The organism is Streptococcus sp. Z556 (assembly GCF_053010225.1).
The window spans coordinates 115343-171704 of the sequence record NZ_JBRKNU010000003.1 but is presented as its reverse complement, the minus strand read 5'-3'; the positions used below and the strand labels follow the sequence as shown (position 1 = coordinate 171704).

Annotated in this window: 66 protein-coding genes (2 of these 66 cut by a window edge); 4 read left to right on the top strand and 62 right to left on the bottom strand. The window is 41.9% G+C overall.

Going from position 1 to position 56362, the window contains the following annotated elements; translation table 11 throughout:
* On the top strand, nucleotides 1–3257 hold the 3' portion of the coding sequence (locus ACVC7S_RS05265; RefSeq protein ID WP_447266428.1) for a pullulanase. The gene continues 502 nt to the left of window position 1, outside the view; the window shows 3257 of its 3759 coding nt (coding positions 503–3759); the start codon falls outside the window, past its left edge; its stop codon occupies nucleotides 3255–3257.
* Nucleotides 3258–3499: 242 nt separating this feature from the next.
* On the opposite strand, the gene ACVC7S_RS05260 is transcribed toward ACVC7S_RS05265, so the two are convergent.
* The 13 genes from ACVC7S_RS05260 to leuS form a co-directional block, all read right to left on the bottom strand.
* Nucleotides 3500–4006 carry a hypothetical protein gene (locus tag ACVC7S_RS05260; protein ID WP_447266427.1) on the bottom strand — a complete coding sequence of 169 codons (507 nt, stop codon included), beginning with the start codon at nucleotides 4004–4006 and terminating at the stop codon, nucleotides 3500–3502.
* 66 nt (nucleotides 4007–4072) lie between these two features.
* Nucleotides 4073–4684 (bottom strand): helix-turn-helix domain-containing protein, encoded by a 612-nt coding sequence (locus tag ACVC7S_RS05255; RefSeq protein WP_447266426.1) that lies wholly within the window; start codon nucleotides 4682–4684, stop codon nucleotides 4073–4075.
* A 185-nt stretch (nucleotides 4685–4869) separates the two neighbouring features.
* The gene (gene glmS, locus ACVC7S_RS05250; protein WP_447266425.1) at nucleotides 4870–6678 is read right to left on the bottom strand and encodes a glutamine--fructose-6-phosphate transaminase (isomerizing); all 1809 of its coding nucleotides are present in this window, start codon (nucleotides 6676–6678) and stop codon (nucleotides 4870–4872) included.
* Between the two features lie 493 nt (nucleotides 6679–7171).
* The gene (locus ACVC7S_RS05245; RefSeq protein WP_447266424.1) at nucleotides 7172–8551 is read right to left on the bottom strand and encodes a glycoside hydrolase family 1 protein; all 1380 of its coding nucleotides are present in this window, start codon (nucleotides 8549–8551) and stop codon (nucleotides 7172–7174) included.
* Between the two features lie 107 nt (nucleotides 8552–8658).
* Nucleotides 8659–10512 carry a proline--tRNA ligase gene (locus tag ACVC7S_RS05240; protein ID WP_447266423.1) on the bottom strand — a complete coding sequence of 618 codons (1854 nt, stop codon included), beginning with the start codon at nucleotides 10510–10512 and terminating at the stop codon, nucleotides 8659–8661.
* 16 nt (nucleotides 10513–10528) lie between these two features.
* Nucleotides 10529–11785 (bottom strand): RIP metalloprotease RseP, encoded by a 1257-nt coding sequence (rseP, locus tag ACVC7S_RS05235; protein ID WP_447266422.1) that lies wholly within the window; start codon nucleotides 11783–11785, stop codon nucleotides 10529–10531.
* 15 nt (nucleotides 11786–11800) lie between these two features.
* On the bottom strand, nucleotides 11801–12604 hold the full coding sequence (locus ACVC7S_RS05230; protein WP_447266421.1) for a phosphatidate cytidylyltransferase: 804 nt from the start codon (nucleotides 12602–12604) through the stop codon (nucleotides 11801–11803).
* An 8-nt stretch (nucleotides 12605–12612) separates the two neighbouring features.
* Nucleotides 12613–13371: an isoprenyl transferase gene (locus ACVC7S_RS05225; protein WP_447266420.1), complete on the bottom strand. Its 759-nt coding sequence runs from the start codon at nucleotides 13369–13371 to the stop codon at nucleotides 12613–12615.
* Between the two features lie 210 nt (nucleotides 13372–13581).
* Nucleotides 13582–14166 carry a nucleotidyltransferase family protein gene (locus ACVC7S_RS05220; RefSeq protein ID WP_447266419.1) on the bottom strand — a complete coding sequence of 195 codons (585 nt, stop codon included), beginning with the start codon at nucleotides 14164–14166 and terminating at the stop codon, nucleotides 13582–13584.
* Complete coding sequence (ruvB, locus tag ACVC7S_RS05215; protein WP_071788327.1) at nucleotides 14147–15145, bottom strand: Holliday junction branch migration DNA helicase RuvB; 999 nt, start codon at nucleotides 15143–15145, stop codon at nucleotides 14147–14149. Before ruvB ends, ACVC7S_RS05220 begins: the two co-directional genes overlap by 20 nt.
* Nucleotides 15146–15629: 484 nt before the next feature.
* Nucleotides 15630–16046: a GNAT family N-acetyltransferase gene (locus tag ACVC7S_RS05210; RefSeq protein ID WP_447266418.1), complete on the bottom strand. Its 417-nt coding sequence runs from the start codon at nucleotides 16044–16046 to the stop codon at nucleotides 15630–15632.
* A gap of 11 nt (nucleotides 16047–16057) precedes the next feature.
* A complete protein-coding gene (locus ACVC7S_RS05205) occupies nucleotides 16058–16753 on the bottom strand; it encodes a GNAT family N-acetyltransferase (RefSeq protein WP_447266417.1) in 696 nt (231 codons plus the stop codon).
* A gap of 194 nt (nucleotides 16754–16947) precedes the next feature.
* Nucleotides 16948–19449, bottom strand: a complete 2502-nt coding sequence (gene leuS / locus ACVC7S_RS05200) for a leucine--tRNA ligase (protein ID WP_447266416.1) — start codon at nucleotides 19447–19449, stop codon at nucleotides 16948–16950.
* A gap of 314 nt (nucleotides 19450–19763) precedes the next feature.
* Here leuS and ACVC7S_RS05195 point away from each other — a divergent pair, with 314 nt between their 5' ends.
* The 3 genes from ACVC7S_RS05195 to ACVC7S_RS05185 are packed head-to-tail and all read left to right on the top strand — an operon-like array spanning nucleotide 19764 to nucleotide 23556.
* A complete protein-coding gene (locus tag ACVC7S_RS05195) occupies nucleotides 19764–20804 on the top strand; it encodes an extracellular solute-binding protein (RefSeq protein WP_447266415.1) in 1041 nt (346 codons plus the stop codon).
* Nucleotides 20805–20816: 12 nt separating this feature from the next.
* Complete coding sequence (locus ACVC7S_RS05190) at nucleotides 20817–21908, top strand: ABC transporter ATP-binding protein (protein ID WP_447266414.1); 1092 nt, start codon at nucleotides 20817–20819, stop codon at nucleotides 21906–21908.
* The gene (locus ACVC7S_RS05185; RefSeq protein WP_447266413.1) at nucleotides 21898–23556 is read left to right on the top strand and encodes an ABC transporter permease; all 1659 of its coding nucleotides are present in this window, start codon (nucleotides 21898–21900) and stop codon (nucleotides 23554–23556) included. The genes ACVC7S_RS05190 and ACVC7S_RS05185 overlap by 11 nt, the downstream gene beginning before the upstream one ends.
* 101 nt (nucleotides 23557–23657) lie before the next feature.
* Here ACVC7S_RS05185 and ACVC7S_RS05180 read toward each other — a convergent pair whose 3' ends face one another.
* The 49 genes from ACVC7S_RS05180 to mgtA all read right to left on the bottom strand — a co-directional run.
* Nucleotides 23658–24350 carry a histidine phosphatase family protein gene (locus ACVC7S_RS05180; protein WP_288203328.1) on the bottom strand — a complete coding sequence of 231 codons (693 nt, stop codon included), beginning with the start codon at nucleotides 24348–24350 and terminating at the stop codon, nucleotides 23658–23660.
* 236 nt (nucleotides 24351–24586) lie between these two features.
* Nucleotides 24587–25924, bottom strand: a complete 1338-nt coding sequence (locus ACVC7S_RS05175) for a PFL family protein (protein WP_000354874.1) — start codon at nucleotides 25922–25924, stop codon at nucleotides 24587–24589.
* 9 nt (nucleotides 25925–25933) lie between these two features.
* The gene (locus ACVC7S_RS05170; RefSeq protein ID WP_447266412.1) at nucleotides 25934–26200 is read right to left on the bottom strand and encodes an ACT domain-containing protein; all 267 of its coding nucleotides are present in this window, start codon (nucleotides 26198–26200) and stop codon (nucleotides 25934–25936) included.
* Nucleotides 26201–26463: 263 nt separating this feature from the next.
* A complete protein-coding gene (gene rplQ / locus ACVC7S_RS05165; RefSeq protein ID WP_000331493.1) occupies nucleotides 26464–26850 on the bottom strand; it encodes a 50S ribosomal protein L17 in 387 nt (128 codons plus the stop codon).
* A gap of 11 nt (nucleotides 26851–26861) precedes the next feature.
* Nucleotides 26862–27797, bottom strand: coding sequence for a DNA-directed RNA polymerase subunit alpha (locus ACVC7S_RS05160; RefSeq protein ID WP_254734092.1), 936 nt, complete (start codon nucleotides 27795–27797; stop codon nucleotides 26862–26864).
* 42 nt (nucleotides 27798–27839) lie between these two features.
* Entirely contained in the window at nucleotides 27840–28223 is a 384-nt protein-coding gene (gene rpsK / locus ACVC7S_RS05155) for a 30S ribosomal protein S11 (protein WP_001118385.1), read from the bottom strand.
* Nucleotides 28224–28240: 17 nt separating this feature from the next.
* Complete coding sequence (rpsM, locus tag ACVC7S_RS05150) at nucleotides 28241–28606, bottom strand: 30S ribosomal protein S13 (RefSeq protein WP_000090781.1); 366 nt, start codon at nucleotides 28604–28606, stop codon at nucleotides 28241–28243.
* A gap of 17 nt (nucleotides 28607–28623) precedes the next feature.
* Complete coding sequence (gene rpmJ, locus ACVC7S_RS05145) at nucleotides 28624–28740, bottom strand: 50S ribosomal protein L36 (RefSeq protein ID WP_001808836.1); 117 nt, start codon at nucleotides 28738–28740, stop codon at nucleotides 28624–28626.
* Nucleotides 28741–28764: 24 nt separating this feature from the next.
* Entirely contained in the window at nucleotides 28765–28983 is a 219-nt protein-coding gene (infA, locus tag ACVC7S_RS05140) for a translation initiation factor IF-1 (RefSeq protein WP_001029883.1), read from the bottom strand.
* A gap of 116 nt (nucleotides 28984–29099) precedes the next feature.
* Nucleotides 29100–29738: an adenylate kinase gene (locus ACVC7S_RS05135; RefSeq protein ID WP_447266411.1), complete on the bottom strand. Its 639-nt coding sequence runs from the start codon at nucleotides 29736–29738 to the stop codon at nucleotides 29100–29102.
* 145 nt (nucleotides 29739–29883) lie between these two features.
* A complete protein-coding gene (secY, locus tag ACVC7S_RS05130) occupies nucleotides 29884–31194 on the bottom strand; it encodes a preprotein translocase subunit SecY (protein WP_045592922.1) in 1311 nt (436 codons plus the stop codon).
* 12 nt (nucleotides 31195–31206) lie between these two features.
* Nucleotides 31207–31647 carry a 50S ribosomal protein L15 gene (rplO, locus tag ACVC7S_RS05125; protein WP_000766089.1) on the bottom strand — a complete coding sequence of 147 codons (441 nt, stop codon included), beginning with the start codon at nucleotides 31645–31647 and terminating at the stop codon, nucleotides 31207–31209.
* Between the two features lie 145 nt (nucleotides 31648–31792).
* Entirely contained in the window at nucleotides 31793–31975 is a 183-nt protein-coding gene (gene rpmD, locus ACVC7S_RS05120) for a 50S ribosomal protein L30 (protein ID WP_000057241.1), read from the bottom strand.
* A gap of 13 nt (nucleotides 31976–31988) precedes the next feature.
* Nucleotides 31989–32483, bottom strand: a complete 495-nt coding sequence (gene rpsE / locus ACVC7S_RS05115; protein WP_000874196.1) for a 30S ribosomal protein S5 — start codon at nucleotides 32481–32483, stop codon at nucleotides 31989–31991.
* 17 nt (nucleotides 32484–32500) lie between these two features.
* On the bottom strand, nucleotides 32501–32857 hold the full coding sequence (gene rplR, locus ACVC7S_RS05110; RefSeq protein ID WP_004251098.1) for a 50S ribosomal protein L18: 357 nt from the start codon (nucleotides 32855–32857) through the stop codon (nucleotides 32501–32503).
* Between the two features lie 83 nt (nucleotides 32858–32940).
* Nucleotides 32941–33477 (bottom strand): 50S ribosomal protein L6, encoded by a 537-nt coding sequence (gene rplF, locus ACVC7S_RS05105; protein WP_447266410.1) that lies wholly within the window; start codon nucleotides 33475–33477, stop codon nucleotides 32941–32943.
* Between the two features lie 226 nt (nucleotides 33478–33703).
* Nucleotides 33704–34102, bottom strand: a complete 399-nt coding sequence (rpsH, locus tag ACVC7S_RS05100) for a 30S ribosomal protein S8 (RefSeq protein WP_000245504.1) — start codon at nucleotides 34100–34102, stop codon at nucleotides 33704–33706.
* A gap of 284 nt (nucleotides 34103–34386) precedes the next feature.
* A complete protein-coding gene (locus tag ACVC7S_RS05095; RefSeq protein WP_001085697.1) occupies nucleotides 34387–34572 on the bottom strand; it encodes a type Z 30S ribosomal protein S14 in 186 nt (61 codons plus the stop codon).
* 17 nt (nucleotides 34573–34589) lie between these two features.
* Nucleotides 34590–35132 (bottom strand): 50S ribosomal protein L5, encoded by a 543-nt coding sequence (gene rplE, locus ACVC7S_RS05090; protein ID WP_000013542.1) that lies wholly within the window; start codon nucleotides 35130–35132, stop codon nucleotides 34590–34592.
* A 23-nt stretch (nucleotides 35133–35155) separates the two neighbouring features.
* Nucleotides 35156–35461, bottom strand: coding sequence for a 50S ribosomal protein L24 (gene rplX, locus ACVC7S_RS05085; protein ID WP_000497691.1), 306 nt, complete (start codon nucleotides 35459–35461; stop codon nucleotides 35156–35158).
* Nucleotides 35462–35539: 78 nt separating this feature from the next.
* Nucleotides 35540–35908, bottom strand: a complete 369-nt coding sequence (gene rplN, locus ACVC7S_RS05080; protein WP_000616545.1) for a 50S ribosomal protein L14 — start codon at nucleotides 35906–35908, stop codon at nucleotides 35540–35542.
* Between the two features lie 25 nt (nucleotides 35909–35933).
* Complete coding sequence (gene rpsQ / locus ACVC7S_RS05075) at nucleotides 35934–36194, bottom strand: 30S ribosomal protein S17 (RefSeq protein ID WP_000440801.1); 261 nt, start codon at nucleotides 36192–36194, stop codon at nucleotides 35934–35936.
* Nucleotides 36195–36218: 24 nt separating this feature from the next.
* Complete coding sequence (rpmC, locus tag ACVC7S_RS05070) at nucleotides 36219–36425, bottom strand: 50S ribosomal protein L29 (protein ID WP_000772918.1); 207 nt, start codon at nucleotides 36423–36425, stop codon at nucleotides 36219–36221.
* Between the two features lie 9 nt (nucleotides 36426–36434).
* Nucleotides 36435–36848, bottom strand: coding sequence for a 50S ribosomal protein L16 (rplP, locus tag ACVC7S_RS05065; RefSeq protein WP_000960948.1), 414 nt, complete (start codon nucleotides 36846–36848; stop codon nucleotides 36435–36437).
* Nucleotides 36849–36851: 3 nt separating this feature from the next.
* Nucleotides 36852–37505, bottom strand: a complete 654-nt coding sequence (gene rpsC / locus ACVC7S_RS05060) for a 30S ribosomal protein S3 (protein WP_000529936.1) — start codon at nucleotides 37503–37505, stop codon at nucleotides 36852–36854.
* Between the two features lie 12 nt (nucleotides 37506–37517).
* Nucleotides 37518–37862 (bottom strand): 50S ribosomal protein L22, encoded by a 345-nt coding sequence (rplV, locus tag ACVC7S_RS05055; RefSeq protein ID WP_000818137.1) that lies wholly within the window; start codon nucleotides 37860–37862, stop codon nucleotides 37518–37520.
* Nucleotides 37863–37873: 11 nt separating this feature from the next.
* On the bottom strand, nucleotides 37874–38155 hold the full coding sequence (gene rpsS, locus ACVC7S_RS05050) for a 30S ribosomal protein S19 (protein ID WP_000533766.1): 282 nt from the start codon (nucleotides 38153–38155) through the stop codon (nucleotides 37874–37876).
* A gap of 102 nt (nucleotides 38156–38257) precedes the next feature.
* The gene (gene rplB / locus ACVC7S_RS05045) at nucleotides 38258–39091 is read right to left on the bottom strand and encodes a 50S ribosomal protein L2 (RefSeq protein ID WP_000512904.1); all 834 of its coding nucleotides are present in this window, start codon (nucleotides 39089–39091) and stop codon (nucleotides 38258–38260) included.
* Between the two features lie 17 nt (nucleotides 39092–39108).
* The gene (locus ACVC7S_RS05040; protein WP_001055347.1) at nucleotides 39109–39405 is read right to left on the bottom strand and encodes a 50S ribosomal protein L23; all 297 of its coding nucleotides are present in this window, start codon (nucleotides 39403–39405) and stop codon (nucleotides 39109–39111) included.
* On the bottom strand, nucleotides 39405–40028 hold the full coding sequence (gene rplD, locus ACVC7S_RS05035) for a 50S ribosomal protein L4 (RefSeq protein WP_000024537.1): 624 nt from the start codon (nucleotides 40026–40028) through the stop codon (nucleotides 39405–39407). The genes ACVC7S_RS05040 and rplD overlap by 1 nt, the downstream gene beginning before the upstream one ends.
* Before the next feature lie 24 nt (nucleotides 40029–40052).
* Entirely contained in the window at nucleotides 40053–40679 is a 627-nt protein-coding gene (gene rplC / locus ACVC7S_RS05030; protein WP_000160197.1) for a 50S ribosomal protein L3, read from the bottom strand.
* Between the two features lie 82 nt (nucleotides 40680–40761).
* Nucleotides 40762–41070, bottom strand: coding sequence for a 30S ribosomal protein S10 (rpsJ, locus tag ACVC7S_RS05025; RefSeq protein ID WP_001284513.1), 309 nt, complete (start codon nucleotides 41068–41070; stop codon nucleotides 40762–40764).
* A 265-nt stretch (nucleotides 41071–41335) separates the two neighbouring features.
* Entirely contained in the window at nucleotides 41336–41962 is a 627-nt protein-coding gene (locus ACVC7S_RS05020) for a uridine kinase family protein (protein WP_447266409.1), read from the bottom strand.
* Nucleotides 41959–42555, bottom strand: a complete 597-nt coding sequence (gene nrdG / locus ACVC7S_RS05015) for an anaerobic ribonucleoside-triphosphate reductase activating protein (protein WP_447266408.1) — start codon at nucleotides 42553–42555, stop codon at nucleotides 41959–41961. The genes ACVC7S_RS05020 and nrdG overlap by 4 nt, the downstream gene beginning before the upstream one ends.
* Nucleotides 42556–42559: 4 nt before the next feature.
* Entirely contained in the window at nucleotides 42560–43060 is a 501-nt protein-coding gene (locus ACVC7S_RS05010) for a GNAT family N-acetyltransferase (protein ID WP_447266407.1), read from the bottom strand.
* A 43-nt stretch (nucleotides 43061–43103) separates the two neighbouring features.
* Complete coding sequence (locus ACVC7S_RS05005) at nucleotides 43104–43244, bottom strand: hypothetical protein (RefSeq protein ID WP_000521629.1); 141 nt, start codon at nucleotides 43242–43244, stop codon at nucleotides 43104–43106.
* An 11-nt stretch (nucleotides 43245–43255) separates the two neighbouring features.
* Nucleotides 43256–45463, bottom strand: a complete 2208-nt coding sequence (nrdD, locus tag ACVC7S_RS05000) for an anaerobic ribonucleoside-triphosphate reductase (protein ID WP_447266406.1) — start codon at nucleotides 45461–45463, stop codon at nucleotides 43256–43258.
* 126 nt (nucleotides 45464–45589) lie between these two features.
* Nucleotides 45590–47104, bottom strand: coding sequence for a damage-inducible protein CinA (locus tag ACVC7S_RS04995; RefSeq protein WP_447266405.1), 1515 nt, complete (start codon nucleotides 47102–47104; stop codon nucleotides 45590–45592).
* 35 nt (nucleotides 47105–47139) lie between these two features.
* Nucleotides 47140–47283, bottom strand: coding sequence for a hypothetical protein (locus tag ACVC7S_RS04990; protein WP_185758128.1), 144 nt, complete (start codon nucleotides 47281–47283; stop codon nucleotides 47140–47142).
* Between the two features lie 74 nt (nucleotides 47284–47357).
* Complete coding sequence (gene cls / locus ACVC7S_RS04985) at nucleotides 47358–48890, bottom strand: cardiolipin synthase (protein ID WP_447266404.1); 1533 nt, start codon at nucleotides 48888–48890, stop codon at nucleotides 47358–47360.
* Between the two features lie 282 nt (nucleotides 48891–49172).
* Nucleotides 49173–50324: an iron-containing alcohol dehydrogenase gene (locus ACVC7S_RS04980; RefSeq protein WP_447266403.1), complete on the bottom strand. Its 1152-nt coding sequence runs from the start codon at nucleotides 50322–50324 to the stop codon at nucleotides 49173–49175.
* Nucleotides 50325–50509: 185 nt separating this feature from the next.
* Nucleotides 50510–50965 carry an SP_0198 family lipoprotein gene (locus ACVC7S_RS04975; RefSeq protein ID WP_447266402.1) on the bottom strand — a complete coding sequence of 152 codons (456 nt, stop codon included), beginning with the start codon at nucleotides 50963–50965 and terminating at the stop codon, nucleotides 50510–50512.
* 90 nt (nucleotides 50966–51055) lie between these two features.
* A complete protein-coding gene (locus tag ACVC7S_RS04970) occupies nucleotides 51056–52306 on the bottom strand; it encodes a bifunctional folylpolyglutamate synthase/dihydrofolate synthase (protein WP_447266401.1) in 1251 nt (416 codons plus the stop codon).
* 408 nt (nucleotides 52307–52714) lie between these two features.
* Nucleotides 52715–53020 carry a DUF1292 domain-containing protein gene (locus tag ACVC7S_RS04965; RefSeq protein ID WP_000017622.1) on the bottom strand — a complete coding sequence of 102 codons (306 nt, stop codon included), beginning with the start codon at nucleotides 53018–53020 and terminating at the stop codon, nucleotides 52715–52717.
* 15 nt (nucleotides 53021–53035) lie between these two features.
* Nucleotides 53036–53455, bottom strand: coding sequence for a Holliday junction resolvase RuvX (gene ruvX / locus ACVC7S_RS04960; RefSeq protein ID WP_096408483.1), 420 nt, complete (start codon nucleotides 53453–53455; stop codon nucleotides 53036–53038).
* A gap of 3 nt (nucleotides 53456–53458) precedes the next feature.
* Nucleotides 53459–53725: an IreB family regulatory phosphoprotein gene (locus ACVC7S_RS04955; RefSeq protein ID WP_000507059.1), complete on the bottom strand. Its 267-nt coding sequence runs from the start codon at nucleotides 53723–53725 to the stop codon at nucleotides 53459–53461.
* A gap of 87 nt (nucleotides 53726–53812) precedes the next feature.
* A complete protein-coding gene (locus tag ACVC7S_RS04950) occupies nucleotides 53813–54382 on the bottom strand; it encodes an SP0191 family lipoprotein (protein WP_033630419.1) in 570 nt (189 codons plus the stop codon).
* Between the two features lie 66 nt (nucleotides 54383–54448).
* Nucleotides 54449–54847, bottom strand: a complete 399-nt coding sequence (gene spx / locus ACVC7S_RS04945) for a transcriptional regulator Spx (RefSeq protein WP_153224568.1) — start codon at nucleotides 54845–54847, stop codon at nucleotides 54449–54451.
* A 134-nt stretch (nucleotides 54848–54981) separates the two neighbouring features.
* Nucleotides 54982–56362, bottom strand: partial view of a magnesium-translocating P-type ATPase gene (gene mgtA / locus ACVC7S_RS04940; protein ID WP_447266400.1) — the 3' portion only. The gene runs 1280 nt beyond the window's last position; only the last 1381 of its 2661 coding nucleotides appear in the window; its start codon lies off the right edge, out of view; it ends in the stop codon at nucleotides 54982–54984.

Below are 56362 nucleotides of genomic sequence, written 5' to 3'. Positions count from 1 at the left end.
ATGTGAAAAAACTCCCTGAGGAAAACAAGGATTCCCAAGGTCTTTGGACTTGGGACGATGTTGAAAAACCTTCTGAAAACTGGCCCAATGGAGCCAAGTCCTTCAAGGATGCCAAGAAAGATGACTACGGCTATTATCTCGATGTCAAACTCAAAAATGAGCAAGCCAAGAAAGTCAGCTTCCTCATCAACAATACTAAAGGGGATAACCTGACAGGGGACCGTTCGGTAGAGCGCCTCTCTCCAAAAATGAACGAGGCCTGGCTAGATGAAAACTACAAGGTATACAACTACCGTCCTCAGCCAGCGGGAACAGTCCGTGTCAACTACTACCGTACTGACGGAAACTATGACAAGAAATCACTCTGGTATTGGGGCGATGTCAAGAATCCAAGTAGCGGAGAATGGCCTGACGGGATAGACTTCACTGCAACTGGAAAATATGGCCGTTACATTGATATCCCACTCAATGAAGCTGCAAGAGAATTTGGATTCTTATTACTAGACGAAAGCAAGAAAGGCGATGATGTGAAAATCAGAAAAGAAGATTATAAATTCACAGATCTAAAAAATCACAGTCAGATTTTCCTCAAGGATGATGACGAAACCATCTACACTAATCCCTACTACGTGCACGATATCCGCATGACTGGTGCTCAACACGTAGCTAAATCTCGTATCGAAAGCAGCTTTTCTACCCTAGTCGGAGCCAAGAAAGAAGACATTCTTAAACACTCCAGCATCACTGATCATAAAGGGAATAAAGTAGCCATCACCGATATCGAGGTTGATGAAGCAGGTAAAAAAGTGACCTACATCGGAGACTTCTCTGATACCCAACACCCTTACACTGTCAGCTACGATTCAGACCGCTTTACGACACGTTCAAACTGGCGCCTCAAAGATGAGACCTACAGTTACGACGGTCCACTCGGTGCAACCCTAAAAGAAGATGGCAAGCGTGTTGACCTCACCCTCTGGTCTCCAAGTGCTGATAAGGTTTCTGTCGTTGTCTACGACAAGAAAGATCCTGAAAAGGTAGTCGGAACTGTCGCCCTTGAAAAAGGAGAAAAAGGAACCTGGAAACAAACTCTGGATGCAAACTCGGGCCTCGGTATCAGCAACTACACTGGCTACTACTACCACTACCAAATCGAGCGCCAAGGTAAAACCGTTCTCGTTCTTGATCCTTATGCCAAATCACTAGCAGCCTGGAACAGCGACCTTGCAAAAACAGATGCCGCTCATAAGGTCGCTAAAGCTGCCTTTGTGGACCCAGCCAAACTAGGTCCGCAAGACTTGACCTACGGGAAGATTCGCAACTTCAAATCGCGTGAAGATGCCGTTATCTACGAAGCTCATGTTCGTGACTTCACTTCGGATCCTGCCATCGCAAAAGACTTGACCAAGCCATTTGGTACCTCTGAAGCCTTTATCGAAAAACTGGACTATCTCAAAGACTTGGGTGTGACCCACATCCAGCTCCTTCCAGTCTTGTCTTACTACTTTGTCAATGAATTGAAGAACCATGAACGTTTGTCTGCTTATGCTTCAAGTAACAGTAACTACAACTGGGGATATGACCCTCAAAACTACTTCTCCTTGACTGGTATGTACTCAAGCGATCCTAAGGATCCAGAAAAACGTATTGCTGAATTCAAGAACCTCATCAACGAAATCCACAAACGTGGTATGGGGGCCATCTTGGACGTGGTCTACAACCATACTGCCAATGTTGATATTTTTGAGGATATTGAGCCAAACTACTATCACTTTATGGATGCTGATGGAACTCCACGTACTAGCTTTGGTGGCGGTCGTTTGGGAACTACCCACTACATGTCTAAACGTGTCTTGGTAGACTCTATCAAGTATCTGGTTGAAACCTACAAAGTAGATGGTTTCCGTTTCGATATGATGGGTGACCACGATGCGGCTTCAATCGAAGAAGCTTACAAGGCTGCACGCGCCCTCAATCCAAATCTGATCATGCTAGGCGAAGGTTGGAGAACCTATGCTGGAGACGAAAACATGCCTACAAAAGCTGCTGACCAAGATTGGATGAAACATACCGATACTGTCGCTGTCTTTTCAGATGATATCCGTAACAACCTCAAGTCTGGTTATCCAAACGAAGGCCAACCTGCCTTTATCACAGGTGGCAAACGAGATATCAATACCATCTTTAAAAATCTCATTGCCCAACCAACTAACTTTGAAGCAGACAGTCCTGGAGATGTTATCCAGTATATCGCAGCCCATGATAACTTGACCCTCTTTGACATCATCGCTCAGTCTATCAAAAAAGACCCAAGCAAGGCTGAAAACTACGCTGAGATCCATCGTCGTTTGCGACTTGGAAACCTCATGGTCTTGACTGCTCAAGGAACTCCGTTTATCCACTCTGGGCAGGAATATGGACGTACCAAACAATTCCTTGATCCAGCCTATAAGACTCCTGTTCCTGAAGATAAGGTTCCAAACAAGTCTCACTTGTTGCGCGACAAGGACGGCAAGCCATTTGTCTATCCTTACTTTATCCATGACTCTTACGACTCTAGTGATGCTGTCAACAAGTTTGATTGGACCAAGGCAACAGATGGTAAAGCCTTCCCTGAAAATGTCAAGAGCCGTAACTATATGAAAGGTTTGATCGCCCTTCGTCAATCGACAGACGCCTTCCGACTCAAGAGTCTGCAAGATATCAAAGAGCGCGTCCACCTCATTACTGTTCCAGGACAAAATGGCGTTGAAAAAGAAGATGTGACCATCGGCTACCAAATCACTGCTCCAAACGGTGATATCTACGCAGTCTTTGTTAATGCAGATGATAAGGCTCGCGAATTCAACTTGGGGACTGCCTTTGCTCACTTGAGAAAAGCCGAAGTCCTCGCTGATGAAAATCAAGCCGGACCAGTAGGAATCGCTAAACCTCAAGGTCTCGAATGGACTGAAAAAGGCTTGAAATTGAACGCTCTCACTGCCGTTGTTCTCCGCTTATCTCAAGGTGGTGCCATCGTTGCCCCAGCTGTGGAAGAAAAACCAGAATTTAATCTTTCTAGCTTGGAAACCCAACAAGACCAAGCCCAAAACCTAGTAGCAAATCCTGACTCTCAAGAAACTGCTACAGAGGCTCTTGCTCAGAAAGTCCTTCCAAACACAGGTACTGAGAGCAAATCCCTTCTTGCCCTTGCTGGATTCAGCATCCTTGCCCTTCTCGGACTTGGATGGTTGATAAAAAACAAGAAAGAGAACTGATACTCAATGAAAATCAAAGAGTAAACTATAAAGCTAGCCACAGGCTGCTTAAAGCACAGCTTTGAGGTTGTAGATAAGGCGAAGTTGACCTAGTTTGAAGAGATTTTCAAAGAATATAACCTAGCCCTCCTATAGAGAAAACACCCCATGGTCAGAAGAATCTTCTAGTCATGGGGTGTTGTTTTTTATATTTATCAATCTTTACCCAGCATAATAGGGAAAAAATTTTCGAAATCTATGAATTACTCAACTATCAGTTCCTGGTCTTTCAAAGTCAATTTCGAGTTTTCTGTCAATTCTGTTTGTTCAAAAGTGTAAATCGTCTCGCCCTTTGTATCGATCATATACCAGGCTTGGTCTTTGCGGACAACTAGGGCAAGCTCCGTGCTATTTTCGTCCTCGTTTTTGACAGACAAAGGAAAGGCCTTGTCCACACCTTCCAGAGCTACTTTCTCACCTGTTTTTAATTCTACTAGGTAGTGAACGCCATCCTTTATACCAAAACTGTAGTCCCCATTAATCTTTGTGTGGCTATCGTAGTCTTTCATTTGAATGGAAGTTCTATCTATACCTTCAAATGCCTTTTTAAAGTGTTCTCTCTGCTCTTCAGCTTTCTCTTTTTCTTGAGACTGAACCGTCTCTTGCACAGCAGCAATCCGTTCCAGGTTTTGTTTTTTCGCTTGTCTTGCCTGATGGATCAAGATCGTACGTATCAAGAAAGAACTAGACAAGACGATACCAATCAGCATAGCAATAATATTTTTTTCTTCTTCATTTTTTCTCCTTAGAGTATACAATATAGGAGTGAGAAAATGCTAATTTATCTGTTTTTTTAAAACAATATAACTTGTAATCAAAATCACAAATAGAACTAATATAAAATTCAAAGTGTGAAATATTCCTATAGGATATGGCGTAACCCACCCCTGTTTGAAAATCAACAATGAAATAAAACCAGTAGCCATAGAAGTAGGCATAAAAGCAATTCCAATTATATTAAGCCAATTCACATAAAACGGTGCTTTTTCTTCTGATAATATTCTTGCGATAAAATATCCAACAATTCCTACCACTTGAATAATTATTGCCCCCAAAATAGCTTCCATTGTTTGTTTTTCATACCATTCAGCAAATGCACAAAACAATCCAATAGCAATAAAGGCTGTTGATGAGATATAAAGTACCTTGCTCGCAAATTCTCTATTTTTTTGTTCTTTATCTACTACCGGTTCAATTCCTTTTAAAATATAATCTGTAGTAACGCCAAAATAATCACTCATTATAATTACTTTTTCTAACTCAGGTGTACTTTGTTCACTTTCCCATTTTGAAACAGCTTGTCTTGAAACACCAACCTTATCAGCAAGTTCTTCTTGTGATATTCCTTTAGTTTTTCTTAAATATTGTATTCTGTCTGCCATATTCATTTGACAACACTCCTTTCTTTTATGATACAATCATAACAATTTCGTTGGTTGCATAGCCACCATTAAAATATAGAAATATGTCAACTTGCAGTTGCAAATGTGTTTTTCAATACAAATCCCTATAAATTCTGATTTGTTATATAGTTACATTATACCCTACTTATGGCAAACTAGACTCTTTTAGCTTATTCTACTGTTACTGACTTGGCAAGGTTACGTGGTTTGTCCACATCAAGGCCACGGTGTAGCGTTGCGAAGTAAGCGACTAATTGCGTTGGCACGACCATTGAGATTGGTGAGAGGTAAGGGTGGACGGTTGTCAGAACGATATCGTCTGTCTCTTTAGCAACACTTTCTTCTGCGATAGTGAGAACCTTGGCACCACGGGCTGCGACCTCTTGGATATTTCCACGAGTATGGTTGGCAAGGACTGGATCTGACAAGAGGGCCAAAACAGGTGTCCCCTCTTCAATCAAGGCAATGGTTCCATGCTTGAGTTCTCCTGCCGCAAAACCTTCACATTGGATGTAAGAAATCTCTTTGAGTTTGAGACTAGCTTCCATGGCTACATAGTAGTCTTGCCCACGTCCAATGTAAAAGGCGTTGCGAGTTGTTTCAAGAAGCTCACGAACTTTAGCATCAATGGTTTCTTTCTCAGAAAGAGTTGATTCGATAGACTGAGCTACGATAGACAACTCATGAACCAGGTCAAAGGCTTGGGCTTTGGCATTGCCATTTGCTTCTCCGACAGCTTTTGCAAGGAAGGCAAGGGCTGCGATTTGTGCTGTATAGGCCTTTGTTGAGGCCACGGCAATTTCAGGTCCTGCGTGAAGAAGCATGGTATGGTTGGCTTCACGTGAAAGGGTTGAACCTGGGACGTTGGTCACTGTCAAGCTTGGAATTCCCATTTCATTAGCCTTGACCAAAACCTGACGGCTATCCGCTGTTTCACCAGACTGACTGATAAAGATGAAAAGTGGTTTCTTGCTGAGAAGTGGCATACCATAGCCCCACTCAGATGAGATTCCCAGTTCAACTGGTGTATCCGTCAATTCTTCCAGCATTTTCTTAGAAGCAAATCCTGCGTGGTAAGATGTCCCAGCTGCAAGAATGTAAATACGGTCTGCCTCTTGAACAGCCTTGATGATAGCCGGGTCTACGACTACTTGACCAGCCTCATCTGTGTAAGCTTGGATCAACTTACGCATCACCGTTGGTTGCTCGTCAATTTCCTTGAGCATGTAGTAAGGGTAAGTCCCCTTACCGATATCTGACAAGTCTAGCTCAGCAGTGTAGCTAGCACGCTCACGGCGATTACCATCATAGTCTTGAACTTCAACACTATCAGCCTTGACGATTACCAACTCTTGGTCATGGATTTCCATGTATTGATTGGTCTCACGAATCATTGCCATAGCATCCGAGCAGACCATGTTGTAGCCATCTCCAAGACCAATCAAAAGTGGTGATTTATTCTTAGCGACATAGATGACATCTGGATTTTCAGAGTCAATCAAGGCAAAGGCATAAGAACCACGGATGATGTGAAGGGCTTTTTTGAAGGCTTCAAGAACTGAGAGACCGTCTTCTTCGGCAAATTTTCCAATCAAGTGCACTGCGATTTCCGTATCTGTTTGCCCCTTGAAGTGGTGACCTGCAAGGTATTCTTCCTTGATTTCAAGGTAGTTCTCAATCACTCCATTGTGGACCAAGACAAAACGTCCAGTCTCCGAGCGATGTGGGTGAGCGTTATCTTCCGTTGGTTTACCATGAGTCGCCCAACGCGTATGTCCGATACCAGTTGTTCCCTCAACGCCAGTAGTTTTAGCAGACAATTCTGCTATACGACCGACAGCCTTAACTAGATGATTTTCAGCACCACCTAGGACAAAAATCCCCGCAGAATCATAACCACGGTATTCGAGCTTTTCAAGCCCTTGAATCAAAATATCAGTTGCATTTGTGTTTCCAACAACACCAACAATTCCACACATAGTATATACGGCACAGACTAGCTGTGCTTTCTCCTTAAATTGGTATAGTCTGATTTCCCTTTTACAGAATCAGCAAAAACAGTATATACTTGTTTTTCTAACTTGTCAAGGATAAAAATTGGTATAGCTTCTATAGAGTTCCTGAAATTGAGATTTCACCTAATAGCTGACAAGGCAGATGCTTTACTTATAATCGTAAGGGGAGGAGGTTACCATGTGATTTTTCTTCGCACTTTCATCTTCTCTTCCCATCTTGTCTAATTTCCCCATGGACGCCTCCTAGCTCTGCTACTACAAGGCCTTGCAGATGGGCAATGCAACTGAGGTAGCTTGTGTCCATAAATTCCATCTCCTCATTAGTCTTGTTTTAGGATTTTTTCTACGAGATATCCAGAGCACTAAAACAATCGGTGAGTGAATCCTGGTTGCAGTTGGAAGCTTGGTGATGATCTTATAATAAAAAGTGAGATGAAGATCACCTCACTTTTTATTCTTAAAATCCATTATTTTCACTGAGCTCTTTGAACCAGTGGCCTGATTTTTTCAAGCGACGTTCTTGTGTTTCTAAGTCTAGCTCGACTAAACCATAGCGATTTTTGTAACTATTGAGCCATGACCAGCAATCGATAAAGGTCCAAATCAAGTAGCCCTTACAGTTAGCACCGTCTTCAATGGAGCGATGAAGCTCAGCAAGATGCCCTTTGACAAAGTCGATACGATAGTCGTCTTGAATCATTCCATTCTCACGGAATTTATCTTCGCCTTCAACACCCATGCCGTTTTCTGTCAACATCCACTCGATATTGCCATAGTTTTCCTTTATATTTTGAGCGATATGGTAAATCCCTTGCTCATAAATTTCCCAACCACGGTGTGGATTAATTTTACGGCCTGGCATGACATAAGGCTCATAGAAATGTTCAGGCAAGAGCGGACTGTCTGGATGCTTGGCAAAACGTGGGGCCATGACGCGCAGAGGCTGGTAGTAGTTGACTCCAAGAAAGTCTACTGTATGCTGGCGAATAAGCTCCAACTCTTCAGCAGTAGAATCTGGCAGTAAATCATGCTCAACTAAAATCTCCACCAATTCTTCTGGATAAGTTCCCAAGACAGATGGATCTAGGAAAGACTGGGCTTGGAAGAGGTCGGCAATGCGAGCAGCCTTGATATCTGCAGGATGTTGACTACGTGGGTAGGCTGGTGTCAAGTTGAGGACAATCCCAATCTTGGAATCAGGCAAAATCTCATGACAGGCCTTTACCGCAAGAGAACTAGCCAGTTGAGTGTTATAAGCTATCTGAACTGCTGCTTTGGCATCTACCTTATGAGGATAGTGGGCATCATAGAAATAGCCAAACTCAACAGGAACGATAGGTTCATTGAAGGTGATCCATTGGTCCACCAAGTCACCGTAAGTCTCAAAACAGAAACGCGCATAGTCTTCGTAAGCCTTAATGGTTGCCTTATTTTCCCAACCATCCCCATCTTCTTGAAGGGCAAAAGGCAGGTCAAAGTGATAGAGATTGACTAAGAGACGAATGCCTTTGGCCTTAATGGCTTCAAAGACCTGACGGTAGAAAGCCACACCTTGAGGATTGACTTTTCCACGACCTTGCGGGAAAATACGTGACCACTGGATAGAAGTACGAAAGGCTGTATGACCTGTTTCTACAAGAAGCTCAATATCCTTTTCCCAGTTTTCGTAAAAAGTCGATGTTTTGTCAGGTCCAATTCCATTATAGTAGCGATTTGGTTCTACTTTGAACCAATAATCCCAGAGATTGTCACCCTTGCCGTCACCAGGCACACGACCTTCTGTCTGTGGTCCAGAAGTAGAGGAACCCCAGACAAAATCCTTTGGAAATTTTAACATACTTATACCTCTTAACTTGATGATGTATTTATTCACTCTCATTATATAAAAAAAACAAGGTAAAAACTAGTTACATTTTTGCCTTGTTTTTCTTCTGATTATAGTTTTTATTTCTTGCTGAGGATTTCAAGCGTTTCAAGCAAGTTGTCTGCGTGAACTTCAATGGTGTCACCAGTTGCCTTAATCTTAACTTCTACGATACCATCAGCTGCTTTCTTCCCAACAGTGATACGGATTGGCAGACCAATCAAGTCGCTATCGCTGAACTTCACTCCGACCCGTTCGTTACGGTCATCTGTCAAGACTTCGTAACCAGCTTCCATCAAGTTGGCTTCCAATTTTTCTGTCAAGACTTGCGCTTCTTCATCTTTAACATTGACAGTAATCAAATGCACATCGAATGGCGCCAATTCTTTAGGGAAGTTAACTCCCCAAGCGTAACGGTATTCACCTTTTGGAGTTTTATTGACAAAGAGGCGAGCGTGTTGCTCCATAACTGCTGAGAGGAGACGGCTGACACCAATACCGTAACAACCCATGATAACTGGCACAGCACGGCCATTTTCATCCAAAACATCCGCACCCATGCTTGCTGAGTAGCGAGTTCCCAGTTTGAAGATGTGACCAATCTCGATACCACGGGCAAAGTTAAGAACGCCTTGTCCGTCTGGGGAAATTTCACCCTCACGAACTTCACGGATATCCACATATTCTGCAGTAAAGTCGCGACCTGGGTTCACACCCGTCAAATGGTAGCCATCTTCGTTAGCCCCTACAACAGCATTGCGAACATCTTGCACCTTGCGGTCAGCAATGATTTTCACATTTTCTGGCAAAGCAACTGGTCCAAGCGAACCAAAGCCTGCTGGGACGACACTTGCGACTTCTTCCTCGCTCGCAACGTCAAAGAAATCTGCACCCAAGTGGTTTTTCAACTTGACTTCGTTGAGTTGGTCATTTCCAACTAGAAGGGCTGCGACAAGCTCACCATCTGCCATGTAGAAGAGGGTTTTAATGGTTTGCTCTTCTGGAACGTTAAGGAAGGCTGCCACTTCATCGATGGATTTAACATCTGGAGTTTCCACTCGAGTCACTTCTTCTTCGGCAACGACACGGTTGCTTGGTTTGTACTCGTTTGTTGCCATTTCTAAGTTAGCCGCATAGCTAGACTCACTTGAGTAGGCAATGGTGTCTTCACCAGAAACCATCCATTTGAGCAATTCTGCCTTGATTTCTTCTTGCACTTCTGCAGGAATTTCATCAAATGAGGCAACTGACTTATCTAAGACAACCCAGCGGTCGAGATCTGTACGAGCAGGTGTAATAGCCATAAATTCTTGGCTGTCCTTACCACCCATAGCCCCACCATCACCGATGATGGCCTTGAAATCCAAGCCACTGCGAGTGAAGATACGCCCATAGGCCGCCTTGTATTCATCATAGGTCACATCCAAGCTATCATAGTTGGCATGGAAACTATAGCCGTCTTTCATGATGAATTCACGCGTACGGAGAAGACCGTTACGTGGACGTTTTTCATCACGGTACTTAGGCTGAATTTGGTAAAGGTTAAGTGGCAATTGCTTGTAAGACTTAACAGAGTCACGAACAATAGCTGTGAAGGTCTCTTCATGTGTTGGACCTAGGATAAAGTCTGACTTTTCACGGTTTTTCAGTTTATAAAGGTCTTCACCATAGGTCTCATAACGACCTGATTCACGCCAAAGATCGGCACTAAGAAGGGCAGGCGCTAGCATTTCCACGGCACCAATCTTATCAAATTCTTGACGCATGATGTTCTTAGCCTTTTCAATCACACGGTTAGCGAGTGGTAGGTAAGAATAAACACCAGCAGAAACTTGACGAACATAACCAGCACGCAACATAAGGGCGTGGCTGATAACTTGAGCATCACTTGGCATTTCGCGAAGCGTTGGGATTAGCATTTTACTTTGTTTCATAATATTCCTCGATTATCTAAAAAAAGAGTCGCATAATGTCATTCCAGGTTACAGCTAGCATCAAGACAACCATGATAACTACACCAGCCATGGTGACATAGGTTTCAATTTCTTGTTTAAGGGGTTTCCGGCGGATAGCCTCTAGGATATTGAGCACAATCTTTCCACCATCCAAAGCCGGGATCGGAATCAAATTAAAAATCCCGATATTAATAGAAATCATAGCTAGGAAGTAGAGGACATTCTCAATTCCATTTTTAGCAGCATCGCTACTTGCCTTAAAAATGGCAACGGGACCACCGAGTTTGTTCAAATCTGGATGGAAAATCAAGTTTTTCAGAGCCGAAAGGATACGGAGCCCCGAGTCAGCAGCAGTTGTAAATCCACCAACAAACATGGATAAGAGGTCTGACTTGATCCCCGGTTGAACCCCGAGAATATAACGTCCTTGATTTTCTTCTGGACTAACAGTGACTTGCTTTTCGCTACCATTTTCAGAAATGGTCACATCCAAGGTCGGAGCGGTCTTGTCCTTGGTATCTGCTTCCACAGCCTGGGTCAAGTCTTGCCAATTCTTAACTTCATGCGAGCCAATCTTGGTGATTTGAGCTGTCTCAGCTATGCCCACCTTAGCCAAAGCTCCCTCAGGCATGACATGAAAGAGATTGGTTTGAGTGTCTCTAACACCACCCTGCAAAAAGATCAGGATCCAAAAAACAACAACACCTAAGATAAAGTTATTCATAGGACCTGCAAAGTTGGTGATGAGCTTGCCCCAGATAGAAGCATTTTGGTACTGTACATCCAGAGGCGCAATGCGTACTTCGGTTCCATCTGCCTCAACAACTGTTGCATCATGATCCACTGCAAAGGTCTTTTCTTCTTCTAAGACCAAACCCTTGATAAAGAGCTTGTCTTCAAAGTCAAACTGAGTTACCTGCATAGGGAGAGCTGTTTGATCAAGTTTCTTCCCAGATAGATTGATTCGTTTGACCTTACCATCTTCGGCAAGTGTTAAACTGACCGGGGTTCCTGTCTTGATCTCCGTCGCATCATCACCCCAACCAGCCATACGAACATACCCTCCTAAAGGAAGGATCCGAATGGTATAAGCAGTTCCGTCCTTACCGATATGGGCAAAAATCTTGGGGCCCATACCAATAGCAAACTCACGGACTAAAATGCCTGATTTCTTAGCAAAATAAAAATGTCCAAACTCATGCACCACCACGATAATCCCAAAAACGAGGATAAAGGTTAGCAATCCAATCATTCAATATTCCTTTCTTTAGAAGAGGCCAAACAAGTGCATGATAGGAAAGACAACTAGCAAACTGTCAAAACGATCCAACACACCACCATGCCCCGGGATAAATTTCCCTGAATCCTTGACACCGAAATGGCGTTTCATAGCACTCTCAATCAAGTCACCAAACTGACCTGCCACACTGAAGAAGACGGCAAAGAGGCTCATTCTATAAATTCCATAAGGGAGAGCAACTGTGCTGTCTACAAGCATGAAGATTGCGGTTACCAGTACCGCACCTAGAATACCTCCGATAAAGCCCTCAATGCTCTTATTGGGAGAAACCCTCGGAGCCAACTTATGTTTACCAAAATTCATCCCTGTCAGGTAGGCTGCGCTATCTGTCGCCCAAACGATAAAAAGGGCCAAAAGTACCTTGTCAAAACCTGCCACCCGAGCATCTAGTAAGGCATTGAAGCCAAAACCAACATAAAAACTCACAGCAATTGGAAAAGCGGCATCTTCAATCGTATAGTTTTTACTGAAAACGGTCGTCCCTAGCATTATGGTAATCAAAACACTGAAGGCAACCACATTCCCATCGACAGGCAAAAATGTTAGGTAATTTTCTAAAGGAACTGTGAGAGCGAAGGTCGCAAAAAGAGTCAAAGCTCCCTCAATGGTCATAGTCTTTAGCCCCTTCATGTGCAAGAGTTCATGGACAGCCAGCATGGCTAACAAACCAATTCCTATCTGCAACAAGAGTCCTCCCACAAACAATACTGGAAGGAAAATGGCCAGGGCCAATACTGCAAACAATGTTCTCTTTTGTAAATCCTTGGTCATATCTTCTCCTAAACTCCTCCAAATCGGCGATTGCGATGGTTAAAGGCAGCAATAGCTTCCTGCAGAGCAGCTTCATCAAAATCGGGCCACAAGGTATCTGTAAAGTAAAGCTCGCTATAGGCTGCTTGCCATGGCAAGAAATTACTCAAACGCAACTCACCACTCGTACGGATAATCAAATCTGGATCTCGCAAATCCTTTGGCAGGTGTTGCGTGAAAAGGTAATCCCCAATCATATCTTCTGTAATGTCGCCAGGATTGATTTTGGCATCTAGAACTTCCTGAGCCAAGCTCTTAAGAGCCTGCGTGATTTCAGCACGACCACCATAATTAAGGGCAAAATTGAGAATCAAGCCTGTATTGTTCTTGGTCAACTCCTCTGCTTTTTTCAAAGCTTCAAAAGTCGGCTTAGGCAGACAGTCTGTCTCCCCAATCATCTGAATCTTAACATTATTTGCATGTAATTCGGGGACGTAGTTATCATAAAATTCGACTGGCAAGTTCATGATAAACTTGACCTCTTGATCTGGGCGCGTCCAATTTTCCGTTGAAAAGGCATAGACTGTGATAACCTTAACTCCCATCTTGTTAGCTGCCTTGGTCACCTTTTGGAGGGCTTCCATCCCCGCCTTATGACCAAAAACCCGTGGTTGCATCCGTTTTTTAGCCCAGCGACCATTTCCATCCATGATGATCCCAATGTGAGCAGGAACCTGTGTTGGAACCTCAACTTCTACAGCTTTATCTTTCTTAAAAAATCCAAACATGATCATATTCCTATTCAAAAATCTATCGTTTCATTATACCATATTTCCCTATTTTCTTCTATTGCTAAGTTACTGCCCCTGCTTGCAGGCAGACAAAAAATAAGCCGCCTGATTGGGCGACTTTATTTTATAGGGAGATTATTATGAAAAAGTTTTAGGAGTTTAAGTTAAGTTCCTCTTAACTTATGAACCTAGTATACCGCCCCTAACTTAAATTTTTCTTAAGTTTTTTGAAAAAGAGAGATTTTTCCATTTTTCTTGCCAATTTTTCTTGGACAACCGCTCTTGATAGAGTTTCATTCGCTCCTCATTATCTAGGAAATGAGGAGTCGGGGAAACCTGAAACTTTAAAATATCCTCTAAACCATAGGGGGCAAAGAGCTCTAATGTGGAATCTTCATTCAAGCGAAGGCCCACCGCCGTGCAACGCTCGGGATACTTACTCATAGCATCACGAGAACTGGTATAGGGCGCAGTGTGAGGACTGTGCAGATGCATATAGACTTGATTTTTTAACTCCCATTGATACTGGGGAAAATTCTCTTTCAGCTTGCGTTCTATACCCAACGTATCTTCGTAAGAGATAGCTGGATCAAAGAAAATCACATCCACATCTGTTTCACGGTCAAAAGGCGATTTGCCTGACAAGAGATTCCAGATGAAATTCCTGACAGAACCTGCCGCCAACCAAGAGTCTTTCAAACCAAGGTCACGGATGATGGTCAGAATAGCCATCATATCAGGATTTTTTCTAACACTATCTAGGATTTCTTGCTCATTTTTCATTATACTCATAGCCCAAATGTTCGTAAGCCTTGGCTGTCGCCACCCGTCCAGACCGTGTCCGCATAATAAAACCTTTTTGAATGAGGTAGGGCTCGTACATGTCCTCCACCGTCTCACGCTCCTCGGCAATATTAACAGAAAGAGTTCCTAGACCGACAGGACCACCACCATACATCTCAATCATGGTACGAAGAATTTTCTGGTCCACATAGTCCAACCCTTCACGGTCTACATCTAGCATGGTCAAGGCCTTATCCGTAATGACATCATCAATCAAGCCATCGCCCATAATCTGGGCAAAATCGCGCACGCGCTTGAGGAGGCGATTAGCGATACGGGGAGTTCCTCGACTACGCAAGGCCAGCTCAGCAGCTGCCTCATGGGTGATTTCCATCTCAAAAATATCTGCCGTCCGCTCAACAATCTCTGTCAAGTCAGCGTGGGCATAGTATTCCATATGACCTGTAATCCCAAAACGTGCTCGCAGAGGATTTGAGAGCATACCCGCACGGGTCGTTGCACCAATCAAGGTGAATGGTGGCAAGTCCAAATGAACACTGCGACTACCTTCCCCTGCACCAATCATAATGTCGATGTAAAAATCTTCCATGGCACTATATAAAACTTCTTCGACAGACATGGGCAAGCGATGAATCTCGTCGATAAAGAGGACATCTCCCGGCTCCAAATCATTCAAAATCGCTACCAAGTCACCTGCTTTTTCAATGACAGGACCAGACGTTTGCTTGAGGTTGACTCCCAGTTCATTGGCAATGACAAAAGCCATGGTTGTTTTCCCAAGTCCTGGAGGGCCAAACAAAAGAACATGATCCAGCGCCTCATCCCGCATTTTTGCGGCTTCAATAAATATTTGTAGCTGATCCTTGACCTTGTCCTGACCGATATATTCACGTAAATATTGGGGACGGAGGGTACGTTCTACCAACTCCTCATCACCCATGATTTCATTATCTAAAATTCTACTCATGTTCCTATTATAGCAAAAATCCAGCCTACAAACAAAAAAGCCACCTGATTGGGTGACTTCTTTAGGGAGATTATTATGAAAAAGAAAAGTTTAGGATTTCATTAAATAAAGTTAGGAGGTCTTTATTTAATGATTATATGATACAAGATGAATCTTAAAGCTAACTTAACTTTTTCTATGATTTATCATTTTTTAAAAATTTTCTCCAAATGGAATTTTTTCTCAAACAACAAAAAAGCCACCTGATTGGGTGGCTTCCTTAGGAGATTATGATGAAAAAGAAAAGTTTGGGATTTCATTAAATAAAGGGTACTCAATGAAAATCGAAATCAGACTAGGCAGATAGACGCAAGCATAACGATAGTTAGCTAAGCCTACTCTAACGAACGCTGGTGAGATTTTCGAAGAGTATTAGGAGGTCTTTATCTAATAACTATATAATACACGAGGAGACTTAAACTTTACTTAATAAAAAATAATTTTTTTATCTTTTTCGATCCACCCAAATCATTCCTGTGCAATCAAAAGTAGATAAGGTTTCAAAGCCCAGAGAACAGTAGAATCCCAAGTTTTTACCTGTTTGGTCTGTCACCAGTTGGACTTGATAGGCATCTTTGTAATCACCTAAAGCCTCTTTCATCAAGTTGCTACCAATCCCTTGGCGCTGATAGCAAGGCAAAACAATCAAATCCTGGATAAAAACCGATGAAAAACCATCTCCGACCAAACGAACCAAGCCCACAACAGCATCGCCATCAAGTGCCATATAAATCGCTAATGAGTGAGACAAGGCCTGCTCCAGCATCTGGGGTTGATGTGTATAGTTTGTCCAACCGACTGCCTGATAGAGATGCAAAACATCCTCTAACTTGACAACTTCTTGCTTTCTAACGCTGATCATGTCATCACCTCTTAGAGTTCTCTCAAACTCTTGTACTGCTGCCCATTTTTATCAAAATTTTCAGGAGACAGCCATGCTTCCAAACGAGCTTTAACTTGAGGCCAGTCCTTATCAATCATAGAGAGCCAATCCGTATCCCTCGTACGCCCCTTATAAACGACTGCCTGGCGGAAGGTTCCTTCATAGACAAAGCCCAAACGTTCAGCTGCTCGTCTGGATGGCAAATTTAGCGCATCGCATTTCCACTCATAGCGACGATAGTTGAGCTCCTCAAAAACATAGCGAGCTAGGAGATATTGAGCCTCTGTCCCTATCCTCGTACCCTTAAGAGCAGGCGAAAAGGTGACGGCACCGACTTCTATTACTCGGTTACTCTGGTCAATGCGCATGAGAGAAAAAGTCCCCAAAGCCTTACCAGTTGCCTTGTCTATAATCGCATAGTAAAAACGGTCCTTACGAGTCAACATCTGGTTTAAAAGGCTGACCAGTTCCTCCCTATCTGCCACTGGTTCCTGAAAGAGGTAGGTCCACATCTCAGGAGGAGTATCTGGACCATAAACAGCTAGTAAATCCTCCGCATGCTTTTCCACCGAAAGAGCCTCTATCCGAGCGTAGCGCCCCTCTAAGAAATCAATGGAAGGCAATTCACCTGGTGTATAACCTTCCATTGACTCACCAATCATCTGATCATATTCATTTACTGGCATCGTTTTCTCCTTGTTTTACTTTTCAAACTTTATAGTTGCCCATAGTATATCATACTTTCATAAGAAGATTCAAAAAATCCTCCAGATTCTACTCTGAAGGATTCCTATATTATTTTACAACGATATTAACCAATTTAGTTGGCTTCAATAGTCCAGTGGACTATTGAAGGTGGCAGACAGAGCTAATAAACTCGTTATTTAACAACGATATTAACGAGTTTGTTAGGTACCGCAATCACCTTCACGATTTCCTTACCGTCAATTTCTGCTTTGACTTTGTCATCAGCCAGAGCAATTTCTTGCAATTCTTCGCGTGATAGATCTTTAGCGACCATGAGTTTAGCACGGACTTTTCCTTTGATTTGGACAACGATTTCGATTTCGTCTTCAACCAATTTGCTTTCGTCCCATGTTGGCCAAGCCACGTAAGAGATGGATTCACCTGTTGCTGCAACTGTTTGCCAGAGTTCTTCTGCCAAGTGAGGTGCAAATGGGGCAATCAATTGGATAAAGCCTTTGGCATAGTCCACATAAAGTTTGTCTTCCTTGTTAGCAGCGTTGACAAAAACCATAAGTTGGGCAATGGCTGTATTGAACTTCATGGACTCGATTTGCTCAGTGACGGATTTGACTGTTTCATTGTAGACCTTATCAAGAGCGCCATTGTTTTCCGCAACGATTTCTTTACTTGTAATCAAACGATAAACACGGTCGAGGAATTTACGGCTTCCTTCCAAACCTTCTTCAGACCAAGCGATCGAAGCATCGAGTGGCCCCATAAACATTTCATAGACACGAAGGGTATCGGCACCGTATTGTTCCACCACTTCGTCTGGGTTGACCACGTTTTTGAGGGATTTAGACATCTTGGCTGGTGCTTGCTCCAATTCTTCTCCTGTTTCTACATGGAAAAAGGAACCATCACGTTTTTCAACCTTATCAGTTGCCACAAGAGCCCCACGGTGGTCACGGTAGCTTGTTCCCAAAATCATTCCTTGGTTAAAGAGTTTTTGGAAAGGCTCCTTAGTTGGAACAACACCGATATCATAGAGGAATTTGTGCCAGAAACGAGCGTAAAGCAAGTGAAGAACGGCATGCTCTGCCCCACCCACATAGATATCTACTGGCAACCATTGTTTGAGGAGGTCCTCGTCAGCCAATTTCTCAGTATTATGTGGGTCAATATAGCGGAGATAGTACCAGCTTGAACCTGCCCATTGTGGCATGGTGTTGGTCTCACGACGACCTTTGACCCCATCTTCACGAATCACTTCAAGCCAGTCTGTCAAGTTAGCTAGTGGACTTTCCCCTGTACCTGAAGGGCGGATGTCCTTGGTTACTGGCAAGACAAGTGGGAGTTCATTTTCTGGAACAGCAGTTGAAGTCCCATCTTCCCAATGAATAATTGGGATTGGCTCACCCCAGTAACGTTGACGGCTAAAGAGCCAGTCACGGAGACGGTAGGTAACCTTCTCTTGTCCACAGCCTTTTTCTTCCAACCAAACCACAATCTTGGCAATAGCATCTTCCTTATTCAATCCATCTAGGAAGTCTGAATTGACGTGAAGACCATCCTCTGTGTAGGCAGCTTCTTCAACGTTTCCACCTTCCAGCACTTCTACGATTGGAAGACTAAACTGTTTGGCAAATTCCCAGTCACGTTGGTCGTGGGCTGGCACAGCCATGACAGCACCTGTTCCATAGCTAGCAAGAACATAGTCGGCAATCCAGATTGGAATTTCTTTGCCATTGACAGGGTTGATGGCATAAGCACCTGTCCAAACACCAGTTTTTTCTTTAGCAAGGTCGGTACGAGCCAAGTCTGACTTGAGACTAGCTTGGTGTTTGTAGTCCGCCACTGCATCAGCTTGCTCTGAGCTTGTGATGGTATCTACTAGTTCATGCTCAGGTGCCAAAACAGTGAAAGTCGCACCAAAGAGGGTATCAGGTCGCGTCGTAAAGACAGTGAATTCCTTGTCTGTTCCTTTTACTTTAAAGGTTACATTGGCACCAGTTGATTTCCCAATCCAGTTGCGTTGCATATCCTTGATAGACTCTGGCCAATCAAGTTCATCCAAGTCATTGAGCAAGCGCTCTGCATAGGCCGTGATTTTAAGCATCCATTGGCGCATTGGTTTGCGGACAACTGGATAGCCCCCACGCTCAGAAGTTCCGTCAGGAAGGACTTCTTCATTGGCAATGGCCGTTCCCAATTCTTCTACCCAGTTTACTGGTACTTCCGCTTCATAGGCCAAGCCTTTTTCGTAAAGCTTGGTGAAGATCCACTGAGTCCACTTGTAGTAGTTTGGATCTGTTGTATTGACTTCACGGTCCCAGTCATAAGAGAAGCCAAGCGCATTGATTTGGCGTTTGAAGTTAGCAATATTTTCCGCTGTAAATTCTGCCGGGTCATTTCCCGTATCCATGGCGTATTGCTCTGCAGGCAATCCAAAGGCATCCCAACCCATTGGGTGAAGGACATTGTAGCCTTGAGCACGTTTGTAACGGCTGAGAATATCCGTTGCTGTGTAACCTTCTGGGTGTCCTACATGCAATCCAGCTCCCGAAGGATATGGGAACATATCAAGAGCATAAAACTTCGGTTTTGAGGCATCTGTTCCTGTCTTAAATGTATGATGTTTCGCCCAGTAGCCTTGCCACTTGGGCTCAATTTCCTTGTGATTGTAAAAACTCATGCTATTTCTCCAATTTTATGATGTTACTATTATACCATTTTTGGGGGAATTTGAAAGTCGAGAAAGAATCTTTTCCCCTCCATTGTCAAGAAAGATTGGACATCACCCCCACTTTATTTATCTATCAAAAAGAGAATAACACCGGATTAGATATAGAACAAATGTGAATTACCATCGATTGTTCCCATAATTCCCTTAACACATAATTCCCATTTTAGATTTCTTTAAGGTTTTTATTATATGATGTAGAACTCTGTAATTAAAAACATTAGATAAACAAACAGAGAATAATGTTCGTAAAAAGGAGAAAAATTATGAAAAAAATACTATCACTTCTCTCTTTCAGCTGGATATTTCTACTTTTGTCAGGATGCTCTTCAACAACCGAAGCTGAAACTAGCATTGAAAATGATACAGATAAGACTTTAGTTATCTATTCGCCTAACCCTGAAGATCTTATTGAAGAAACAATCCCAGCCTTCGAAGAAAAATATGGCATCAAGGTTGATTTAGTCCAAGCTAGTACTGGTGAATTATTCAAGAAAGCAGAGGCTGAGAAAGAAGCTCCTGTAGCCGATGTCATTTTCGGAGGTTCCTACGCACTCTTCTCTTCTAACGAAAAACTCTTTGAGCCCTATACCTCCCAAGAAAACGACCAAATTATCCCTGAATATCAGAATAAAACAGGATTCTACACTCCATACACTCTTGATGTCAGTGTTCTGATTGTCAATTCAGCTTTAACCAAAGATATTAAAATTGAAGGCTATGATGATTTACTTAATCCTAAATTAAAAGGAAAGATTGCTACTGCTGATCCAAGTAATTCTTCTAGTGCCTTTGCTCAATTAACAAACATGCTCGTAGATCAGGGGGGCTATGAAAATGAGCAAGCTTGGACATATGTGAAAAATCTATTTAGCTTAGTAGATGGGAAAATTGCTTCTAGTTCTTCAAATGTCTACAAATCAGTCGCTGACGGAGAAATGGCTGTCGGACTCACCTATGAAGATCCTGCATTGAAACTCTTAAACGATGGCGTTGATGTAAAAGTCATTTATCCAAAAGAAGGAACCGTCTTTTTGCCTGGTAACGCAGCTATTATCAAAAATGCCAAACACATTGAAAACGCTAAAAAATTTATCGATTTCCTTCTTTCTCAAGACATTCAGGATAAACTAGGAACTGAAACAACCATCAGACCCATTCGAAAAAATGCTAAAACCAATAAAAATATGAAATCAATGACAGAAATCAATATCGCCACTGAAGATTCAGATTATGTCATCCAAAATAAATCAGCTATTCTTAAAAAGTACAATGATATTTTCACTAACATTCAATCGAAACAGTAAAAGAGGTTCACTATGAGTGAGATCAAAATTATTAACGCAAAAAAAATCTACCATGACATTCCTGTCATTGAGAATTTAAATGTTACGATTCCAAAAGGAAATCTTTTCACCATTCTTGGACCTTCAGGTTGTGGAAAAACGACCCTTCTTCGAATGATTGCAGGCTTCAATAGTATTGAAGGCGGAGAATTTTACTTCGATGATACTAAAATCAATAATATAGAACCCAGCAAACGCAACATCGGTATGGTTTTCCAAAACTACGCTATTTTTCCACATTTGACTGTTCGAGATAATGTTGCTTTTGGTCTTAAACAAAAAAAGGTTCCAAAAGAGGAATTAGTTCAACAAACCAATAAATATCTGGAACTAATGCAAATTGATCAATACGCAGATCGAAAGCCCGATAAACTCAGTGGTGGACAACAACAACGTGTCGCCTTGGCACGTGCCTTAGCTGTTAATCCAAGTGTTCTCCTCATGGATGAGCCACTTAGTAACCTGGATGCGAAACTTCGCTTAGATATGCGCCAAGTTATTCGAGAAATTCAACACGAGGTGGGAATTACAACTGTATATGTGACCCACGACCAAGAAGAAGCGATGGCTATTTCAGACCAGATTGCTGTTATGAAAGATGGGGTCATCCAACAAGTCGGACGCCCAAAAGAGCTCTACCATAAACCAGCTAATGAGTTTGTGGCAACCTTTATCGGACGCACAAATCTCATCTCAGCTAAACTAAAAAAACGGAGCGACGGTGCTTATATCGTCTTTTCAGATGGTTATGCCCTCCCTATGCCAGCTCTTGATCAGGCTAAGGAACAAGCTATTCTTGTAAGTATCCGTCCCGAAGAGTTTATCAAAGATGAATCTGGTGATATTGAGGGAATCATTTCAGATAGTGTTTATCTTGGACTCACCACTGAATATTTCGTAGAGACTGTATTTTCTTCAAAAATACAGGTGAGTGAAGAATCAACTTTTGAAGAAGATCTTCAAAAAGGGGATCGAATTCGTCTACGAATCAATACTCAAAAGTTAAATGTCTTTTCTGCAGATGGTTCCCAAAATCTTATTACAGGAGTTGGCTATGAAAGGTAAAAAACTAAACATCTGGACTGCTTCTTCCTTCTTCATCTTTCTTACCTATCTTATTTTTCTTGTTTATCCTATCGTTATTGTACTCAAGCAAGCACTCATACATGAAGGTAAATTCTCACTAGCTAATTTTGAGGATTTCTTTAGTAAATCCTATTACTCTGAGACACTAGTAAACAGTTTTAACGTCTCCATTACTTCTACTGTAACTTCCCTAGTTTTAGGGACCTTATTGGCTTACCTCTTTTCTATATATGACTTCAAAGGAAAGAAATTTTTACAGATACTGATTATCATTGCTTCCATGTCAGCTCCTTTCGTAGGGGCATACTCCTGGATTCTCTTGTTGGGACGAAATGGTGTCATCACTAAATTCTTGACAAATGTCCTTCATCTTCCAGCTATTGATATTTATGGCTTCAAAGGAATTGTACTTGTGTTTACACTTCAGCTATTCCCATTAGTTTTTCTATACGTTGCTGGAGCAATGAAAAGAATTGACCATTCCCTTCTTGAAGCCGCTGAAAGTATGGGGGTAATCGGGTTCAAACGTATGATAACAGTTATTTTGCCCCTTTTAATTCCAACTTTACTTGCCGCTGCCCTACTTGTATTTATGAGAGCATTCTCCGACTTCGGAACTCCTATGTTAATTGGTGAAGGATATCGGACTTTCCCTGTTTTAATTTATAATCAATTCATTAGTGAGGTTGGCGGAAATTCTGCATTTGCATCGGCTTTAGCAATTATGGCGATCATCATTGCTTTAACAATCTTCCTCATCCAAAAATATATTTCAAATCGCTATAGTTTCAGCATGAATTCACTCCATCCAATTGAGCCGAAAAAAACTACAAAAGGAAAAATGGCAGCTATTTATGCAACGGTTTACGGAACTATCTTGTTCTCTATTCTACCTCAGGTCTACTTGATTTATACTTCTTTCCTAAAAACATCAGGTATGGTATTTGTCAAAGGCTATTCTCTAAACAGTTACAAGGTAGCTTTCAATCGCATGGGATCTGCTATTTTTAATACGATTCGCATTCCTTTGATTGCTTTGATTCTAGTTGTTTTATTTGCAACAGTTATCTCCTACCTTGCTGTTAGAAAACGAAATTTGTTTACAAACTTAATTGATAGCCTTAGTATGGTACCTTATATCGTACCAGGAACAGTTCTCGGTATTGCCTTTATCTCTTCATTCAATACAGGTATCTTCGGAAGTGGCTTCCTTATGATTACAGGAACAGCCTTCATCTTGATTATCTCCTTATCTGTCCGAAGACTCCCTTATACGATTCGCTCATCTGTTGCTAGCTTGCAACAAATAGCACCTAGTATTGAAGAAGCCGCTGCAAGTTTAGGAAGTAGCCGTCTCAATACTTTCAGTAAAATTACTGTTCCAATGATGTTACCCGGTATTATTTCTGGATCTATTCTATCATGGGTAACAATGATTTCAGAACTATCTACTTCTATCCTGCTATATAATACCAAAACAAAAACTATGACCGTAGCAATCTATACAGAGGTACTCAGAGGAAATTATGGTGTAGCAGCAGCTTTATCAACGATTTTATCTATCCTAACAGTCGCTTCCTTACTGTTATTCATGAAAATCTCTAAAAATAATAACATTACACTCTAATTTTTCCCTATCAAAAACAGCCGAAAGGATGGTCCTAGGCTGTTTTTTCTAATCTCTTATCTCAATACATGACCCGAAGTTTTGACGAACATATTTACTGATTAAATAGAATTTCCTTCCATCTTCTCACGTCCCAGTTCCCGGTAGCTACGGTCACCAACAACCTCAACGCTAAACTGGCCGTCCTCATATTCAAGGATCGTCACGCTACCATTATCGAGACCGTGCGGATGCATGCCATTGATCAGATAAACCATCGTACCAATGGTCATCCCGTGGCTGACAACCAGGGCATTTCCGCCACCGTGTTCTTCCATTTCTTTGGCAATCGACTCAAATCCTTCCTTGATTCGGCCACTAAGTTTTTCCCAACCCTCAGCCCAACCAGCAGTATCAACCTCTACCAAGCCTTCTGCTAGCTCGGCATAGGATAACTGATGAACATGATCCACCTTGAAAACACGCGGAATGACCCCCATAAAGAGATCCCCATCATAGGCCCCATCAAAACTACCAAAGCACCACTCACGGATTCGCTTATCCATACGGTAAGGGATTTTCCCTTGTAAGCCCAGTTCTTCTAGGACGATTCCCATGGTCTGAATGGTACGCCCTGAATCACTGGAATAAGCTCGGTCAAATTGCAAACCAGACTCTCTCAAGCCAATTCCCAGTTCATGGATTCCCAACTCACCTTCTGCGGTTAGAGGCGTATCACTCCATCCTTGAGCACGTCCAATCGTGTTAAACATGGTTTTCCCATGACGGACTAAGTACAATCTTACTTTAGACATTTTCTATCCTCCATTTTCTTCTATTATATCATGGATCAAAGAAATATTTGGCTTTCAAAAGCAAAGCTCCTTCTCCTAATTTTGCCACAAGAAAAGCTACCCTTATGGTAGCTTCCCTAGGAGATTATTATGAAAAAGTTTAGGATTTCTATTAAATAAAGTTAGGAGGTCTTTATTTAATGATTATAGTATACCCAGTCATCCTTAAACCCAACTTAAATCTTCTCTCTTTTTTATTAATTTTTAAAACTATGGATTGGAGCTGGAATTTGGCCACCGCGAGAGATGAAATCAACAGACGAAGCCCCATTGACCTTCATCACTGGTGCTGTCCCTAGCAAGCCACCAAACTCAATCATATCGCCTTCTTTACCCTTTGGAATAATACGGACAGCTGTTGTCTTCATATTAATGACACCGATTGCCGCCTCATCCGCAATCATCGCAGCAATAGTCTCAGCAGGCGTATCCTCTGGAATGGCGATCATGTCCAAACCAACTGAACAGATAGCTGTCATAGCCTCTAGTTTCTCTAAATTCAGAGAACCATTTTGCACTGCTGCAATCATTCCCTCATCTTCAGAAACAGGGATAAAAGCACCAGACAAGCCACCAACCTGGTTACAAGCCATCACTCCGCCCTTCTTAACTTGGTCATTCAAAAGAGCGAGTGCCGCAGTCGTCCCATGCGTTCCTACTGTTTCCAAGCCCATCTCCTCCAGTACTCGAGCCACTGAGTCTCCAACTGCAGGAGTAGGCGCAAGACTTAGGTCGACAATTCCAAAGTCAACACCAAGGCGTTCACTCGCCATTTGCCCAACCAGCTGACCGATACGAGTAATCTTGAAGGCTGTTTTCTTGACTGTTTCCGCTACTACATCAAAACTCTGACCACGAACTTTCTCCAAGGCGCGTTTGACAACACCAGGACCTGAAACACCAACATTGATGATGACATCTGCTTCACCGACACCATGGAAGGCCCCCGCCATAAAAGGATTGTCCTCAACAGCGTTAGCAAATACGACCAATTTGGCAGCACCCATATCTGATAAGTTCGCTGTTTCCTTGATGATACGTCCCATATCTGCAACTGCAGTCATGTTGATGCCTGACTTGGTTGAGCCAATATTGACAGACGAACAGACCTTGTCTGTCTCAGCTAGAGCACGAGGGATCGAATTGATGAGAATTTCATCTCCTTTTTGGTAGCCTTTTTGTACCAAAGCTGAGAATCCACCAATAAAGTCAACACCAATCTCCTTGGCAGCCTTATCAAGAGCCTTTGCCAAAACGACATAGTCAGTCGCATCAGTCGCAGCACCAATTAAAGAAATCGGAGTCACCGATACCCGTTTATTAACAATAGGAATCCCAAGTTCTGCAGCAATTTCATCTCCCACAGCCACTAGATTTGCAGCTTTAGTGGTGATTTTTTGATAAATCTTTTCAGCAGCACGTTCAATATCTGGATCAATACAGTCCAAAAGGGAGATGCCCATGGTGATGGTTCTGATATCGAAGTTCTGCTCTTCGATCATGGCAATGGTTTCCGTAACTTGTCTAATATCCATGATGCCCTCCTAGATATTATACATAGCATCAAAAATCGCTGAACTTTGAATATTGATTTTAACATTCAAGGACTGGCCGAACGTTTCAAACTCATTTCGGAGATAAGTGAAATCCTGCTTTTCGTCACTAGAAACGACCGCCATCATGGTAAAGTATTCATCCAACACCGTCTGAGAAATATCATCAATATTCAAACCCAACTCTGCAATCTTAGTAGACACGCCTGCAACAATACCAGTCTTGTCCTTGCCAACCACTGTAATAATAGCCTTCATCTTTAGACTCCCATTCTACGATTATTAGAAAACCTGAACGTTTTTGATTTTCTTTTTCCTTAGTATAGCATATTTCCATAGAAAATACTAAAAAACGCCTGCTTACGAAGTTGTTCTTAAGAAAAAAACAATTTCGTAAACAAGCGTCTACCCTATCAAATGATGATGAGTGTTCCCGCTAGGACCGAAGTCCCAGCGGTAGACCAGAGCTAGACTAAGAGCACAAGACTCCATCATCATAACACTCAACAAAATTGATGATTTTATACTAATTCGATGATCGCCATTGGCGCAGCATCACCACGACGTGGTTCAGTTTTAAGGATACGAGTGTATCCACCGTTACGTTCAGCATAACGAGGTGCGATTTCTGAGAACAATTTTTGAAGTGCTGTAGTAGAAGTGTACTTATCAGTTGCTTCATCATAGTTTTCAGATGCGATTTCATTACGTACGAAAGCAGCTGCTTGACGACGTGCATGCAAATCACCACGTTTACCTAGAGTAATCATTTTTTCAACAGTTTTACGGATTTCTTTAGCACGAGCTTCAGTTGTCACGATTGATTCGTTGATCAAAAGGTCAGTTGTCAAATCGCGAAGCATTGCTTTACGTTGTGAGCTAGTGCGTCCTAGTTTACGGTAAGCCATGTATTCCTCCTTTATTTATCTTTTAATCCAAGACCCAAGTCAATGAGTTTGAGTTTCACTTCTTCCAAACTCTTGCGTCCAAGATTTCGTACTTTCATCATCTCTGCTTCAGATTTTTCTGTTAAATCATGCACAGTATTGATACCGGCACGTTTCAAACAGTTGTATGAACGCACAGACAAGTCCAGTTCCTCAATCGTACGATCCAAAACACGGTCGTCCGATTCAGTATCAGCTTCTTTCATCACTTCAGTTGACTTAGCAATCTCTGTAAGATTTGTAAACAAATCAAGATGTTCTGTCAAGATACGTGCTGAAAGCCCTAAAGCATCTTCTGGAATAATTGTTCCATTTGTCAAGATTTCAAGGGTTAATTTGTCAAAACCATCGTTACTACCTACACGAGCAGGTTCAACTTGATAGTTGACTTTTGTAACTGGTGTATAAATAGAATCTACAGCAAGTGTTCCAACTGGCGCATTATCTTTTTTGTTTTCATCAGCAGGCACATATCCACGACCACTGTTAACAGTCATTGTCGCTTTTAGAGAAGAACCTTCACCGATTGTAAAGAGATAATGATCTGGATTTACAATTTCAATATCACTGTCAGTCAAAATGTCTCCAGCTGTAATTTCAGCGGGACCTTCAACGTCAAGTTCAATGATTTTTTCGTCTTCAACGTATGATTTCACTGCAATCCCTTTAATGTTCAGAATGATTTGCATCACGTCTTCACGAACACCTGGAACTGTGTCGAACTCATGCAAGACACCTTCAATGTTGATAGATGTCACTGCTGCTCCTGGTAGAGAAGCTAGTAGTACACGACGAAGAGAGTTACCAAGAGTTGTACCGTAGCCACGTTCAAGTGGTTCGATTACAAACTTGCCATAATCTTTATTTTCATCAATTTTTGTTATATTTGGTTTTTCAAACTCAATCATTTAGTTACTCCCTCTTAAACGAAAAGCAGTGTAATGCGATGATTATACACGGCGACGTTTTGGAGGACGAGCACCATTGTGTGGCACTGGAGTCACATCACGAATTGCTGTTACTTCAAGACCAGCGGCAGCAAGCGCACGAATAGCTGACTCACGACCAGAACCTGGACCTTTTACAGTAACTTCAACTGATTTAAGACCGTGTTCTTGTGCAGATTTAGCAGCAGCTTCTGAAGCCATTTGAGCAGCGAATGGTGTAGATTTACGAGAACCTTTGAAACCAAGAGCACCAGCTGATGACCAAGCAATTGCATTACCATGCACATCAGTAATCATAACAATAGTGTTATTAAATGTAGCGTGAATATGAGCAATACCAGATTCGATATTCTTTTTCACACGACGTTTACGTGTTGGTTTAGCCAAGACTTTTACCTCCTATATTATTTTTTCTTACCAGCAATCGCAACAGCTTTACCTTTACGAGTGCGAGCGTTGTTTTTAGTGTTTTGTCCACGGACAGGAAGTCCACGACGGTGACGAATACCACGGTAAGAACCGATTTCCATCAAACGTTTGATGTTCAAGTTTACTTCACGACGAAGGTCACCTTCAACTTTGATTGCATCCACTTCACGACGGATAGCATCTTCTTGATCTGATGTAAGGTCACGTACACGAACATCTTCTGAGATTCCAGCAGCAGCCAAAATTTTCTTAGATGTTGCAAGTCCGATACCATAAACATAAGTCAATGAGATTACTACGCGTTTGTCATTTGGAATGTCAACTCCAGCAATACGAGCCATGTTTTCTCCTTTCTATCTTATCCTTGACGTTGTTTGTGTTTTGGATTTGCTGGGCAAATTACCATAACACGACCATTACGACGAATTACTTTACAGTATTCGCAAATTGGTTTGACCGATGGTCTTACTTTCATTTCTTATCCCTCCAAGTTTTTCGATTATTTAAAGCGGTAAGTGATACGTCCACGTGTCAAGTCATATGGACTCATCTCGACAGTAACACGATCTCCCGCTAAAATACGAATATAGTTTTTACGAATTTTACCAGAAACTGTTGCTAAAATCTGATGTCCATTTTCAAGTTCAACCGTAAACATTGCGTTAGGCATTGTATCGACTACTTTGCCTTCAACTTCAATCACATCGTCTTTTGCCACGCAAAAGCACCTCCATAAATTTCGATTTGATGCCTCTAAACATAGAGACAACAATTATAAGTCAGACTATCTCAGTATAACATTTGTAGCGATTTTTTGCAAGTGCGAAAAACGCTTTATTTCAAATTTGTCAATACTTTTTCGATGTCTTTGAACACATCATTGATATCTTGATTTCCTTCGATATCGTGGACCAAACCTTTGGCACGGTAGTGAGCAATGATTGGTTCACCTTGGGCGATATTCACATCCAAACGACGCTTCACTGTCTCAGGTTTGTCATCCTCACGTTGGTAATAATCTTCCTCTTTATAGTCAACGGGTGGGTTGAAAACTTTGTGGAAGGTTTCACCTGTTTCGCGGTGGATGATACGGCCACTCAAACGTTCCAAGAGACAGTCTGGATTCACTTCGATGTTGATCACACCTTCCAATTCGATACCAAGTTCAGCCAATGTTTTGTCCAAGGCATGAGCTTGTTCAATCGTACGTGGGTAACCATCCAACAAGAAACCTGTTTCCTTGATGTCTTCCTGAGAAAGGCGTTCTTTAACAATTCCATTTGTAACTTCATCTGGAACCAACTCACCTTTGTCGATGTATGACTTGGCAAGTACACCCATTTCAGTTTGATTAGCCATAGCAGCACGGAACATATCTCCAGTTGAAATGTGTGCCACGTGGAATTGTTCCACAATTTTAGCTGCTTGCGTTCCCTTACCTGCTCCAGGTAAGCCCATAATCAAAAGATTCATGATAGGATCTCCTTATTTTGTATTTAAATAGAAGCAGAAATATGTTTCAACCCCTATTTAAAAACAAAATAGAAGAGGGGAGACGAAAATCTCTCTGATAGATAGACCTTCATACTCCACTCTCTAAGCAAAAGTAATTTTGCTTTTATTCTGTTTTGTCCATGAAACCAACATACTTACGTTTCAATAGGTAACCTTCCAACTGTTTGATTCCTTCGATACCTGTCGAGATAATGATCAAAAGACTAGTTCCCCCAAAAGCAACAGCTTCTGAAAGGCCAAAGACATCTTTTGCCACAATCGGCAAGATTGAAATCACACCAAGGAAGATTGATCCGACCGTTGCAAGGCGACGAAGAAGTTTCGACATAAATTCTTCAGTTCCCTTACCAGGACGGACACCATGAATGTAGGCTCCACTCTTTTGCAAGTTTTCTGCTGCTTTCTCTGGATTGATCTGTACAAATGTATAGAAGAATGTAAAGAGAATGATTAACAAGGCATACATAGCAACACCTGTCGGAGATGTTGTAGATAACATTTCCTGTGCTGTACGTACCCAAGCCCAATCATGACCTGTAGCACTCAAAAACTGAAGAATGGCTGCAGGTGCCGCTGTAATGGAACTTGCAAAGATAACTGGGATAACTCCCGCTGGGTTTACCTTCAAAGGGAGGTATGAGCTAGATGGGGCTCCTTGAGCAACTTTTGTATATTGGATTGGAATTTTATATTCTGCTTGTTGAACATAGGTTGTAAAGTATACAATCAACAAGACAGCGATAATCAAAATAACGACAAAGATAATAGATGAAGTCAAACGGCTACTTGGAATATTGACGAAGTAGTCAACATAGATGCCTTTAATCATCTCAGGGATTGAAGCGACAATACCTGCAAAGATAATCATAGACACACCATTTCCGTATCCCTTATCTGTAATTTGTTCCCCGAGCCACGTTACAATCATACTCCCTGCTGTGAGGATAATACCAATAGTAACAAAGACTTGTGGAGTTAAAGCTGTCGTTAATAATTTTGCTCCAGATAGAGTATTAAATCCTGCTGTAATCCCGATAGATTGAACAAATGCAAGTACAAGTGCAATATAACGAGTAGCCTGGTTTAGTTTTCTCCGTCCTACTTCCCCTTGTTTACCCCATTCTACAAACTTCGGTAAAAGATCCATTTGTAGCAATTGAACAACGATGGAAGCCGTGATATACGGACTTACTCCGAGTGCAAAAACGGAGAAGTTCTTCATGGCATTCCCTGAAACAAGACTAAGCATGTTCAAGAAAGATAAACCACTGAGAGCTTCTAAGCTTTTTGCATTCACACCTGGAACAGTAATACTTGTCCCAATACGGAAAACAAGAATGATAAAAATCGTAAAGAGAATTTTTGATCGAACTTGTTTAACCTTGAGCGCTTCTTTTAATAATTTAAAAAACATGGGTCACCTCTCTTAGATGACTTCTACAGAACCACCTTTAGCAGTGATAGCTTCCTCAGCTGATTTAGAGAATTTAGCTGCTTTCACAGTCAATTTCTTAGTCAACTCACCGTTACCAAGAATTTTAACTCCTGATTTTTCAGCTTTCACAATTCCTGCTTCGATAAGTACAACTGGAGTTACTTCTGCACCGTCTTCAAAGACGTTCAATTGGTCAAGGTTTACAATTGCGTATTCTTTAGCGTTGATGTTAGTGAATCCACGTTTTGGAAGACGACGGAACAATGGAGTTTGTCCACCTTCAAAACCAAGGCGAACTCCGCCACCGCTACGAGCTTTTTGACCTTTTTGACCGCGACCAGATGTTTTACCGTTACCAGATGAAGTACCACGACCAACACGGTTACGTACTTTACGAGAACCTTCTGCAGGTTTCAATTCATGAAGTTTCATTATTATTTTCTCCTCTTTTGTAAAATGCTAGCGCCGATAAGAGAGAAAAGGTTGTCTCCCTTATCAACTCGCCTATACATTCGTCATCTTTGATGACTATACCTAGTTATAGGGGATGAGTATTGCCACATCCCCTAAAAATTCATTAGTTTACTTCTTCAACTGTTACCAAGTGAGATACTGCAGTGATCATACCACGGATAGCAGCGTTGTCTTCTTTGATAACAGAGCTGTTCAATTTGCCAAGTCCAAGTGCTACAACAGTTTTACGTTGTGATGGAATGCGTCCGATTGGAGACTTAGTCAAAGTAATTTTAATTTGAGCCATTTTATCCCCTTTCTTATGCCAAATCAGAAACTGAGATACCACGAAGGGCAGCAACTTCTTCAGCGCGTTTCAATTGTTTCAAACCTTCAACAGTTGCGCGAACAATGTTGATTGGAGTGTTAGATCCAAGTGATTTAGATGTAATATCTGCCACACCTGCCAATTCCACAACGGCACGAACTGCACCACCAGCGGCAACTCCAGAACCTTCTACAGCAGGTTTCAACAATACTTTAGCTCCACCGAATTCTGAAAGAACTTCGTGAGGAATTGTTGTTCCAACCATAGGTACTTCAATCAAGTTTTTCTTAGCATCGTCTACTGCTTTACGGATTGCTTCTGGAACTTCTTGAGCTTTACCAGTACCAAATCCTACGCGACCATTGTGGTCACCAACAACAACAAGAGCTGCGAAACGGAGACGACGTCCACCTTTAACAACTTTTGTAACACGGTTGACAGCAACTACGCGTTCTTCAAATTCAACTGCATTGTCTTTAAATGCCATTTTCTAGTGTCCTCCTATTAGAATTTCAATCCGTTTTCACGAGCTGCATCAGCCAAAGCTTTCACACGTCCGTGATATAGATATCCACCGCGGTCGAACACCACTTCTGAAATACCTTTAGCACTTGCACGTTCTGCAACGAGTTTACCGACAGCAACGGCTTGTTCAGTTTTAGTTCCTTTTGAAACTTCTTTGTCAAGAGTTGAAGCACTTGCGAGCGTTACACCCGCTACGTCATCAATCACTTGAGCGTAGATGCCTGTATTAGAACGGAATACGTTCAAACGTGGGCGATCAGCAGTTCCAGAGAGTTTTCCGCGAACGCGACGGTGGCGTTTTTGGCGGAGTTTGTTTTTATCTGGTTTAGAAATCACAGTTTTCACCTCTTTAGTTTTAAATCGTGTGCTATGCACTAAGTTGGAAAATAGGTTGGTGGTTAAAAATCAACCACTCAACATTATTTACCTGTTTTACCTTCTTTAAGACGAACGTATTCGCCAACGTAACGGATACCTTTACCTTTATATGGTTCAGGTGAGCGAAGGCTACGTACATAAGCAGCTGTTTGACCAACTACTTCTTTTGAAATTCCGCTGATAGCAATTGTTGTTGGGTTTGGAAGTTCAAAAGTAATTCCTTCTGGAGCTTCAACTTCGTCTGGATGAGATTTACCTACAGCCAAAACAAGTTTAGATCCTTGAAGTTGTGCACGGTAACCAACCCCACGCATTTCAAGTACTTTCTTGAATCCTTCTGATACACCAACAACCATGTTGTTCAAAAGGGCACGAGTAGTTCCGTGGATTGTTTTCATTTCTTTTGAATCGTTTGGACGGTGAAGAGTTACTTCAGTACCTTCCACACGAATTTCAATATCTTTTGAGAACTCACGAGTAAGTTCTCCTTTAGGTCCTTTTACAGTTACAACGTTGTCATTGTTAGTGATTTCAACACCAGCAGGCAACACGATAACTTTATTACCAATACGTGACATGTTTATTTTCTCCTGTTAGATTGTCAGGCCATTACAGCCAGTTTTCACGGGGTTAAAGATACTTGTTTAGTTCAAGAGCTGAACTGAACACGCTCTAACGAGCTTTGTATCTTGATTAGAGTTCGAGCTAAGAATTTGGTGAAAAAGATAAGTTTGTCTTGGAGCATCGCTCCTGCTACAAACTTCCTATTTTCACTGCATTCTTTTAACGCTCTCACATCATCAATTACCAAACGTAAGCGATAACTTCTCCACCAACGTTCTTTTGGCGAGCTTCTTTATCAGTAAGCAAACCTTCAGAAGTTGAAAGGATAGCAATTCCAAGTCCGTTAAGAACTTTTGGAAGATCTTCACGTTTTTTGTAGACACGAAGTCCTGGTTTAGAAACACGTTTCAAGTTAGTGATAACTTTTTCACCGTTTGGTCCGTATTTAAGGAATACACGGATGATGCCTTGTTTGTCATCTTCGATGATTTCTACGTTCTTAACAAAACCTTCGCGTTTAAGGATTTCAGCAATCCCTTTTTTGATGTTTGATGCAGGTACTTCAAGTACTTCGTGTTTCGCTTGGTTAGCGTTACGAATACGAGTTAGGAAGTCTGCGATTGGGTCAGTCATAACCATTTTGTTATTCTCCTCTTACTAGTAGTTTGCAAGTCGCACTTGCTAGTTAATACATGATACAAAGAGCGTAACAGCAAGAGCAAAAATAGGCAATTTGATGCCGGAGCGATGCTCCAAAGAAAATTGGTCTTTTTTGCCAAAGCTGTAGCTCGTGTTCAAATTGGCAAACCCAACTGAACCCGGGCTAAACTCTGTGTGAAAAAGATAAACTTTCCTAGAAACTTCAGTTTCTTCGTCAAGTTTCCTATTTTCACTTGGAGTTTTGACGCCCTTGATATCTTAAATTACCAAGATGCTTTTGTTACACCAGGGATTTGTCCTTTGTAAGCTAATTCACGGAAGCAAACACGGCAAAGTTTAAATTTGCGGTAAACTGAATGTGGACGACCACATTTTTCACAACGAGTATAAGCTTGAGTAGAGAACTTCGCTGGACGTTTGTTCTTAGCAATCATTGATTTTTTAGCCATTAGATTTACCTCCTATATTATTTTGCAAAAGGCATTCCAAGGCCTGTAAGCAATGCACGTGACTCTTCGTCAGTGTTAGCAGTTGTTACGATAACGATGTCAAGACCACGAGTTTTGTCAACGTCATCAAAGTTGATTTCTGGGAAGATCAATTGTTCTTTCACACCAAGAGTGTAGTTTCCGCGTCCATCAAATGATTTTGTTGGAACACCGTGGAAGTCACGTACACGTGGAAGTGAAACTGAAACCAATTTGTCCAAGAATTCGTACATACGTTCACCACGAAGGGTAACTTTTGCACCGATCGCTACACCTTCACGAAGACGGAAGCCGGCGATTGATTTTTTAGCTTTAGTGATAAGTGGTTTTTGACCTGAGATAAGCGCCAATTCTTCAGCAGCTTTTTCAAGGCTTTTAGCGTTTGATACAGCTTCACCAACACCCATGTTCAAAACGATCTTATCTACTTTAGGCACAGCCATCACTGATGAGTAGTTGAATTGTTCTGTCAAAGCAGGAACTACTTCATTAAGATATTTTTCTTTTAAACGATTTGCCATTATACTTCTCCTTTCCTTCGTGATTAATCAAGCACTTCGCCTGATTTTTTGTTGTAGCGAACTTTTTTACCGTCTACAAATTTGTAACCAACACGACCAGCTACACCATTTTTGTCCAAAACTTGAACGTTTGATACGTGGATAGCTGCTTCTTTCTCGATGATACCACCTTGAGGAAGCTCGTTAGTTGGACGTTGGTGTTTCTTAACGATGTTGACACCTTCAACGATAACTTTGTTTACTTTGGGAAGGGCAGTAAGGACAACAGCTTCTGTTCCCTTATCTTTACCAGCGATTACGCGAACTTTGTCGCCTTTTTTTACAAACATTAGGTTTCTCCTTGATTTTTCTTACGCCCATAAGGGCACCCTGGAGATGAATCCAGGGGACTAGTTTGTTTCTAAAAATTAAAGTACTTCTGGAGCAAGTGACACGATCTTCATGAAGCCACCTTCACGCAATTCGCGTGCAACTGGCCCAAAGATACGTGTTCCGCGAGGAGTTTTGTCTTCACGGATGATAACTGCTGCGTTTTCGTCAAATTTGATGTATGAACCATCAGCACGACGAGCACCTGATTTAGTACGAACGATAACAGCTTTTACAACGTCACCTTTTTTAACCGCACCACCAGGAGTAGCTTGTTTTACAGATGCCACAATAACATCACCGATGTTTGCAAATTTACGTCCTGAACCACCAAGAACTTTGATAGTCAAGATTTCGCGAGCACCGCTGTTGTCTGCGACTTTCAAACGAGTTTCTGTTTGAATCATTTCAGTTTTCTCCTTTCAGGTTTGATTAGATGATGACCGCTTCTTCAACAACTTCTACAAGACGGAAACGTTTTGTAGCTGAAAGCGGACGAGTTTCCATGATACGTACGATATCGCCTTCTTTGGCAACATTGTTTTCATCATGTGCTTTGTATTTCTTAGAGTAGTTAATACGTTTACCATAGACTGGGTGGTTACGTTTTGTTTCAACTACAACTGTGATTGTCTTGTCCATTTTGTCAGATACAACACGTCCAACAAGAACTTTACGATTATTGCGTTCCATTGAAATTTCTCCTTCCCTAGTCTATTATTTCGCTTCAGATTGAACTGTTTTGATACGAGCGATTTGTTTTTTAACTTCTTTCAAGCGAGCTGTTTGTTCCAATTGACCAGTAGCAGCTTGGAAACGAAGTTCAAACAATTCTTTTTTCAATTCGTTTTCGCGCTTCGCGAGTTCTTCTTGAGAAAGACCACGAAGTTCTTTAACAAATTCTTTTACTTCATTAAGTTTCATGCCTTCTCCTTATTCTGCTTCACGTTTTACGAATTTACATTTAACTGGCAATTTATGGCTTGCAAGACGAAGCGCTTCGCGAGCGATCTCTTCAGATACACCAGCAACTTCAAACATCACTTTACCACGTTTAACTGGTGCTACCCAACCTTCAGGCGCCCCTTTACCAGATCCCATACGCACACCGATAGCTTTAGCAGTGTATGATTTGTGTGGGAAGATTTTAATCCAAACTTTACCACCACGTTTCATGTAACGAGTCATGGCGATACGAGCAGCTTCGATTTGGCGGTTAGTGATCCAGTGGCTAGTTGTAGCTTGAAGACCGTATTCACCGAATGCTACTTCTTTTCCACCTTTTGCTTCACCGCGCATTTTTCCACGGAATTCACGACGGTGTTTAACACGTTTAGGTACTAACATTGGTTATTTACCTCCTTTAGTGTTTTTACGAGCTGGAAGAACTTCACCACGGTAGATCCATACTTTAACACCAAGTTTACCGTATGTTGTGTCTGCTTCTTCCCAAGCGTAATCGATATCTGCACGAAGTGTGTGAAGTGGAACAGTTCCTTCAGAGTATCCTTCTGCACGGGCGATATCTGCACCGTTCAAACGACCTGATACTTGGGTTTTGATTCCTTTAGCTCCAGCACGCATTGCACGTTGGATTGCTTGTTTTTGTGCACGACGGAAAGCAACACGTTGCTCCAATTGACGAGCAATTCCTTCACCTACAAGGTGAGCATCCAAATCAGGTTGTTTGATTTCGATGATGTTGATGTGTACTTGTTTTCCAGTCAATTTGTTAAGTTTTGCACGAAGTGCATCAACGTTAGCACCACCTTTACCGATAACCATACCTGGTTTAGCAGTGTGAAGTGAAACGTTAACTTTGTTTACTGCGCGTTCAATTTCGATAGTTGAAACTGCTGCGTCAGCCAATTCTTTTTGAACGAATTTACGGATTGCAAGATCTTCATGAAGGTAATCCGCGTATTCTTTTTCAGCATACCATTTGGCATCCCAATCACGGATGATGCCGACACGCATACCAATTGGATGTACTTTTTGACCCACGATGTTACCTCCTTATTTTTCTGCAACAGCCACAGTGATGTGAGCTGTACGTTTGTTGATTGGTGAAGCTGAACCTTTCGCACGTGGACGGAAACGTTTCATAGTTGGTCCTTCGTTTGCGAATGCTTCAGATACTACCAAGTTAGCTTTATCCAAACCAAAGTTGTTTTCAGCGTTAGCTACAGCTGAGTTCAAAACTTTCAAGATGATTTCAGCGGCTTTGTTTGGAGTGAATGTCAAGATTGCAATAGCATCGGCTACGCTTTTACCACGGATGTTGTCAAGAACAAGACGTGATTTACGAGGTGAAACACGTACTGTACGAGCCATTGCTTTAGCTGAAGTAATTTCTGCCATTTATGTTCTCCTTATTTTCTACGTGTTTTCTTGTCGTCTGCAGCGTGACCTTTGTAAGTACGAGTTGGTGCAAATTCACCAAGCTTGTGACCTACCATGTCTTCTTGGATGTAAACAGGTACGTGTTTACGTCCGTCATAAACTGCAATAGTGTAACCAATGAAACTTGGGAAGATCGTTGAACGACGTGACCAAGTTTTGATAACTTTTTTCTTTTCGTCGTTAGCTTGAGCTTCAACTTTTTTCATCAAATGCTCATCGACGAAAGGTCCTTTTTTAAGACTGCGTCCCATTTTATTTTTTCTCCTTTAAATGTTGTACCACAGCGGCTTGCGCTCACATGGAGCGCTACCGAGCTGGCGGATTTTCTAGTTGCTTAGGCGACTAGTTTACTATTATTTCTCGTTGCGACGACGAACGATAAGTTTGTCAGATTTCGCTTTCTTGTTACGAGTTTTAAGACCAAGAGCAGGTTTGCCCCATGGAGTAGATGGCGCTTTACGACCAACTGGTGCTTTACCTTCACCACCACCGTGTGGGTGATCGTTAGGGTTCATTACAGAACCACGAACTGTTGGGCGGATACCTTTCCAACGGCTACGTCCTGCTTTACCAAGGTTTACAAGTCCATGTTGTTCGTTTCCGACAACACCAACTGTAGCACGACAAGTTCCAAGAATCATACGAACTTCGCCAGATTGAAGACGAACAAGAACATATTTACCTTCTTGACCCAATACTTGAGCAGAAGCTCCAGCTGCACGCACCAATTCTCCACCACGACCTGGTTTCAACTCGATGTTGTGGATCAAAGTACCAACTGGGATGTTAGCAAGCGGAAGAGCGTTTCCGACTTTGATATCTGCTTCTGGACCTGAAACGATGCGTTGACCAACTTCAAGACCTTTTGGAGCGATGATGTATGCTTTCACACCGTCAGTGTAGTGTACAAGAGCGATGTTTGCAGAACGGTTTGGATCGTACTCGATTGTTTTAACAACAGCTTCAACGTTGTCTTTGTTACGTTTGAAGTCAACCAAACGGTAGAAACGTTTGTGTCCACCACCTTGGTGACGAACAGTGATACGACCGTTGTTGTTACGACCAGCCTGTTTCTTCAAAGCAACAAGCAATGATTTTTCAGGAGTGCTTGTTGTGATTTCAGCGAAATCCAAAGAAGTCATATTACGGCGACCGTTTGTTGTTGGTTTATAAACACGAATTCCCACGATATTTCCTCCTTAGATTATTCAGCTTCAGCAGCAAACAACTCGATTGCTTTTGAATCAGCTGTAAGTGTGATGATAGCTTTTTTAGTTTTGTTAGTAAAACCAGTGTAACGTCCAACACGTTTAGCTTTTGGTTTTACGTTGATTGTGTTAACGTTGGCAACTTTAACACCTTCGAAAGCAGCTTCAACAGCTTGCTTGATCAAAAGTTTGTGTGCACGAGTGTCAACTTCAAATACATATTTTCCTGCTTCAAGTTGAGCCATTGAGCTTTCAGTGATGACAGGTTTTTTGATAACATCATACAAATTCATTATGCAAGAACCTCCTCGATTTTAGAGATAGCTGCTTGTGTGACAAGAAGTTTGTCGCTATTTGCGATGTCAAGAACACTTGCAGTTGTAGCAGTTGCAACTTTCACGTTTGGAAGGTTACGAGCTGAAAGAGCTGCGAATTCATTTCCTTCTTCAAGGATAACAAGAACTTTAGAATCGATGCTCAATGCTGCAAGAACTTTTGCAAATTCAGCAGTTTTTGGAGCTGTAAATGAAAGAGCGTCTACAGCTACGAATTTGTTTTCAGCAACTTTTTCAGAATAAACTGATTTAAGAGCTAGGCGACGAACTTTTTGTGGAAGTTTGTAGCCGTATGAACGTGGAGTTGGTCCGAAGACAACACCACCACCACGCCATTGTGGTGAGCGGATAGAACCTTGACGAGCACGTCCAGTTCCTTTTTGACGCCATGGTTTGCGTCCACCACCTGATACTGCAGAGCGGTTTTTAACAGCGTGTGTTCCTTGACGAAGGCTTGCGCGTTGGCTGATGATGACATCAAACACAACTGATTCATTTGGTTCAATACCAAATACTGCATCGTTAAGAACAACTTGGCCAGCTTCTTTACCAGTTTGGTCAAATAATGTTACGTTTGCCATTGTGACTGATTTCCCCTTTCTTTATTATTTACCAGCTTTAACTGCTGATTTGATAGTGATAAGAGATTTCTTAGCACCTGGTACGTTACCTTTGATAAGGATAACGTTCTTTTCTGGAACAACTTGTACAACTTCAAGGTTTTGAATTGTTACGCGGTCGCCACCCATGCGTCCTGCAAGGTTTTTACCTTTGAATACGCGGTTAGGTGCAACAGGTCCCATAGAACCTGGACGACGGTGGTAACGAGAACCGTGAGCCATTGGTCCACGTGATTGTCCGTGGCGTTTGATAACACCTTGGAAACCTTTACCTTTAGAAGTACCAGTTACGTCAACAACGTCTCCAGCTGCGAATGTTTCAACTGTGATTTCAGCACCAACTTCCAAGCCTTCAACGTTTTTGAATTCACGAATGAAGCGCTTAGGAGCCGTGTTAGCTTTCGCTACATGTCCTTTAGCAGGTTTGTTGCTCAATACTTCGCGTTTGTCATCGAAACCAACTTGGATAGCGTTGTATCCGTCTGTTTCAACAGTTTTAACTTGAAGAACAACGTTTGGAGTTGCTTCAATAACTGTTACAGGGATCAATTCGCCAGCTTCAGTGAAGATTTGAGTCATTCCCACTTTTTTCCCTAAGATTCCTTTTGTCATGAGAAAATAGTTCCTTTTCTATATTTTTTATTCAAAAAGTTTTTAACGAGCGTTTTTCATGCTCAAGGTTTCAAACTTTGGATTAAAGCTTGATTTCTACGTTTACACCACTTGGAAGATCCAATTTCATCAAAGCATCAACTGTTTTTTGAGTTGGGTTAACGATATCGATCAAACGTTTGTGTGTACGCATTTCGAATTGTTCGCGAGAGTCTTTGTATTTGTGAGTCGCACGAATAATTGTGTAGAGGCTACGTTCAGTTGGAAGTGGGATTGGACCCGCAACTTGTGCACCTGTACGAGTAGCTGATTCTACGATTTTAGCAGCCGCTGTGTCAAGCGTACGGTGTTCGTAAGCTTTCAAACGGATACGGATTTTTTTGTTTGCCATCTTTTTCTCCTTTTCGTCTATTTAAGATAATAGGCTAGCTCCACAAGAAAACCGACGCGCGTTGCGTGGCAATGCAACCGAGCGTGTCGCAACCTCTTGCATCAAAGCTAAGGCTGTAATTTACAGCACCATAATAGAATAACACAAAGCCCCTGCGATTGCAAGGGATTTGTTAGGTTTTTTTCGTTTTTTTAGGATGAAACTGTTTTCCTAGTTCATCTTCCTATGACTACTGATTTACGACCTTAAAATTTAGTCTTTTCTTCTATATAATATGAGTCATTTTGATCTTGAATTTATCTTCCGATTGATCCACTAAGATATCTGCTTTAGACTCGGTTTCTCTGTAGTATTGCAGATACTGCTCCCGTCTCATTTGATGGCTAGCTAGTATAAAGGAAGCATCGCGATTTCTCATAGTCGTATCTCGAGCTAGGCGCCGCTTTAATTCGGTCTCCTCATCCGTGTAGAAACAGACAGTTTTGTCAAAGAGTTCCTTGGGTAGAAAGCCCACAGACATCCCTTCAACAATCAGAATCGGTTTGGCTCCAGATAAGATCTCGCTAGCCTTCCAAGGTTCATCAATCGTCAAGATATCCATACCTGCCTGCAAGGCGAGAATATCTCTCTGCAAACTTGCCAGTTCATGCGCCACTGGGAGACAAGCTGTCACTTTTTGATCTGGAAGTTCTTTTGGCACCACTAAATGACGGTTTGAGGTAATGTAGGGATCTGTTTCTAGTAGATTTACCTTTTCAGAATCTAGGGCTTGGAACAATTCTTTAGCAAAGGTAGACTTTCCTGATGCACCGTGACCGTAAATCCCCAGTGTTTTGACTTTCCCCGTTTCGATCTCTGAAACCAGTTTGTCTACTAACTCTTTTTTCTTCATTCTCTCTTCACCTGTTCATAGCTTTCTTTTCCATCATTAAGCTTGTCCCAAATCACTATTTTCCCACTTTTGAGAGATTTTTGCACATCAATAATCCGTTGATTAGAGGAACCTCGGAACTGGAGCATGAGATTGCGCTTGCTTTTGTCATAACGACCATCGACAAGGATGTCAATCAACGACAAGAGTTCCAGTTTGTCTGGAGTCTCCAACATCATTTCTTCCCAAGTATAACCTGTCCAGGACCAGATGTCTTTATCTGGTAATTCCTTCCGAATGCGTTTTACGAGAGGCAAGAGAATGCCCGTATTGAGGAATGGCTCTCCTCCTAGCAGGGTCAATCCTTGAACATAGGGTTGGGCAAGGTCTTCCATGATTTGTTCTTCTAATTCTGCCGTATAGGGAATGCCTGCGTTGAAAGACCAAGTCGCAGCATTATAGCACCCCTCGCAGTGAAACATACAGCCTGATACATAGAGAGAGTTGCGCACACCTTCTCCATCGACAAAGTTAAAGGCCTTGTAATCAATAATCCGCCCTTTACTGAGTTCTTCACTTTTCCATTCACCTGGTTTTGGTGTATTCCATGTCATCCTTTTACTCCAAATCTATCCAGTAACGTTCTACACCATTGCGAACATCCTCAAACACCCCACCATTAGCTAAGATAACAGCTCGGCTTGCTGGATTTTCTGTGCTACAAGTCACTAAAGCTCGTTTAATATTCTTTCCCTTAGCAACTTGTAGACCTTGTCGGAGGGATTCTTTGGCATAACCCTTACCTCTTTCAGATGGACGAATGGAGTAGCCAATATGGCCCCCATTTTCTAGTAAGTAGTCATTTAATCGGAGACGAAGGTTGAGAAAGCCAAGAGCCTGGCCTGCTACGTCAAAACTAACCAGCTGGATAGCAGGAACCCAGTTTTCAGGAATATTGAGTCCCGCTTCCGCTTGAAGATTTTCTTCTAGCCACTCTTCATAAACAAAATTGTTGGCGTTCCAAAACCCACCATCGTGGGGTGATTGAGTCTGTTCAAACTCTGCCATCATCTCTAAAACTGTTTCTTTATCTGCCAATGTTGGTCTGCGTAGTATCATTTTTACCTCCAATTAAGAGAAAAGTGAGAGGCAACTCTCACTTTTATTTTTTCTTGTTCTTGTTTAAAAACTGTTCTCTGAGGTTGAGCAAGCGTTCTTTTTTTCCTACTCCACCTTTCGAATGTTTTTCATGATAACGGGTTACTTGAGCACGTCCCTTATCATCTAATTGGTATTTCCCCATTGCGTTTCCTTCTAATTTATTACTTCATGTCCTGCCGTTTTAATGGTTGAGCCATTCATATGTTTGACCCGCGCAGCGATTTCCTTGTGACGTCCGTTAACCATTGGACGCGCTTGAGGATTTCCCAGATACCCACACGTACGTTTGACCACATCTACCGTTTTAGGGTCGCTATTGCCACAGTTGGGACAAGCAAATCCTCGCTCAGTGGGTTCAAAATCCCCTTCAAAATCACACTTGTAGCAACGATCAATCGGAGTATTGGTTCCTAGATAGCCGACACGGTCATAGGCATAGTCCCAGACAGCTTCCAGGGCCTTAGGATTTTGTTGAAGAACTGGATACTCACAATAGTGGATAAAGCCACCTGACGCACCTGCTTCTGGATAAACTTTTTCAAAATCCAGTTTTTCAAACGGTGTTGGATTTTTACGGACATCATAGTGGAAAGAGTTGGTGTAGTATTCCTTGTCTGTAATATCAGGAATAGAGCCGAACTTCTCTGTATCCAAGCGACAGAAGCGGTCTGTCAAGCTTTCAGACGGTGTTGAGTAGATAGAGAAATGGTAATCATATTGATCTGACCACTCTTCTACACGTCGTTTCATATCACGAATGATGTCAAGCGTGAATTCCTTGGCTTCTGGATTGCTTTCCCAGCTATTGCCAAAGAAGACCGTCGCCACTTCATACAAACCGATATAGCCTAGAGAAATGGTCGCACGGCGATTCTTGAAGAGTTGGTCTACACTTTCTTCTTTTCCGAGACGGCGGCCGAAGGCACCATACTGATAGAGGATAGGGGCATTTGCTGGTGTTGCTTCCTTGGTTCGTTCGACACGATAAACCAGAGCATCCTCCGCAATGTTCATTCGCTCGTTGAAGATTTCCCAGAACTTGTTCAAGTCACCTTCAGACTCGAGAGCGATACGAGGCAGATTGACTGTCACAACACCTAGATTCATACGGCCTGAATTGACCTCGACACCATTCTCATCCTTCCATCCTTGGAGGAAAGAACGGCAGCCCATAGGAACCTTGAAGGAGCCTGTCAGCTCGATAATCTTATCATAGGACAAGACATCTGGGTACATCCGCTTGGTTGCACACTCAAGAGCCAACTGTTTGATGTCGTAGTTAGGTGAACCTTCCTCTAAGTTGAGTCCTCTTTTCAACGTAAAGATGAGTTTAGGGAAGATGGCTGTTCGATGTTCTGAACCAAGACCCTTGATACGAATGGTCAAGATAGCTTTTTGAATTTCACGCTCAAAACGATTGGTTCCCAGACCAAAACCTAGCGAAGTAAAAGGTGTTTGGCCATTTGAAGTGAAGAGAGTGTTGATTTCATACTCGAGAGATTGCATGGCATCGTAGATGTCCTTTTGCGTTTTCTTCCAAGCGTAATCTTCCCGTTTATCAGGCAGGACCCACTCTTCCGCATCCTTAAGGTGTTTTTGATAATTCTTCTCTGCATAAGGAGCCAAGACTTCATCGATACGGTCAGCTGAACAGCCCCCGTACTGGCTAGAAGCAACGTTGGCGATGATTTGTGAAATTTGAGCTGTCGCAGTCTGGATAGACTTGGGACTTTCTACCTCCGCATTGCCAATCTTAAAACCATTTTCCAACATGCCTTTAAAATCAATCAAACAGCAGTTGGTCATCGGTGTGTAGGGACTGTAGTCCAAGTCATGATAGTGGATATCCCCTTTTTGGTGAGCATTGGCTACGTGCTTAGGAAGCATTTGCAGTCCGATTGATTTTCCAACAATCCCTGCTGTCAAATCACGCTGGGTATTAAAGACATCGCTGTCTTTATTGGCATTTTCATTGACAACTGCCTGATCTTTATTGAGCAGCTTATGGATACTAAAGTTGATATCTGTCGCTTTTGAGCGCTCAAAATCCCTTTGTGTCCGATAAGTGATATACTCCTCAGCTAGCGCATATTCTTTGGCTTCAAGGAGTTCATGTTCTACGACATTTTGAATTTCGTAAATCTTGACACCTTGAGGGAAGCGACTGTGAATTTCAGTGACGATTCTTTCAACCAGACCGTTTAGACGTTTTTCTACTAGAGGCGTAAGGTCCATAACTTTTTCTGCCGCCTTGTGGAGAGCCTTGTCAATCTTGTCTACATCAAACACTACACGTCTACCATCTCGTTTTTCAACGAACAAGGTGGGAACGGTTGCAAGCTTTTCTTCTAATACAATCATATCCATGCTCTTTTCTAAAATATTGTTGAATTGTTTATATTCAGTATTATACCACTCTAAAAATAAAAATCAATATCTTGTGTCAAAAATCCTAAAATTTTTAAAATTCCACAAGATATTGATTTTTTATTTAGATTTATAAAGCTTGAATTCACTAGTATCTGTCTGAACAAGCTCATATTTTTCGCTGAGCCAACTCTCCACATCCGACCACAAGGTAACTTTTTGATTGACCATAATCATCTTTGGTTGATTTTCTTTTAGATCATTCATCAGTTTGGTTTTATTTTCGTCGCTTGCGGTATAGAGTGTTGGGGTCACTAGAGAAGTCGGCGCCAAGCGTTCACTTGCACGATAGAAATCTGGACGATCATCCCAAGCATAGACTCGATCCTCAGAACTCGTTTGCTGTTTGACCAGGCTAGCAAGACGTTCTCTCTCCTGATAAGTCGCCGGATGTGAAAGGTAGCGACTCAGGATAGGAAGTGCAATAAGGTAGGCAAGGGCAAGCAGTGGTAGATAGAAATTCCCTTTAATAAAAGAGGCTTTTTCCTCACGTCTTCTACGACGACTCCCTCCCTCCGAAACATCTTCCTTGATCCCTGTCAGAAGGAGCAAGACCAAGAAAGGAAGGAGAATAACGAGACGAGTACCGTTGACAGGTTCATTTGAGAGAATCAAGATTCCCAAAGAAACCAACAAGCCCAAGCTAGCAGCAATTGATAAGGCATATTGCTTGGCTGGTTTTGACTGGAATAAACCAGTAAAGAGCAAACCAAGGGAACCTAGCCCCACAGCAAGCAAGCCATAGAAAGCCGCATTTTCAAGTAAATGCGAATTTGAGAAAATGCTAAGAGCATTTACCGGATACAAGGTCTGGCTAATAGCATCCCCAAAACTTCCTGTCCACACTGTATAGTAACCCAAAGGATAGAATAAGAGTGAAAACCCTAAGGCTGACGCAAAGAACTGATATAACCCGTGAACAAAGCGGCCTTTGCCTAGATTAAAGCCAATGATACCCAGAGCTAGTACAGCCGCAAACAAGGTTATAGGAAGCGGTGCAAGGAAGAAAGCGAGAGCAAGGCTCATCCCTACTCTTACAAATCCTTTGTCGTCATTTGGATAAGCCAAATAGTTCGTAACAATGCTCAATGAATAAAATAGGAAAGGCAAGGCTAGCAAGAGAGCATAGCCACCACCAAAAGCAAGTCCTGCCACTAACAAATAGAACACAAATACCAGCTTCTTGGCTTCTTCTGCTTGACCAGTAAGAGCATCTGCAGATTTAAAAAGGAAAACACCTGCTCCAAACAAGGCCAACCACTCAACCAAAGCAAGCAGAATACTTCCTAGGGAAAGATAGGTTAGCAAGTAATAGAGCAATCCATTCGTTCCAAAGTAATCTGTATACATTTGACCATTTTGATGCAAGGCCCAACCGGTATAAAGATCCTGAGTTTGTTGCGGACTGACTAAACCAAAAATAAAAGGCAGGACAACCGAAATGGCTGTGGCCACTAAACTCCAAAGCATGATACTAAAAAAGGGAATGGGAGCTCCTTCTCTCTTTTCTGGCGCTGACCAGTCTTGGTAATGAGATCCTTCTTGTTTCTCATCTATTTTCCCGTATACGTTCATTCAATTTCTCCTCTAAGTTTATCTGTTTTAGTATATCAAAATCTTACAGGAATGTCAGCTTGGGATTGATATTTGCTGAATTTCTTATCCAATATCGCAAAGCGTTCGATTTCACGAAAACGGTGAAACCTACTAATTCTAAACTCTTTAATAAAATCTTCATCTTCTAGATTGAGCATGTTTTTCTCCTTTACCTATCTATTCGTAAGAAGAAAAAATAAGATCCAGCCTTGGGCTAGATCTCGATGGATAGTTAGAGCATGGGTGCAAACAACTGGACAATTTCCTTAATGAGGCTTTGGTACCAGCTTGTTTTGATTGTGTGGGGATAGATTTCTTGAGAAACCTTAAAAATCTCTTCGAAGTCCCTCTCAATATCGATGATAGATTGCGTTCTATAAAGCAAGACGGCATTTTCATAGTGGTGAAGCAAGCTACGATAGTCAAAATTGATGGTTCCCACAGTAGCTGCCTCTCCATCGACAAGCATTTGCTTGCTATGAAGGAATCCCGGACTGTACTCATAAATACGAACTCCAGCAGACAACAAGTCAGGATAGGCTCCGCGAGTAACCAATTGGATGACCTTCTTATCTGGGATACAAGGCGTCACAATTCGCACATCCACCCCTCTCAGAGCTGCATTTTTGATACTTTCTGTGAGATCATAGTCCGCAATCAGATAGGGTGTCGTGATATAAACGTAGTCTGTAGCTTGATTGATAAGATTTTGATAGACCGTTTTCCCAACCTGAGATCGGTAAATAGGTTTAGGGCCACTACTATAGGGAATACAGAGCCCCATCCCGTCTCTAGGTTGATTTTCAAGATGGTATTGGTCAAAGTCACTAATCTCTCCACGATTGATATACCAGGTGGATAAAAAGAGTCTAGTAAAAGCCTTTACTGCTGGACCATCCAACCGAATACCACTATCCTTCCAGTAACCAAAGCGTTCGATATGATTGATATACTCGTCTGCTAGATTGGCACCACCTGTATAGGCAATCTGCCCATCGATAATCATGATTTTACGGTGGTCACGGTTGTTATAGGCAACGGTCAAGCGCGGAATCACCTTGTTAAATTTATGGGCTTCAATCCCTCGACTACGAAGCTGGATGGTGTAATCCCCAGGTAAGGTTGCCATGCATCCAATATCGTCATAGAGAAGCTTAACTTCTACTCCTTGAGCAGCCTTTTCTTCCAAAATCTCTAAAATGCTGTTCCACATCAAACCTTCTTCGATGATATAGTATTCGAGAAAGATAAACTTCTCCGCTTTCCTGAGATCCTCTAGCATCTGATGCCACATACTTTCACCAGAGGCAAAAAATTGTGTATCCGTTCGATCATAGACATCGGCATTCGTGTCCATGCTGAGGAGAGATTTGATAACTCCGTAAGCCGACTTGTCCTGCTCCTTTAACTCCAAACGGAGAGCTCTGCTATTGTCCTCCCGGTCAACCATTGATTGGAGCTGTTTCAATTGCTTGATCTCTTTTTTAGATAGATGGCGTTCTCCAAACATGATATAGAGCAAGGGACCAAATACTGGAACAAAGGCTACTAAGAGCCATGTTACCTTGCTCTCAGGATTCATAGAACGATTAACAATCGATACAATGGTCGCCATACTCATCAAAATAACTAGGATAATCCAGAGAATCGGAGCCATCCGACCTAGATAGAGAAATAAACCAAAGATGATAAACAACTCTGCCAACATGATGGTAATACTAAAACCATACTTAGACATGAGTAGCTGCATTTTTCTAGCTGTCATACATCCCCTTCCTTTTCTAACATTCTCCTAACTGCTTGATAAACTAATGTCTCTACTAGTATACCTCAGTTCAGGGGTAGATGGCAACCTTTTGCCTTTTTCTATGCAAACTATTCCAAGAGCTGCAAGATTCTTAAACTACTCATTCACTATATGACGTGCTATCCCTTTTTATATTTTTAACTAGGGTATTAAGAGGCTTAAAAAGAACTACCATAATGATAGTTCTTTCCAATATTATTTATATTTTCGGGAATACGTCGCTTCCTCTTAAGTTAATCACTAGAAGAGTTCTTTATAAAGAGCAATGGTCTCTTCTAAAGTTGGCATGAATGGATTGCCTGGCGCACAAGCATCGATCAAAGCATTTTTAGAAAGATAGTCAAAGTCAAAGTCTTTTTCTTGGATACCAAGTTCAGTGAGTTTCTTCGGAATTCCTACCGTTTCAGACAACTTTTCAATCTCAGCGATAGCATAGGCTGCACATTCTTGGTCGGTTTTCCCTTCAATATGGAGTCCCAAAGCTTTGGCTACATTGCGGAAAGCTTCTGGCACCCGTTTGGCATTTTCACGTTCTACAACTGGGAGAAGCAGGGCACAGCAGACACCATGTGGTAAGTTATACACTGCACCGAGTTGGTGAGCCATTGAGTGAACGTAGCCCAAACCAGCGTTGTTAAAACTCATACCGCCAAGGAAGATCGCATTAACCATCGCCTCACGCGCTTCGATATCTTGGCCATTAGCCACAGCACGAGGAAGATACTCCTTGATGAGTTCAATCGTTCCGATAGAGAGTTTCTTGGTCACATCATAAGCACCCGGTGTTACCAAGGCTTCAACAGCGTGGGTAAGAGCATCCATACCTGTTGCTGCTGTGAGCGCTTGCGGTTTTGATACCATAAGTTCTGGATCATTGACAGAGATCAAGGCAAGGCTGTTCTTATCTACCATTACCATCTTGACCTTGCGTTCTTCGTCAGTAATCACATAGTTGATGGTGATTTCTGCTGAAGTTCCTGCAGTTGTATTGATCGCAACTACTGGCAATCCTTTTTTAGCAGACTTGTGGAGGCCTTCGTAGTCCTGTGGTTTGCCACCATTTGTAGCGATGATAGAGACACAACTAGCCGCATCCTGAGGAGAGCCTCCCCCAAGACTGATAATGAAGTCACAACCATGCTCTTTCAAAGCAGTAACTCCGTCTGTGACGTTCTTGCAAGTCGGATTTGGCTCCACATCGCTAAAGATCACATATTCAATCCCTTCAGCATCTAATGGTTTTAGGACCTTAGGTAAAATATCACTTCCCTCGATGAACTTGTCTGTCACCAAAAGAGCCTTTTTATACCCCAGTTCCTTGATATACGGACCTACTTCATTTACTACACCTTTACCAATAAGGTTAACTGCCGGAACGTAAAATGTAGCCATATGCTTTTCCTCCTGCGCCTTTGCGCTATTTGACTATTTACCTTAAGTATATGACCTTATCCTTCATTTTACAAACATTTGTAAGCGCTTTAAGTAAAATAACGGTAAAGAACCACTGGTCACGTTTTTAAACAAAAAAGCTCCAAAAAGATGGATTTCATCTCATTGGAACTTTTACTGAATGATTATTGCTTAGTTAATACCACTCGGTCAGATGGCTCTCGGTCCATATCATCGATAATCAATTGATTACCATTAACCGTGTAAATTTTGACATCATCACCGATAATGACACGTTGATTTTCTGGTTCAAAGCTAACTTGCTTGATTTCCTTATCTCCATCTGGCTCGACCTCAGTCCATGTACCAGTTTTACCTGTTACAACAAGAGTAATCTGGTCATTCTCATCTTTTCCAGTATAGGTACCATCGATATTCGTAGGTTGAGCTACAGTAGTGTCCTGACTTGAGGACGCCTGTGGTTGGCTAGCACTTGTAGTAGCACTAGAAGATGACTCTTGTTGAGTAGATGATTGTTGAGCAGATTGCTGGGTAGGTACTTGTGTCTTAGTTCCACAAGCTGCTAAAAGACTAAGAATTGCTAGGGAAGCAATAGAAAGTGTGAATGTTTTCGTTTTCATAGCGATTTCCTTTCTTTTGTGCCAATGTTTTGCTGGATCAGTTTCCAGATGTACCTCCTACCTCAAGTATAACAACTTAAGCCTAGAAGGTCAACTAATCCCATCGCTTCCTAGCAAACTCGCTCGGACTTCTGAGATAAAGTAGAGCGAGCCCGTCACAAAAAGCAGGTCCTGATTGTTGGCCTTTTCTTCAAATTCTCTGATAAAATCGCCATAGGAAGAAATCAAATCGTAACCCGCCACATCCTTCTCATCCAAAGAACCTTGATAGTCAAAGCCCGTTACCTTAAGTTCCACCTGAGGCAACTGCTCAGATAGGTAGCCCAACATCCCTTGGTAATCCTTGCGTTTAAGGGCACCAAAAAGGATACGAACTTGATAGCCTTGTTGGATTTTCTCTTGGAGAAACTCAACCAAACGGGTCAAGGCTGGAAGGTTGTGTGCCCCATCTAGATAGATTTGCGGACGAATCCGCTCCAATCTACCTGCCCAATAGGTCTCTTGCAAGGCCTGTCTCACAAGCTCTTCTTCGACTTTTTCCTCTCTTGACTCCATAAAAAGTAGAAAGCTTTGTAAAGCCAAGGCGGCATTTTCCTGCTGATAAACACCTTCCAAACTGATTTCAAGCTGGGAAAATCTTGCTAGGCTACTTGAAAAATCCCCAGCATTAAAGGAGAAGTCTTGCCCAGCTTGATAAAGGTCTACAGCTAACTCTCTTGCTCTTTTTTGACAGACAAGCTCAGCTTCTGGAGCAAGATTGGCAATGACTGCCTTCTTTCCAGTCTTGAAGATACCAGCTTTCTGCTCTGCTATTTCCTCCAGACTGTCACCCAAGGTCTCCTGATGATCTAGGCCAATGGAAGTAACAACTGCAATCTCTCCAGTTACCACATTAGTCGTGTCTAGTAAGCCACCAATCCCCACTTCTAGCAAAACCAAATCTACTTCTTGTTCCCTAAAATAGAGGAAAGCAATCAAGGTCAGCAACTCAAAAAAGGACAGCTGGTCATGTGTTTCCAAAAGAGTTTTTTCCATCTCCTTAACTTGCTCCGCCAAACGGATAAAATCTGCATCAGCTATTGCTTGCCCATTGATACAGATTCGATCATGGATGCTGATGATATGGGGAGAGGTAAAGGTGCCAACGTTTTTTCCATGAACTACAAACAACTCCCTCATAAAGGCAATAGTTGACCCCTTACCGTTAGTTCCTGTTACATGGATAATGGGATAAGCCTTCTCAGGATTCCCTAGCAAATCCACTGCTCGCTGCATTCTTCCAAGTCCAGATCTAAAGTTTAAACCAATCCGACTATGGAGCCATTCTTCTACTTCAAACATACATCTCCTTAACAACAATCCAATCAACTATCGCACCAAAGTATTACTGCAAATAAAAAGCGAGGCCGCGACAACAATCCCGACCTCTTACCTGGTTAGCTAATCACTAGCTACTATGAATTTCAACGTGAGCTAAAAACGTCCACTGGATGTTCCAACTCTTCTAATTTTCAGGAGTTGGGCTAAAAACGTTCCCCGAACGTTCCTGCTTTTTCTTATTTCTAGAAGCAGGGCTGATACAGTCTCCCAGACTTACCAGTTCTCTCTTATTTAAAGGAACTGGGCTAAAAACATCCACTGGATATTCCAACTCTTCCAATTTTTAGGAGTTGGGCTGATACAGTCTCCCAGACTTACCAGTTCTCTCTTATTTAAAGGAACTGGGCTAAAAATGTCCCCCGGACATTTTTACTCCTCCATAAAGCTGTTGAAGACTTCTTCAATCATGTTCCATTCGTCTTCTGAGTCTTCTGGAATTGGTTGCAATTCGCCTTCTGTTCCATCTTCATTTTCAGTGAATGAGTAGGCTTGGATTTCAACTTGCCCGTCTTCGTCTTCTTCTGCGTTAACTGGTACAAGCAGAACATAGTTCTTACCAAATTCTTCTTTTCCATCAATGGTCAAAAGGATTTCAAATAAAGTTTCATTTCCTTGTTCATCAACAAGTGTAATCAATTCACGTTCTTCGTGATCGTGGTTGTGATCGTGTGACATAGTTTCTCCTCTGTCTTAAAATTTTCTATCTAAATAATTTTGCAAAATCAGCTGAGCAGCCAACTTATCAATAACTTTCTTGCGTTTGTTACGGCTGATATCTGCTTGTTCAATCAGCATACGTTCCGCAGCGACAGTCGTCAAACGCTCATCTTGATAGTCTACTGGCAAACCAAAAAGTTCCTCTAATTTTGCTCCGTAGGCTTGACTGGCTTCTACCCGCGGTCCACTGGTATTGTTCATGTTTTTGGGCAGACCCACTACAAAGCGCTCCACCTTATAGCTGTCAATCAATTCCTTGATCCGGTCAAAACCAAACTGGCCCTGATCCTCATTAATCTGGATGATTTCAAGTCCTTGAGCAGTGAAGCCTAGGGGATCGCTAATGGCAACACCCACTGTTTTTGAACCGACGTCCAATCCCATAATTCTCATAGATTATAGATCGACTCCTTGTCCTTTAAGGTAGTAGCGTACCAATTCTTCAACAATTTCATCACGCTCATACTTACGGATTTGATTTCGTGCATTGTTATAACGAGGAACGTAGGCAGGGTCACCACTCAATACATAACCGACGATCTGGTTAATCGGATTGTAGCCCTTGTCGTTCAAAGAAGCATAGACGTCTGTCAACGTTTCGCTAATTTCTTTCTTATTGGAATCATCCAATTTAAACCGTACAGTTTCTTCAGTAAATCCCATTCTAACACCCTCTTTCCTTAGAATATTACTATTATAGCATATTTCCTTACGTTCTACAAATAAATCAGTTTGTTTATTTGGATTTTCTTACTGTTCTACCGCCCCATTTGCCACTCTGTCAGCAATATACTGGCTAGGTTCGTTTTTTAAGAGATTTTCAAGACCGATATTTTTTAAATATTCTAGCTGAGTTGCCTTTTTGACATCCAAAACTTGAAAATCATAAGTCGTTGTGGTCTGGATTTCTGTCTCGCTGAGTAGCTTGGTTTCCAGTGTAAATCCTGCCAGTTTGCGTACCTCTTGGATAGTCTCATCCTTTTCTTCTGCTTCTAAAAGCGCTTTTTGCGTTTCCTCTAGGCCATTTTCAGAGATAAAGGTCTTGAGTTCATCCCCGACAGGTCGTTTTTGCTGGATGGTCAAGGTCAAAAATTGATTGCCTTTATAAGTAATCGTTTGAGTCTGTTGCGTCCCATTTTCTGACTTCGGCATCAACAAGGTCTTGGTGACAACCGTATTCTTTTCGGCATTGTCCAAAACGGGAAGGTTTGATTGGAGAGGTTCAGATGCTGTTGTGGAAGCAGCAGGAGTTTCCTTTTTTTGCCCACATCCCGCAAGCAAAAAGAGGAGAGCAAAACTAGCAATTAGTAACTTTTTCATAATTCCTCACATGATTTTAAAACAAAAGAGCAAACAAGGCCAGGAGTCACTCCCAGCCTTGATGTTTTATAGAGCTGCACGTAGACGTGCTTCTGCATTTTCTACATTACGGACAGAGCGTGGCAAGAAGGCACGGATATCATCTTCTTTATAGCCGACTTGCAGGCGCTTCTCGTCAACGAGAATCGGACTCTTTAAGATCCGTGGTGTTTCCATGATTAACTTGAGCACTTCATTGACACTCAAATCTTCAATGTCAACTCCAAGTGCTTTAGCGTAGCGGTTTTTCGATGAAACGATACTGGCAATTCCATTATCGGTTTTCGTGAGAATGTCTAATAACTCTTCTCTCGTAATTCCTTCTTTACCAAGATTTTGTTCTTTATAACTTAACTGGTGGGCATTGAGCCAGGTTTTCGCTTTTTTACAGCTAGTACAACTTGAGACTGTATAAATTTTGATCATGTACCTACCCCTTTCGCTACATGTTACTATCAGTTTAGTCTATTATACCATAAAAAGCATCCGACTTGCGACCTATTTTTAAAAAAATTTAACTTTTTTCGCGATTTTCGTACTTTTTTCTTGACAAATTTAATTTATAACCAACTTTTAAATTTTTTGATATACAATCGTTTCACAACTGTAACACTTATCATATAGAGGACGATAATCAAAAGCAAAAAGAGGAAATAAATTGGTTCCAAAGGGGTTAAATGAAGCAGGCTAGCAATTGAAGAGTAGGGAAGGAAGGTCACAAAACTAGCTGCTAGCAAGGTTGTTCCAAGAACAAACCATGATGGACGGCTTTGTAAGAAAGGAAGTTTTGCTGAACGAAGCATATGAATCACCATGGTTTGGGACCACATGGATTCAATGAACCAACCTGTCTGGAACAAGATGATAAAGCCCGTTGCAGACTCTGCTCCGTGGACATAGGCTTGACCTATCGCCATTGGGACAATGACAAAATAGAGCAAGATAAAGGTCAAAATATCAAAGATAGAAGAAATCGGACCCATCCAAATCATAAAGCGAGTAATAGACTTGGCTTCCCACTTATGAGGATGCTTCAAAAAGTCTTCATCCACATTATCAAATGGCAAGGCAATGCAAGAAAGATCGTAGACTAGGTTTAAGACAATCAAGTGAATCGGAGCCATTGGCAGGAAAGGTAAAAAGATACCAGACACTAACAGAGAAAAAATGTTCCCGAAATTAGAGCTGACCGTCATCTTGATATATTTGGTCATATTAGCGTAGACCTTACGCCCTTCAACCAACCCTTTTTCAAGCACCATCAAATCCTTATCTAGCAAAATGACATCAGCCGTTTCTTTGGCAATATCTACTGCTGTATCAACAGAAATCCCCACATCTGCCACTTTCATAGAAGGGGCATCATTGATCCCATCTCCCATATAGCCGACACAATGTCCATTCGATTTGATTTGTAAAATGATTCGTGCTTTTTGATCCGGAGAGAGTTTGGCAAAGACAGTCACCATCTGAACTGCTTGGGCCAACTCTTCATCCGACATGGCTTCAATATCAGAACCCAACAAGATTTGATCAACATCTAAACCAACTTTTTCGCATACTGCTTGGGTTACCTTCTCATTGTCCCCCGTCAAGATCTTTGTTTGAACACCGTGTTCTAACAAAGCTTGGATAGCAGGTGCTGCTGATGGTTTTGGTGGATCTAGAAAGGCAAGATATCCTGTTAGAATCATCTCTTTTTCATCTTCAACGGAGTAAGCAAAACCTTCTTTTAGGCCTGTTTTATAGGCGACTCCCAAGACTCGCAAGCCCTGTTGATTGAGTTGGTCCACTTCTTTTAAGATTTCCACTCGGATATCATCCGTCAAAGGACTAATTTGACCTTGATATTCCACATGGGTTGAAATCGCAAGCATTTCCTCTAGGGCACCCTTGGTTACCAAACTAACAACTTCGTTCTCATCCTTGACGATGACACTC

What these genes read in the sequence shown, in the direction of transcription:
- ACVC7S_RS05260 (WP_447266427.1), bottom strand. Translation starts at nt 4,006, where the DNA reads ATGCTGATTGGTATCGTCTTGTCTAGTTCTTTCTTGATACGTACGATC.
- ACVC7S_RS05255 (WP_447266426.1), bottom strand. Translation starts at nt 4,684, where the DNA reads ATGAATATGGCAGACAGAATACAATATTTAAGAAAAACTAAAGGAATA.
- glmS (WP_447266425.1), bottom strand. Translation starts at nt 6,678, where the DNA reads ATGTGTGGAATTGTTGGTGTTGTTGGAAACACAAATGCAACTGATATT.
- ACVC7S_RS05245 (WP_447266424.1), bottom strand. Translation starts at nt 8,551, where the DNA reads ATGTTAAAATTTCCAAAGGATTTTGTCTGGGGTTCCTCTACTTCTGGA.
- ACVC7S_RS05240 (WP_447266423.1), bottom strand. Translation starts at nt 10,512, where the DNA reads ATGAAACAAAGTAAAATGCTAATCCCAACGCTTCGCGAAATGCCAAGT.
- rseP (WP_447266422.1), bottom strand. Translation starts at nt 11,785, where the DNA reads ATGATTGGATTGCTAACCTTTATCCTCGTTTTTGGGATTATCGTGGTG.
- ACVC7S_RS05230 (WP_447266421.1), bottom strand. Translation starts at nt 12,604, where the DNA reads ATGACCAAGGATTTACAAAAGAGAACATTGTTTGCAGTATTGGCCCTG.
- ACVC7S_RS05225 (WP_447266420.1), bottom strand. Translation starts at nt 13,371, where the DNA reads ATGTTTGGATTTTTTAAGAAAGATAAAGCTGTAGAAGTTGAGGTTCCA.
- ACVC7S_RS05220 (WP_447266419.1), bottom strand. Translation starts at nt 14,166, where the DNA reads ATGAGTATAATGAAAAATGAGCAAGAAATCCTAGATAGTGTTAGAAAA.
- ruvB (WP_071788327.1), bottom strand. Translation starts at nt 15,145, where the DNA reads ATGAGTAGAATTTTAGATAATGAAATCATGGGTGATGAGGAGTTGGTA.
- ACVC7S_RS05210 (WP_447266418.1), bottom strand. Translation starts at nt 16,046, where the DNA reads ATGATCAGCGTTAGAAAGCAAGAAGTTGTCAAGTTAGAGGATGTTTTG.
- ACVC7S_RS05205 (WP_447266417.1), bottom strand. Translation starts at nt 16,753, where the DNA reads ATGCCAGTAAATGAATATGATCAGATGATTGGTGAGTCAATGGAAGGT.
- leuS (WP_447266416.1), bottom strand. Translation starts at nt 19,449, where the DNA reads ATGAGTTTTTACAATCACAAGGAAATTGAGCCCAAGTGGCAAGGCTAC.
- ACVC7S_RS05195 (WP_447266415.1), top strand. Translation starts at nt 19,764, where the DNA reads ATGAAAAAAATACTATCACTTCTCTCTTTCAGCTGGATATTTCTACTT.
- ACVC7S_RS05190 (WP_447266414.1), top strand. Translation starts at nt 20,817, where the DNA reads ATGAGTGAGATCAAAATTATTAACGCAAAAAAAATCTACCATGACATT.
- ACVC7S_RS05185 (WP_447266413.1), top strand. Translation starts at nt 21,898, where the DNA reads ATGAAAGGTAAAAAACTAAACATCTGGACTGCTTCTTCCTTCTTCATC.
- ACVC7S_RS05180 (WP_288203328.1), bottom strand. Translation starts at nt 24,350, where the DNA reads ATGTCTAAAGTAAGATTGTACTTAGTCCGTCATGGGAAAACCATGTTT.
- ACVC7S_RS05175 (WP_000354874.1), bottom strand. Translation starts at nt 25,924, where the DNA reads ATGGATATTAGACAAGTTACGGAAACCATTGCCATGATCGAAGAGCAG.
- ACVC7S_RS05170 (WP_447266412.1), bottom strand. Translation starts at nt 26,200, where the DNA reads ATGAAGGCTATTATTACAGTGGTTGGCAAGGACAAGACTGGTATTGTT.
- rplQ (WP_000331493.1), bottom strand. Translation starts at nt 26,850, where the DNA reads ATGGCTTACCGTAAACTAGGACGCACTAGCTCACAACGTAAAGCAATG.
- ACVC7S_RS05160 (WP_254734092.1), bottom strand. Translation starts at nt 27,797, where the DNA reads ATGATTGAGTTTGAAAAACCAAATATAACAAAAATTGATGAAAATAAA.
- rpsM (WP_000090781.1), bottom strand. Translation starts at nt 28,606, where the DNA reads ATGGCTCGTATTGCTGGAGTTGACATTCCAAATGACAAACGCGTAGTA.
- rpmJ (WP_001808836.1), bottom strand. Translation starts at nt 28,740, where the DNA reads ATGAAAGTAAGACCATCGGTCAAACCAATTTGCGAATACTGTAAAGTA.
- ACVC7S_RS05135 (WP_447266411.1), bottom strand. Translation starts at nt 29,738, where the DNA reads ATGAATCTTTTGATTATGGGCTTACCTGGAGCAGGTAAGGGAACGCAA.
- secY (WP_045592922.1), bottom strand. Translation starts at nt 31,194, where the DNA reads ATGTTTTTTAAATTATTAAAAGAAGCGCTCAAGGTTAAACAAGTTCGA.
- rplO (WP_000766089.1), bottom strand. Translation starts at nt 31,647, where the DNA reads ATGAAACTTCATGAATTGAAACCTGCAGAAGGTTCTCGTAAAGTACGT.
- rpmD (WP_000057241.1), bottom strand. Translation starts at nt 31,975, where the DNA reads ATGGCTCAAATTAAAATTACTTTGACTAAGTCTCCAATCGGACGCATT.
- rpsE (WP_000874196.1), bottom strand. Translation starts at nt 32,483, where the DNA reads ATGGCATTTAAAGACAATGCAGTTGAATTTGAAGAACGCGTAGTTGCT.
- rplF (WP_447266410.1), bottom strand. Translation starts at nt 33,477, where the DNA reads ATGTCACGTATTGGTAATAAAGTTATCGTGTTGCCTGCTGGTGTTGAA.
- rpsH (WP_000245504.1), bottom strand. Translation starts at nt 34,102, where the DNA reads ATGGTTATGACTGACCCAATCGCAGACTTCCTAACTCGTATTCGTAAC.
- ACVC7S_RS05095 (WP_001085697.1), bottom strand. Translation starts at nt 34,572, where the DNA reads ATGGCTAAAAAATCAATGATTGCTAAGAACAAACGTCCAGCGAAGTTC.
- rplE (WP_000013542.1), bottom strand. Translation starts at nt 35,132, where the DNA reads ATGGCAAATCGTTTAAAAGAAAAATATCTTAATGAAGTAGTTCCTGCT.
- rplX (WP_000497691.1), bottom strand. Translation starts at nt 35,461, where the DNA reads ATGTTTGTAAAAAAAGGCGACAAAGTTCGCGTAATCGCTGGTAAAGAT.
- rplN (WP_000616545.1), bottom strand. Translation starts at nt 35,908, where the DNA reads ATGATTCAAACAGAAACTCGTTTGAAAGTCGCAGACAACAGCGGTGCT.
- rpsQ (WP_000440801.1), bottom strand. Translation starts at nt 36,194, where the DNA reads ATGGAACGCAATAATCGTAAAGTTCTTGTTGGACGTGTTGTATCTGAC.
- rpmC (WP_000772918.1), bottom strand. Translation starts at nt 36,425, where the DNA reads ATGAAACTTAATGAAGTAAAAGAATTTGTTAAAGAACTTCGTGGTCTT.
- rplP (WP_000960948.1), bottom strand. Translation starts at nt 36,848, where the DNA reads ATGTTAGTACCTAAACGTGTTAAACACCGTCGTGAATTCCGTGGAAAA.
- rplV (WP_000818137.1), bottom strand. Translation starts at nt 37,862, where the DNA reads ATGGCAGAAATTACTTCAGCTAAAGCAATGGCTCGTACAGTACGTGTT.
- rpsS (WP_000533766.1), bottom strand. Translation starts at nt 38,155, where the DNA reads ATGGGACGCAGTCTTAAAAAAGGACCTTTCGTCGATGAGCATTTGATG.
- ACVC7S_RS05040 (WP_001055347.1), bottom strand. Translation starts at nt 39,405, where the DNA reads ATGAATTTGTATGATGTTATCAAAAAACCTGTCATCACTGAAAGCTCA.
- rplD (WP_000024537.1), bottom strand. Translation starts at nt 40,028, where the DNA reads ATGGCAAACGTAACATTATTTGACCAAACTGGTAAAGAAGCTGGCCAA.
- rplC (WP_000160197.1), bottom strand. Translation starts at nt 40,679, where the DNA reads ATGACAAAAGGAATCTTAGGGAAAAAAGTGGGAATGACTCAAATCTTC.
- rpsJ (WP_001284513.1), bottom strand. Translation starts at nt 41,070, where the DNA reads ATGGCAAACAAAAAAATCCGTATCCGTTTGAAAGCTTACGAACACCGT.
- ACVC7S_RS05020 (WP_447266409.1), bottom strand. Translation starts at nt 41,962, where the DNA reads ATGAAGAAAAAAGAGTTAGTAGACAAACTGGTTTCAGAGATCGAAACG.
- nrdG (WP_447266408.1), bottom strand. Translation starts at nt 42,555, where the DNA reads ATGACATGGAATACACCAAAACCAGGTGAATGGAAAAGTGAAGAACTC.
- ACVC7S_RS05010 (WP_447266407.1), bottom strand. Translation starts at nt 43,060, where the DNA reads ATGATACTACGCAGACCAACATTGGCAGATAAAGAAACAGTTTTAGAG.
- ACVC7S_RS05005 (WP_000521629.1), bottom strand. Translation starts at nt 43,244, where the DNA reads ATGGGGAAATACCAATTAGATGATAAGGGACGTGCTCAAGTAACCCGT.
- nrdD (WP_447266406.1), bottom strand. Translation starts at nt 45,463, where the DNA reads ATGATTGTATTAGAAGAAAAGCTTGCAACCGTTCCCACCTTGTTCGTT.
- ACVC7S_RS04995 (WP_447266405.1), bottom strand. Translation starts at nt 47,104, where the DNA reads ATGAACGTATACGGGAAAATAGATGAGAAACAAGAAGGATCTCATTAC.
- ACVC7S_RS04990 (WP_185758128.1), bottom strand. Translation starts at nt 47,283, where the DNA reads ATGCTCAATCTAGAAGATGAAGATTTTATTAAAGAGTTTAGAATTAGT.
- cls (WP_447266404.1), bottom strand. Translation starts at nt 48,890, where the DNA reads ATGACAGCTAGAAAAATGCAGCTACTCATGTCTAAGTATGGTTTTAGT.
- ACVC7S_RS04980 (WP_447266403.1), bottom strand. Translation starts at nt 50,324, where the DNA reads ATGGCTACATTTTACGTTCCGGCAGTTAACCTTATTGGTAAAGGTGTA.
- ACVC7S_RS04975 (WP_447266402.1), bottom strand. Translation starts at nt 50,965, where the DNA reads ATGAAAACGAAAACATTCACACTTTCTATTGCTTCCCTAGCAATTCTT.
- ACVC7S_RS04970 (WP_447266401.1), bottom strand. Translation starts at nt 52,306, where the DNA reads ATGTTTGAAGTAGAAGAATGGCTCCATAGTCGGATTGGTTTAAACTTT.
- ACVC7S_RS04965 (WP_000017622.1), bottom strand. Translation starts at nt 53,020, where the DNA reads ATGTCACACGATCACAACCACGATCACGAAGAACGTGAATTGATTACA.
- ruvX (WP_096408483.1), bottom strand. Translation starts at nt 53,455, where the DNA reads ATGAGAATTATGGGATTGGACGTCGGTTCAAAAACAGTGGGTGTTGCC.
- ACVC7S_RS04955 (WP_000507059.1), bottom strand. Translation starts at nt 53,725, where the DNA reads ATGGGATTTACTGAAGAAACTGTACGGTTTAAATTGGATGATTCCAAT.
- ACVC7S_RS04950 (WP_033630419.1), bottom strand. Translation starts at nt 54,382, where the DNA reads ATGAAAAAGTTACTAATTGCTAGTTTTGCTCTCCTCTTTTTGCTTGCG.
- spx (WP_153224568.1), bottom strand. Translation starts at nt 54,847, where the DNA reads ATGATCAAAATTTATACAGTCTCAAGTTGTACTAGCTGTAAAAAAGCG.